The organism is Arthrobacter sp. A2-55, assembly GCF_025548615.1.
Lineage (GTDB): Bacteria > Actinomycetota > Actinomycetes > Actinomycetales > Micrococcaceae > Specibacter > Specibacter silviterrae.
On the sequence record NZ_JAJLOZ010000010.1, the window covers coordinates 1 to 56552 of the forward strand.

Annotated in this window: 55 protein-coding genes, 4 pseudogenes and 1 riboswitch (1 of these 60 running past the window's edge); of the genes and pseudogenes, 35 read left to right on the plus strand and 24 right to left on the minus strand. The window is 64.0% G+C overall.

What is annotated here, in order from left to right; all coding sequences use genetic code 11:
• Positions 1–74: 74 nt before the first annotated feature.
• The 3 genes and pseudogenes from LPN03_RS04620 to LPN03_RS20890 form a co-directional block, all read right to left on the minus strand.
• Positions 75–719: a carbonic anhydrase gene (locus tag LPN03_RS04620; RefSeq protein WP_165183468.1), complete on the minus strand. Its 645-nt coding sequence runs from the start codon at positions 717–719 to the stop codon at positions 75–77.
• A gap of 354 nt (positions 720–1073) precedes the next feature.
• Entirely contained in the window at positions 1074–1769 is a 696-nt protein-coding gene (locus LPN03_RS04625; protein ID WP_262453286.1) for a hypothetical protein, read from the minus strand.
• A 49-nt stretch (positions 1770–1818) separates the two neighbouring features.
• Positions 1819–2127: pseudogene (locus LPN03_RS20890) on the minus strand (SLC13 family permease); the annotation flags it as partial.
• Between the two features lie 305 nt (positions 2128–2432).
• Here LPN03_RS20890 and LPN03_RS04635 point away from each other — a divergent pair.
• The gene (locus tag LPN03_RS04635) at positions 2433–3563 is read left to right on the plus strand and encodes a ferrochelatase (protein WP_165183467.1); all 1131 of its coding nucleotides are present in this window, start codon (positions 2433–2435) and stop codon (positions 3561–3563) included.
• Positions 3564–3655: 92 nt separating this feature from the next.
• Here the strand turns inward: LPN03_RS04635 and LPN03_RS20895 are convergent, their stop codons facing one another.
• The 4 genes from LPN03_RS20895 to LPN03_RS04655 form a co-directional block, all read right to left on the minus strand.
• Positions 3656–3775, minus strand: coding sequence for a hypothetical protein (locus tag LPN03_RS20895; protein WP_370875262.1), 120 nt, complete (start codon positions 3773–3775; stop codon positions 3656–3658).
• A gap of 128 nt (positions 3776–3903) precedes the next feature.
• Entirely contained in the window at positions 3904–4230 is a 327-nt protein-coding gene (locus LPN03_RS04645; protein WP_262453287.1) for a DUF2867 domain-containing protein, read from the minus strand.
• Between the two features lie 6 nt (positions 4231–4236).
• Positions 4237–4773, minus strand: coding sequence for a hypothetical protein (locus LPN03_RS04650; RefSeq protein ID WP_262453288.1), 537 nt, complete (start codon positions 4771–4773; stop codon positions 4237–4239).
• A gap of 12 nt (positions 4774–4785) precedes the next feature.
• Positions 4786–5127 carry an NAD(P)H-binding protein gene (locus LPN03_RS04655; RefSeq protein ID WP_262453289.1) on the minus strand — a complete coding sequence of 114 codons (342 nt, stop codon included), beginning with the start codon at positions 5125–5127 and terminating at the stop codon, positions 4786–4788.
• 294 nt (positions 5128–5421) lie between these two features.
• Here LPN03_RS04655 and LPN03_RS20900 point away from each other — a divergent pair, with 294 nt between their 5' ends.
• From LPN03_RS20900 to LPN03_RS04690, 8 genes are read left to right on the plus strand one after another with little or no spacing between them, the layout of a single operon-like run.
• Positions 5422–5856, plus strand: coding sequence for a MarR family winged helix-turn-helix transcriptional regulator (locus LPN03_RS20900; RefSeq protein WP_410468560.1), 435 nt, complete (start codon positions 5422–5424; stop codon positions 5854–5856).
• Positions 5853–6974, plus strand: coding sequence for a polyprenyl synthetase family protein (locus tag LPN03_RS04660; RefSeq protein ID WP_262453290.1), 1122 nt, complete (start codon positions 5853–5855; stop codon positions 6972–6974). Before LPN03_RS20900 ends, LPN03_RS04660 begins: the two co-directional genes overlap by 4 nt.
• A gap of 15 nt (positions 6975–6989) precedes the next feature.
• Positions 6990–7943 carry a phytoene/squalene synthase family protein gene (locus tag LPN03_RS04665; protein WP_262453291.1) on the plus strand — a complete coding sequence of 318 codons (954 nt, stop codon included), beginning with the start codon at positions 6990–6992 and terminating at the stop codon, positions 7941–7943.
• Positions 7940–9568 (plus strand): phytoene desaturase family protein, encoded by a 1629-nt coding sequence (gene crtI / locus LPN03_RS04670; RefSeq protein WP_262453292.1) that lies wholly within the window; start codon positions 7940–7942, stop codon positions 9566–9568. The genes LPN03_RS04665 and crtI overlap by 4 nt, the downstream gene beginning before the upstream one ends.
• Positions 9550–9921, plus strand: a complete 372-nt coding sequence (locus LPN03_RS04675) for a lycopene cyclase domain-containing protein (RefSeq protein ID WP_262453293.1) — start codon at positions 9550–9552, stop codon at positions 9919–9921. Before crtI ends, LPN03_RS04675 begins: the two co-directional genes overlap by 19 nt.
• Positions 9918–10232: a lycopene cyclase domain-containing protein gene (locus LPN03_RS04680; RefSeq protein WP_262453294.1), complete on the plus strand. Its 315-nt coding sequence runs from the start codon at positions 9918–9920 to the stop codon at positions 10230–10232. Before LPN03_RS04675 ends, LPN03_RS04680 begins: the two co-directional genes overlap by 4 nt.
• A gap of 47 nt (positions 10233–10279) precedes the next feature.
• Positions 10280–11137, plus strand: a complete 858-nt coding sequence (locus LPN03_RS04685) for a prenyltransferase (RefSeq protein WP_262453295.1) — start codon at positions 10280–10282, stop codon at positions 11135–11137.
• Positions 11138–11174: 37 nt separating this feature from the next.
• Positions 11175–12719, plus strand: a complete 1545-nt coding sequence (locus LPN03_RS04690; RefSeq protein WP_262453296.1) for a cryptochrome/photolyase family protein — start codon at positions 11175–11177, stop codon at positions 12717–12719.
• 3 nt (positions 12720–12722) lie between these two features.
• Here LPN03_RS04690 and LPN03_RS04695 read toward each other — a convergent pair whose 3' ends face one another.
• On the minus strand, positions 12723–14912 hold the full coding sequence (locus LPN03_RS04695; RefSeq protein ID WP_262453339.1) for an MMPL family transporter: 2190 nt from the start codon (positions 14910–14912) through the stop codon (positions 12723–12725).
• A gap of 174 nt (positions 14913–15086) precedes the next feature.
• On the opposite strand from LPN03_RS04695, the gene LPN03_RS04700 reads away from it, so the two are divergent.
• A complete protein-coding gene (locus LPN03_RS04700; protein ID WP_262453297.1) occupies positions 15087–15671 on the plus strand; it encodes a MarR family winged helix-turn-helix transcriptional regulator in 585 nt (194 codons plus the stop codon).
• A gap of 317 nt (positions 15672–15988) precedes the next feature.
• Here the strand turns inward: LPN03_RS04700 and LPN03_RS04705 are convergent, their stop codons facing one another.
• Positions 15989–16633, minus strand: coding sequence for a carbonic anhydrase (locus tag LPN03_RS04705; protein WP_262453298.1), 645 nt, complete (start codon positions 16631–16633; stop codon positions 15989–15991).
• Between the two features lie 105 nt (positions 16634–16738).
• Positions 16739–17167: a hypothetical protein gene (locus tag LPN03_RS04710; protein ID WP_262453299.1), complete on the minus strand. Its 429-nt coding sequence runs from the start codon at positions 17165–17167 to the stop codon at positions 16739–16741.
• 64 nt (positions 17168–17231) lie between these two features.
• Between LPN03_RS04710 and LPN03_RS04715 the strand changes: the two genes are divergently transcribed.
• A complete protein-coding gene (locus LPN03_RS04715; RefSeq protein ID WP_165183449.1) occupies positions 17232–17414 on the plus strand; it encodes a hypothetical protein in 183 nt (60 codons plus the stop codon).
• 246 nt (positions 17415–17660) lie between these two features.
• Here the strand turns inward: LPN03_RS04715 and LPN03_RS04720 are convergent, their stop codons facing one another.
• The 6 genes and pseudogenes from LPN03_RS04720 to LPN03_RS04745 form a co-directional block, all read right to left on the minus strand.
• Positions 17661–18899, minus strand: a complete 1239-nt coding sequence (locus tag LPN03_RS04720) for an SLC13 family permease (RefSeq protein WP_262453300.1) — start codon at positions 18897–18899, stop codon at positions 17661–17663.
• A 513-nt stretch (positions 18900–19412) separates the two neighbouring features.
• The gene (locus LPN03_RS04725) at positions 19413–19613 is read right to left on the minus strand and encodes a hypothetical protein (protein ID WP_262453301.1); all 201 of its coding nucleotides are present in this window, start codon (positions 19611–19613) and stop codon (positions 19413–19415) included.
• A 155-nt stretch (positions 19614–19768) separates the two neighbouring features.
• Positions 19769–20242: pseudogene (locus tag LPN03_RS04730) on the minus strand (NAD(P)H-binding protein); the annotation flags it as partial.
• 120 nt (positions 20243–20362) lie between these two features.
• Complete coding sequence (locus LPN03_RS04735) at positions 20363–21751, minus strand: MFS transporter (RefSeq protein ID WP_165183445.1); 1389 nt, start codon at positions 21749–21751, stop codon at positions 20363–20365.
• A 4-nt stretch (positions 21752–21755) separates the two neighbouring features.
• Positions 21756–22325, minus strand: a complete 570-nt coding sequence (locus tag LPN03_RS04740) for a cysteine hydrolase family protein (RefSeq protein WP_165183444.1) — start codon at positions 22323–22325, stop codon at positions 21756–21758.
• A 45-nt stretch (positions 22326–22370) separates the two neighbouring features.
• Positions 22371–22826: a MarR family winged helix-turn-helix transcriptional regulator gene (locus LPN03_RS04745; RefSeq protein ID WP_165183443.1), complete on the minus strand. Its 456-nt coding sequence runs from the start codon at positions 22824–22826 to the stop codon at positions 22371–22373.
• Positions 22827–23141: 315 nt separating this feature from the next.
• Between LPN03_RS04745 and LPN03_RS04750 the strand changes: the two genes are divergently transcribed.
• The gene (locus LPN03_RS04750) at positions 23142–23855 is read left to right on the plus strand and encodes a site-specific integrase (RefSeq protein ID WP_262453303.1); all 714 of its coding nucleotides are present in this window, start codon (positions 23142–23144) and stop codon (positions 23853–23855) included.
• 513 nt (positions 23856–24368) lie between these two features.
• Here the strand turns inward: LPN03_RS04750 and LPN03_RS04755 are convergent.
• The 3 genes from LPN03_RS04755 to LPN03_RS04760 form a co-directional block, all read right to left on the minus strand.
• Positions 24369–24917, minus strand: a complete 549-nt coding sequence (locus tag LPN03_RS04755; RefSeq protein ID WP_262453304.1) for a DUF3800 domain-containing protein — start codon at positions 24915–24917, stop codon at positions 24369–24371.
• Between the two features lie 4 nt (positions 24918–24921).
• Positions 24922–25131, minus strand: coding sequence for a DUF6308 family protein (locus LPN03_RS20905; RefSeq protein ID WP_410468559.1), 210 nt, complete (start codon positions 25129–25131; stop codon positions 24922–24924).
• A 172-nt stretch (positions 25132–25303) separates the two neighbouring features.
• A complete protein-coding gene (locus LPN03_RS04760; RefSeq protein ID WP_262453305.1) occupies positions 25304–26728 on the minus strand; it encodes a hypothetical protein in 1425 nt (474 codons plus the stop codon).
• 621 nt (positions 26729–27349) lie between these two features.
• Here LPN03_RS04760 and LPN03_RS04765 point away from each other — a divergent pair.
• From LPN03_RS04765 to LPN03_RS04780, 4 genes are all read left to right on the plus strand, one after another.
• Positions 27350–28465: an FAD-dependent monooxygenase gene (locus LPN03_RS04765; protein ID WP_262453306.1), complete on the plus strand. Its 1116-nt coding sequence runs from the start codon at positions 27350–27352 to the stop codon at positions 28463–28465.
• Positions 28466–28568: 103 nt separating this feature from the next.
• Complete coding sequence (locus LPN03_RS04770) at positions 28569–29213, plus strand: TetR/AcrR family transcriptional regulator (RefSeq protein ID WP_262453307.1); 645 nt, start codon at positions 28569–28571, stop codon at positions 29211–29213.
• Positions 29210–30166, plus strand: coding sequence for an ATP-binding cassette domain-containing protein (locus tag LPN03_RS04775; RefSeq protein WP_262453308.1), 957 nt, complete (start codon positions 29210–29212; stop codon positions 30164–30166). The genes LPN03_RS04770 and LPN03_RS04775 overlap by 4 nt, the downstream gene beginning before the upstream one ends.
• Positions 30163–31773 (plus strand): ABC transporter permease, encoded by a 1611-nt coding sequence (locus LPN03_RS04780; RefSeq protein ID WP_262453309.1) that lies wholly within the window; start codon positions 30163–30165, stop codon positions 31771–31773. The genes LPN03_RS04775 and LPN03_RS04780 overlap by 4 nt, the downstream gene beginning before the upstream one ends.
• A 221-nt stretch (positions 31774–31994) precedes the next feature.
• Here LPN03_RS04780 and LPN03_RS04785 read toward each other — a convergent pair whose 3' ends face one another.
• Positions 31995–33767, minus strand: coding sequence for a chloride channel protein (locus LPN03_RS04785; protein WP_262453310.1), 1773 nt, complete (start codon positions 33765–33767; stop codon positions 31995–31997).
• 70 nt (positions 33768–33837) lie between these two features.
• Between LPN03_RS04785 and LPN03_RS04790 the strand changes: the two genes are divergently transcribed.
• From LPN03_RS04790 to LPN03_RS04830, 10 genes and pseudogenes are all read left to right on the plus strand, one after another.
• Positions 33838–34317 carry a MarR family winged helix-turn-helix transcriptional regulator gene (locus LPN03_RS04790; protein WP_165183487.1) on the plus strand — a complete coding sequence of 160 codons (480 nt, stop codon included), beginning with the start codon at positions 33838–33840 and terminating at the stop codon, positions 34315–34317.
• Positions 34314–35354, plus strand: a complete 1041-nt coding sequence (locus tag LPN03_RS04795; protein ID WP_205678393.1) for a cytochrome c oxidase assembly protein — start codon at positions 34314–34316, stop codon at positions 35352–35354. Before LPN03_RS04790 ends, LPN03_RS04795 begins: the two co-directional genes overlap by 4 nt.
• Positions 35351–36238 (plus strand): cytochrome c biogenesis CcdA family protein, encoded by an 888-nt coding sequence (locus tag LPN03_RS04800; RefSeq protein WP_262453311.1) that lies wholly within the window; start codon positions 35351–35353, stop codon positions 36236–36238. The genes LPN03_RS04795 and LPN03_RS04800 overlap by 4 nt, the downstream gene beginning before the upstream one ends.
• On the plus strand, positions 36231–37451 hold the full coding sequence (locus LPN03_RS04805; protein ID WP_262453312.1) for a redoxin domain-containing protein: 1221 nt from the start codon (positions 36231–36233) through the stop codon (positions 37449–37451). The genes LPN03_RS04800 and LPN03_RS04805 overlap by 8 nt, the downstream gene beginning before the upstream one ends.
• Before the next feature lie 255 nt (positions 37452–37706).
• Complete coding sequence (locus LPN03_RS04810) at positions 37707–38006, plus strand: hypothetical protein (protein ID WP_262453313.1); 300 nt, start codon at positions 37707–37709, stop codon at positions 38004–38006.
• Positions 38007–38171: 165 nt separating this feature from the next.
• Entirely contained in the window at positions 38172–39287 is a 1116-nt protein-coding gene (locus LPN03_RS04815) for a tyrosine-type recombinase/integrase (RefSeq protein ID WP_262453314.1), read from the plus strand.
• A complete protein-coding gene (locus LPN03_RS04820; protein WP_262453315.1) occupies positions 39274–39627 on the plus strand; it encodes a helix-turn-helix domain-containing protein in 354 nt (117 codons plus the stop codon). The genes LPN03_RS04815 and LPN03_RS04820 overlap by 14 nt, the downstream gene beginning before the upstream one ends.
• Before the next feature lie 386 nt (positions 39628–40013).
• Positions 40014–41054, plus strand: coding sequence for a hypothetical protein (locus LPN03_RS04825; protein ID WP_262453316.1), 1041 nt, complete (start codon positions 40014–40016; stop codon positions 41052–41054).
• A gap of 60 nt (positions 41055–41114) precedes the next feature.
• Positions 41115–41429, plus strand: a pseudogene (locus LPN03_RS20910) (SOS response-associated peptidase); the annotation flags it as partial.
• On the plus strand, positions 41329–41778 hold the full coding sequence (locus tag LPN03_RS04830; protein ID WP_262453317.1) for an SOS response-associated peptidase: 450 nt from the start codon (positions 41329–41331) through the stop codon (positions 41776–41778). The pseudogene LPN03_RS20910 and the gene LPN03_RS04830, both read left to right, overlap by 101 nt.
• Here LPN03_RS04830 and LPN03_RS04835 read toward each other — a convergent pair.
• Positions 41773–43048 (minus strand): annotated as a pseudogene (locus LPN03_RS04835) (Y-family DNA polymerase). The gene LPN03_RS04830 and the pseudogene LPN03_RS04835 sit on opposite strands and share 6 nt — an antisense overlap.
• A gap of 368 nt (positions 43049–43416) precedes the next feature.
• Here LPN03_RS04835 and LPN03_RS04840 point away from each other — a divergent pair.
• Both LPN03_RS04840 and LPN03_RS04845 read left to right on the plus strand, forming a co-directional pair.
• On the plus strand, positions 43417–44025 hold the full coding sequence (locus LPN03_RS04840) for a rhodanese-like domain-containing protein (RefSeq protein ID WP_262453318.1): 609 nt from the start codon (positions 43417–43419) through the stop codon (positions 44023–44025).
• Positions 44022–44786, plus strand: a complete 765-nt coding sequence (locus tag LPN03_RS04845; protein ID WP_262453319.1) for a sulfite exporter TauE/SafE family protein — start codon at positions 44022–44024, stop codon at positions 44784–44786. Before LPN03_RS04840 ends, LPN03_RS04845 begins: the two co-directional genes overlap by 4 nt.
• A 587-nt stretch (positions 44787–45373) precedes the next feature.
• On the opposite strand, the gene LPN03_RS04850 is transcribed toward LPN03_RS04845, so the two are convergent.
• Positions 45374–46783 carry an MBL fold metallo-hydrolase gene (locus tag LPN03_RS04850; RefSeq protein WP_262453320.1) on the minus strand — a complete coding sequence of 470 codons (1410 nt, stop codon included), beginning with the start codon at positions 46781–46783 and terminating at the stop codon, positions 45374–45376.
• 195 nt (positions 46784–46978) lie between these two features.
• Between LPN03_RS04850 and LPN03_RS04855 the strand changes: the two genes are divergently transcribed.
• The 7 genes from LPN03_RS04855 to LPN03_RS04885 all read left to right on the plus strand — a co-directional run bounded on the left by LPN03_RS04855 (position 46979) and on the right by LPN03_RS04885 (position 52951).
• Positions 46979–47236, plus strand: coding sequence for a metal-sensitive transcriptional regulator (locus tag LPN03_RS04855; RefSeq protein ID WP_262453321.1), 258 nt, complete (start codon positions 46979–46981; stop codon positions 47234–47236).
• Positions 47237–47270: 34 nt separating this feature from the next.
• The gene (locus LPN03_RS04860) at positions 47271–47690 is read left to right on the plus strand and encodes a DUF302 domain-containing protein (protein WP_262453322.1); all 420 of its coding nucleotides are present in this window, start codon (positions 47271–47273) and stop codon (positions 47688–47690) included.
• Between the two features lie 67 nt (positions 47691–47757).
• A complete protein-coding gene (locus tag LPN03_RS04865; RefSeq protein WP_262453323.1) occupies positions 47758–48444 on the plus strand; it encodes a class I SAM-dependent methyltransferase in 687 nt (228 codons plus the stop codon).
• On the plus strand, positions 48416–48691 hold the full coding sequence (locus LPN03_RS04870) for a hypothetical protein (protein ID WP_262453324.1): 276 nt from the start codon (positions 48416–48418) through the stop codon (positions 48689–48691). Before LPN03_RS04865 ends, LPN03_RS04870 begins: the two co-directional genes overlap by 29 nt.
• A gap of 82 nt (positions 48692–48773) precedes the next feature.
• On the plus strand, positions 48774–49724 hold the full coding sequence (lgt, locus tag LPN03_RS04875) for a prolipoprotein diacylglyceryl transferase (protein ID WP_316255402.1): 951 nt from the start codon (positions 48774–48776) through the stop codon (positions 49722–49724).
• A gap of 119 nt (positions 49725–49843) precedes the next feature.
• A complete protein-coding gene (locus LPN03_RS04880) occupies positions 49844–52105 on the plus strand; it encodes a transglycosylase domain-containing protein (RefSeq protein ID WP_262453325.1) in 2262 nt (753 codons plus the stop codon).
• A 324-nt stretch (positions 52106–52429) separates the two neighbouring features.
• Positions 52430–52951 (plus strand): universal stress protein, encoded by a 522-nt coding sequence (locus LPN03_RS04885; RefSeq protein WP_262453326.1) that lies wholly within the window; start codon positions 52430–52432, stop codon positions 52949–52951.
• 287 nt (positions 52952–53238) lie between these two features.
• On the opposite strand, the gene LPN03_RS04890 is transcribed toward LPN03_RS04885, so the two are convergent.
• A complete protein-coding gene (locus LPN03_RS04890; protein ID WP_262453327.1) occupies positions 53239–54498 on the minus strand; it encodes a magnesium transporter MgtE N-terminal domain-containing protein in 1260 nt (419 codons plus the stop codon).
• Between the two features lie 76 nt (positions 54499–54574).
• Positions 54575–56218 carry an NRAMP family divalent metal transporter gene (locus tag LPN03_RS04895; protein ID WP_262453328.1) on the minus strand — a complete coding sequence of 548 codons (1644 nt, stop codon included), beginning with the start codon at positions 56216–56218 and terminating at the stop codon, positions 54575–54577.
• A 252-nt stretch (positions 56219–56470) separates the two neighbouring features.
• A riboswitch (M-box (ykoK) riboswitch) is annotated at positions 56471–56552 on the minus strand; it runs 92 nt beyond the window's last position.

Below are 56552 nucleotides of genomic sequence, written 5' to 3' on the forward strand. Positions count from 1 at the left end.
CGGGGACGACGGCGGCACCCGTGGTCCGCCGTCGTGCCGGTCTTTGCGGTGGCCGGGCCGTCGCTGCGGACGGTTCAGGCGGTGATGGGACCGTTGCTGTAGACCAGTTCGGCGCGCCCGTCGTTGAGGTGGTACGTCAGACCGACCACGGCGGTTTTTTGGCTGGCGACGCCCTCGGCGATAATGGGCGATTCCTCCAGCAGTCGCGCGGCGGTCTGCTTCACGTGCTCGGCCACCATCGAATCAATGCTGCTGGCACTGTCAATGCGCAGGGCAGCCAGCACGGACGGGGTGATGAGCTCCACGATGCCCCGGACGTGCCCGGCCGGCATGGCCCCCGTCTCAACGGAACCCTTCGTGGCCGTCACAGCGCCACAGCTGTCATGGCCCAGCACCACGATCAGCGGCACGTCCAGGAAATCCTCGCCGAACTCGATCGAGCCCAGTGCGGTGTTGTCGATGACATGTCCCGCGGTACGGACCACGAAGGCGTCGCCCAGGCCCATATCAAAAATGATCTCGGCCGCCAGGCGCGAGTCCGAACAGCCAAAAATCGTCACAAACGGGTGCTGCCCGCCCGCCAGGGACGACCGGCGGGCGGCATCCTGGTTGGGGTGGGACGCGACACTCTCAACGAACCGCCGATTTCCCTCCATGAGCCTGGCCCAAGCCTGGGCCGGGGTCCCCGGGTGGGTGTTTCCGTGGTCTTCGCCTGCCATGCTGGTGTGCCTTTCGTAACAATGGATGTATTGACAAGTGGCCGGGATTCCGACCCGGATGGCCGATTCTGCCGGGTGCTTCACCCAGCCGGCGCGGCCGACGGCGGCTGCACCAGTGACCTGTCGCAGGAATATCCGCTGACCACTCCATCAGGTTTATCACGGCCCCGGCCAGGCGGCGGATTCTGGAACGCACTGTGACAATTTCCGGGCACCTTTCCTTCGATGTTGTGGCCGGGCCTGCTCCGCACCAACGGCTCGTTCCCCGGCGTCAGGAGTTCCGTGGCGGCAAGGAGCCCACCCATGGGCCTCACCTGGACACCAGAGCCAGGGCCCGCACGGCGGCCGCCACCGTCAGTGGAGCTGCCACAACCTCGCACAGCACGTACACTTCCCAGGGGCCACCACATTCATGCGCTTGTGCCGGCCGTGCCACAGCAGTGTTGCCGGGGACGCCCAGGGTGTCACCAGGGCCCCGGTATTGACGCCGATGAGCAGGGCTGCCAGCCGTTGCGGCGTCCCCGCCGCGAGTTCGATGAGCAGGTACGCAGGCAAGTTGTTGACCTTGATGTTGGCACCGACCGCGCCGGTGGCTGCCAGCCGCAACAGGTCCCACAGTCCGTTGCACTGCCCCGCCGGCTGTCCCAGGATCAGTGATGTGCCCAGGCCCCGGACTGCCTCCATGGCCGGGAACAGCCCCGACGCGAGCACCAGCAGCGGCCACGGGAGCAATGCCATGGTGAGTGCCTGGCGGCACCCCACGGCAAAGAGTGCTGCCAACTCCACGGCGGCGGCAGTGGACGGGATCCACAACTGAATCCCGGAAACCAGGACGGGCAGCAGGACGGCCAGGACAGCGGAGCTGGCCGCCAGGAAGGCGTGGTCGGGAGCCGGCCGACCGGACGCTGCCCCGCTTCCTCCCATGGCCGGGCCGCCACCGCTGCCCACCTTGCCTGGGCGGATCGTGCCGGCCGGATTCCTGCCAGAGCGCCCGGCCAGGTCCACCCGGAAAATAAGACCGATGCCCGGCAGCGCAACCGGCAAGAACAAGTGCCGGGGCCCACGTCATGGCCGCAAACCGTGCCGGGATGATCCCAGCCAAGGTGTTTTGGGCCAGCAGGTTGGTCAGGTTCGACATCGGCAGCAGGAGGCTGGCGGTGTTGGCCAGCCACACCGTCATCAGGGCAAGGGGCAGGACCGAAAACCCTGCCTGCCGCGCCGTACCAACCACCACACGAGTCAGCAGAACCGCCGTCGCATCCAAGGACAGGAAAACCGTGCACACCACCGCGACCATCGCCACGACCAGGCACACCAAAAATGCCGACCGCGCCCCCCCAAAACTGAAAACCGCGGCCACCCACCGAAAAATCCCAGCCTCGCCAGCCAGCGCAGTCACCACCGTCATCGATGCCACGAACGACAGGATCGGCGCCACCCGCACCAGCAACGCCACCACGCCGACTCATGGAAGAAGGCGGGCGACGACAGTGAACCCCGCCACCGCCAACAAGATCGCCCCCAAGCCCGCCAAGCGCATTGCCCAAGCTTATTCCCGCCCGGCCGCCGGGCCCCGTTTTGTCCGGTGTATTGTCCAGCGCTGTTCAACGGTGAAGTCCTGGTCCATGCGTGCAGGTCTCGGCGGTCGACAGTAATGCGCATCCGTGCCGGGCGATGTCTCTGCCCGGGTTGCATTATCTGTACACTGCTCGTATGACTGATGTGAATCTTGAACCTTTCGATGCGCTCGTTCTGATGTCGTTTGGAGGCCCGGAAAAGAACGCTGATGTTCTTCCCTTCTTGCAAAACGTGACCCGCGGCCGGGGCATACCTGACGAACGGCTGGTCGAGGTCGGTGAACATTACTACGGTTTCGGCGGGAAGTCGCCGATCAACGAGCAGAACCAGAAGCTTCTCGAATCACTGCGTCGGGAGCTGGCACGACGCGGCCTGGAAACCCCGGTTTTGTGGGGCAACCGCAACTGGGCTCCTTTCCTGACCGATGTTGCTCGGGATTTTGTGGCAGAAACAGGGGGCACCAAATTTCTGGCCATCGACACCTCCGCCTATTCCTCATACTCCTCCTGCCGGCAGTACAGGGAAGACTTCGCCCAGACCCTTGATGTCTTGGCTGCCGAGGGCATGCCTGTAACGTTTGAGAAGATCCGCCAGTATTACAACCACCCGGGTTTTGCCGATGCAGAGCTGGGCTGCGTGCGTCGGGCCGTCGATGCCTTTGCACAGCAGGTCGGGGGTCTTGATTCGCGCCGCCACCGCCTGTTGTACGTCACCCACTCCATTCCGCAAAGCATGCAGGCGGCGTCGGAGCGATGGACGGCCGGATATCGTGGGCAGCATGAACAGCTGATGTCCTGGCTCGAAGCGAAACTCGGCCTTGGACTGCACCTGGATTCAGAGCTGGTGTTCTGTTCCCGCTCGGGTGCCCCTCATGTGCCGTGGCTGGAACCGGATATCAATGACCGCTTGGAAGAGCTCAAGGCTGAAGGCATTGACGGTGTCATTGTTGTGCCGTTGGGTTTTGTTTCAGATCACATGGAGGTCAAATATGATCTCGACACGGAGGCTGCCCAGACCGCTGCAGGATTGGGCATGGACTTTTTGCGGGCTGAGTCCGTGGGCACCGACCCTTCCTTTGTGGCCGGCCTCGTCGACGCGGCGTTGGAACGCGCAGCCCAATACAGGGGCGAGCCTGTTGATTCGCCGGCGGTGACGGAGGAAGGCGCGCTGGCTCCTGGCAGCGGTGCGTGCTCAGTTTCGTGCTGCCTGGGCAGGTTGCCCAAGCCTGAGGCGCCTTCCTGGGCCGTCGGCGATGAAGGGCCGTAAGTGACTGGCTTTCCGACACGGCACCATAACTCCGGCCGCTGAATGCGGCAGGAGCGGTCAGCCGCAGACCGGCATTGCCAAGTGGATTCACGCTATGGGTCGCGCTGTCCGCCCTCGATCTCCGCCACAGCGGTGGTGATGCGTTTGGACATGGAGGAGAAAATCCGGCCGTCAAACGGAAATATAGCCAGCCAGTACAGCCGCCCGGCAATCCCGTGGGGAAGGACGACGGCACGTTGCGTCTAGTGGCTGCCCGACTCTGTGCGTTCAACGTAGAACTCGAGCCAGGACCGGCCCGGGGCACGCATCTCCGCTCGAAGCCTGAGCAGTTGGTTGGGCACTATATCCTCACCCTCCACCAGTCGAGGACGTCGCCGAGCGCCAGTTTTCCCCGGCTGCGCCGTCGACGGCGCCACCCGACCCCGCCGACGAGTTTGTCCATGATTCCCCGCAGGGCCCATGCCCCTGGCAGGGAGTAGTAGCCGGTGTCCCCGCCTATTCCTTGGATCACCGTGAAGGCGTTTTCCGGTCCGGCCGTCGATTCCCGCTGGCGAACGTCGGCGTACACCGTATGGCCGGCCCATTGCGGGTCTGACGGGAGCGGGTCGGCCGGTGCTTCGAGGCCGTGTGCCGTGACCCAGGTGGTTTCCACGGTGTGTGCAAGCATTTTGGCCTACGCCAGCAAGACAGCCCGCCGATACCCGGTCAATCCGTTCCTTGGGCGGGGAATCACAGTGTCAATGTCGCGGTTTTTCATGACGCAATCATGCTGGAGCGACTCGACCAAGGGAATGGCCAGTGATCGCGGGATGGGGGCGACAAGGTTGACCCATTGGGCGGCTAGCCCGGGCGTCAAGACGGGTAGTGGGAGTATCCGTGGGCGCCGGATTGGGGCAGCTTCCGCATCGAGCGGCATGAGGTCTGCGTAGCTGTGTGACTCAGGTCCGCCAATGTCGGATCGGCCGGCTACTACGGGTGGACGACCGGCGGCCTGAGAAAGGTAGCGCAGGGCATCCCTGATGGCAATTGGTTGGACCCTGTTCAGCACCCAGCGCGGGGCTGGCATGACGGGCAGGAGGTCGGTGAGGTGGCGCACCATCTCGAAGCTGGCCGAGCCGGAGCCAATGATCAGGCCCGTTTGCAGGGTCAGGGTGGCAATGCCGCGTGATTCAAGAATCTCGCCAGCCTTGACCTTGGCCCTTGAGCACACGGGCCGGCCCAACTAACCTTCGGGATGCGGGCCAGACAAGTAGATCAGCCGCACAGCGCCTTCCTGGCTGGCCACAGCTGCCACAATCTGGGCGCACTGCTCCTCCACTGGGGCGAAATCCTTGTTGTCGGACATCGAATGCGCCAGGTAGTACAAAGGCGTTGCGCCGTCGTACAACTTCTGGACCGCGTGAGGATCGGACTGGTCGCCGGTTACCACATGGACCCTGCCGCTCCAGGGCACGCCGCGCAGGGCATGGCTCCGCCGCGTCAGAACACGCCCTGTGTGCCCCTGCTCCAGAAGTGTCGGGACCAGCCCGCCACCAATGTCGCCGTTGGCGGCGATGATACTCATGGCATACTCACCAAAGATCGACGGGCAACAAAAGCGCGCAATGCCGCCACCAAACCTGCGGCTGCGCAAAGGAACCGGGCGGCCATTGACGCCGTGCATGTTGCCTTCATCCGATGCTCCTCTGCATTGTCGAGCTGGATTTCCGTTTGCGTTTCATTATTAGACAAGCGTGAGTTATATATCCCATAATGTATCTAGATAAGCGAGCAATCAACCCTTCGAGGTAAAGTGCGATCAAGTATTTCCACCCATGTCAGCGACGGCAGCCCGCCTGCGGCCGCATTGCTCCATGAAGTGCTGCTGTCAAGTGATACGTTGACGCATACTTTGTGCCGGCAGCTGCAGATCAACGCAACGGACTTCAATGCGCTGCGGCACTTGGTATTTGGTGCGCCCCTGACCCCTGGAGGGTTGGCCGGGAAGCTATCGATATCCTCCGCCGCGTCCTCTGCACTCGTCGACAGGTTGAGCGCGCGGGGGCATGTTGTGCGCACCCCACACCCCTCGGACCGGCGAAGCGTCCTGGTTCATGCCAGTCCTGAGACCGTTGGGCTGATGGTCTCTGCACTGCGACCGATATTCCAGGAGCCCCATGAACACCTCAACCATGCACCACCCGAGAACCAGCAGGCAGTGGTGGCGTTTCTGGAAGATGTACTCCACTCCATACAGGTGCACAGCGAATCCCGGCCTGCAGGCACGCCGGCGAAGCAGAAGGGCCGATCATGAGTTTGCCGAGCTGGAAGGCTGCAGAGCCGGACGTGGACGGCACCATCACGGACGGTTCGTGCTACGAACGCGCTGTCGAGGCCGAACTGGCCCGCGTCCTGCAGGGCTGCACGAACGCGGCCGCGGAATATTCCGCGGCGGCAGGAACTCTGTGGCATCGCATCGGGTCAGCGCTGCAAGGCGGAAAGCGGGCCCGTCCCCGCTTGGTCAAACTCGGATACGACGCGTTTTCACCTCCAGATAATCATCCGCCATCCGAATCACCTGGTGACGGGGACCGGGTGGTTCTGTTGGGGTGCGCTTTTGAACTGCTGCACACCTCATTGTTGATGCATGACGATGTCATTGACAGGGATTTCACCCGCCGCGGACGCCCCACGCTCTCGGCGTTGTACCGCAACGAAGCCGTGGCTGCCGGAAGATCCCTTCCGGAAGCTGAACACACCGGACACTCGGCGGCGATCATTTCCGGCGACATGCTCCTCGCGACGGCCATATCCATGGCGGTCCGGGCGGGGAGATCCCTGGCCCAGGCACCCGCCCTTGAGACATTCTTCCAACTCGCCATCCACCAGGCGGGTGCCGGGGAACTGGAAGACCTGCTGTATTCCCTGGGACGGTCACCGGCCACGGTGCATCAGGTGTTGCGCATGGAAGAGCTCAAAACCGCTTCCTACTCATTCAGGTTTCCCCTGCAGGCCGGTGCCCTGCTGGCCGGGGCAACTGTTGCGGAGGCAGAGTCACTGGCCGGGGTTGGCGGCCAGCTGGGCCTGGCCTACCAACTCATTGATGACGTCCTGGGCACGTTCGGCGATCCCGTCAGGACCGGAAAATCCGTGGACTCCGACCTCCGCGAAGGGAAAAGCACCATATTGACTGCGATGGCCGCCGCACAGCCCGCATTTCGTGAGAACCTGACGAGGCTGCGCACACAAACACCCGCTGTCTCCTCGCTTCGTTCGGTCCTGGAAGCCGCGGACGCGGAAAGCCTTGCTCGAAAACTGGCCCAGGACCTCTGCGACGATGCACTGCAATCAGCTCGGCAGCTCGAGCTGCCCTCAACTGTTTCCGATCAACTCCATGCGTTTGCAACACTGATCTTGACCAGGGGGGCATAAGCCGTGCGCGACCACATGCCAACAAAATTGCCGGCGGAGACCGGTTTGCAGACCACCGGACCGACTCCGTTGGAGCGCTATTCCGCCACCGCCAGCAACAGCGCGCGGGTGGTGATCAACAACTACTCAACATCGTTCTCACTGGCTTGCCGGATGCTGGATCCGCAGTCGCGCACGCACATCGCCAATGTGTATGCCTTGGTGCGGCTGGTGGATGAAGTCGTCGACGGCGTTGCCTGTGAGGCAGGGCTCAGCCCGGAAGCCACCGGGCAGGTCCTGGACAGTTTGGAAGCTGAGACCGAGACGGCCTTGCAAGCCGGGTACAGCACCAACATGGTGGTGCATGCCTTTGCCTCCACGGCACGGTGCTGCGGCATCGATGCCACCTTGACCCGGCCCTTCTTCGCCTCCATGCGCAATGACCTGAGCGTGTCAACCCACGACGGGTCCTCCCTGGAGAAGTACATTTACGGTTCCGCCGAGGTGGTGGGGTTGATGTGCCTGCGCGTCTTCCGTTCAGCACCACATGCCCCCACCGGAGGCGAGGATCAAGCAGCAGAGGCCGCCCGGCGGCTCGGTGCCGCCTTCCAGAAGGTCAACTTCCTGCGCGATCTGGCAAGCGACACGAGCGAATTGGGACGCTGCTATTTCCCGGGCCTGTCGCCGGAGACATTCACCAATGGCCACAAGGACTTGCTGGTCAAGGAAATCAAGGCCGACCTCGAGGCGGCGGCGCAGGGACTCGTATTCCTGCCGCCCCGGGCACAATTGGCGGTGTCCCTGGCGCACGGACTGTTCAGTGAGCTCAACCAGCAGTTGAGCCAGGCCAGCGCCGCGGAGTTGCTGGCCCGGCGGGTGTCCGTGGCACCGTGGCGCAAGGCAGCCATAGTGTTGCGGGTTGTTGGCGCGCATCTAGCCAAAAAGTTATGCCGGCGCCCAGGCATCCACGAGCCGGAGGGCCACAGATGAAGGCCACCGGCAAAGCACAGCACGGAACAGCCCCAGGGCGGGCGGTGGTCATCGGCGGGGGCTTCTCTGGACTGGCAACAGCGGGTTTGCTGGCGGCGACAGGCCACCAGGTGACGCTGCTTGAACAGCAGCCGCATCTGGGGGGCAGGGCCGGACGTTTGCAAAGGGACGGGTTCAGTTTCGACACCGGCCCCTCATGGTATTTGATGCCAGAGGTCATCGGGCACTGGTTCGAGTTGATGGGCACAACCACCGACGACGCGCTCGAACTGGTCCGGCTTGACCCGGGTTACCGGGTCTGGTTTGACGCCGGAACACCGATGGACCTGCCTGCCGGCGGCGGCGCGGATGCCGTCTTCGAATCCCTGCAGCCCGGTGCCGGAGCGGCCCTGCACGAGTATCGAAAGCAGGCACAGGGCAGCCACTCCCTGGCCCTGCAGCACTTCCTGTACGACGATTTCTCCTCCCCCGCCACCTTCTTCAAGCCCCAGCTCCTCAAGCTGCTGCCACGGCTTGCCCCGCTTCTGTCCACGTCCTTGGAAAAGTTCGTGGCGAAGCGCTTCAACGATCCTCGATTGCGCCAGGTCCTTAGCTATCCTGCTGTCTTTCTCGGCTCAAGCCCGCAGCGCACCCCGGCGCTCTATCACCTGATGAGCCACTTGGACCTCACCCAGGGCGTCCAATACCCGATGGGGGGCTTCGCACACACCGTCGATGCGATGGCGCAGATCTGCCGCCAGGCCGGGGTTGAAATCATCACCGATGCCCGGGTGGACCGCATCGAAGTGGCCACTGCCGCAGGCCAAGCCAGGGTCGAAGCCGTCAGTTGGGTCAACACTGCCACAAGCGGCCCAAAATATCAGCGAGTGGAGGCCGACGTCGTCGTTGGCGCCGCAGACTTGCACCATATCGAGACCGAACTGCTGCCGCCGGAATACAGATCCCACTCGGCCGGTTCGTGGAAGCGCCGGGATCCCGGGCCCAGCGCCGTGCTGCTGTGCTTGGGCATCAGGGGCAGGCTGCCGCAATTGAACCACCACAATTTGTTCTTCACCCGGGACTGGGGGGAAAACTTCCGCCGCATTCATGCCGGCGAGGATCTTGAACCGGAAACCAGCGTGTACATGTGCATGCCCAGCCACACCGATCCCGCCGTTGCACCGGATGGGTGTGAGAACCTTTTCATCCTCATCCCTGCCCCGGCACTGCCGGGCTGGGGTTGCGGCGGCCCCGACGGCCGGGGAAGCCCACAGGTGGAAAAAATCGCTGATGCCGCCCTTGACCAGATCGCCGAGTGGGCGGGGATCGCAGACCTGCGCGAACGCATCATGGTTAGGCAAAGCTACGGCCCGGAAGACTTCGTGAACAACGTCAATGCGTGGCAGGGCGGGGCGCTGGGGCTCGCCCACACTCTGCGGCAGAGCGCATTCCTCCGACCGGCAAACCGCAACCGCAAGGTTCACGGACTGCACTATGCAGGCAGCTCCGTGCGGCCAGGCATTGGGATCCCCATGTGCTTGATCAGCGCAGAACTCGTCGCCAAAAGCGTCAACAACATCAAAGCCCCGGGCCCGATGACACTCCCAGCCACCGGGACGGCGGAGGGATGGCGGACCGAAACGTGACTTACCTTTTAATACTCATGGTGCTGAGCTGCGCCATGGCGGCCATCGATGCCCGACACCATTTGTTTGTTTTTTCGCAACCCGTGCCGGCGCTTGTGACTTTGCTGGGCGCCACCGCCTTCTTCTTGTTGTGGGACGACATCGCGATTGACCGGGGCATCTTCTTGCACCGCGAATCACCACTGATGACCGGGGCCATGCTCGGTGACCAGCTGCCCTTGGAGGAAGCCTTTTTCCTCCTCTTCTTTTGTTACCAGGCAATGCTCTTGATCCTCGGGTTTGGCAAATGGCGGGCACACCGGGCCGCAGCCAAAGGGAACAACCGGTCAACCACAACAAAGGATGTGCCGTGAAATTTGCGCTGCTCTCCATTTATTTCATGGCTGGTTCGATACTGCTTTTCCTCGTGGCACTCCGCCTGAAGCACATTGGCCTGCGCAGCGTCCTGCCCCCCGTTGCTTCCTCTTTGGTGGTGCTGCTGCTCCTGACCGCCGTGTTCGACAATGTGATGATCAGTTCAGGCCTCTTCGACTACGGGGACCAGACCCTGTTGGGCCCGCGCATCCTTCTGGCACCGATCGAGGACTTTAGCTATCCGGTGTGCGCGGTGTTCCTCGCCCCGGCACTGTGGTGGTTGGCTGGCGGCCGTCCCCCGCTCGCGTAGGAGCCAAACCCCCTGCCTCCACGGAAACACAGAAGGAGTCCTAGACCGTGCTGCGTGAACTCTTCATGACCTCCCGCCCGATCTCCTGGGTCAACACCGCCTACCCGTTTGCTGCCGCCTATCTGCTTAGTGCCGGAACCATTGACTGGGTCTTCGCGGTGGGGACCGTGTTTTTCCTCATTCCCTACAACCTGGCCATGTACGGGATCAACGATGTTTTTGACTATGAATCTGACCTGCTCAACCCCCGCAAGGGCGGGGCCGAGGGAGCGCTCGTAGACCGTGCCGGACACCGCAAGATAATCTATGCGTGCGTGCTGGTGCTGCTGCCATTCCTGGTGGTGTTGGCCATGGTTGGATCTTTGCAGGCGAATGTGGTGCTGCTGGTATCCATGACAGCACTGGTGGCTTACAGTGCACCGCACCTTCGTTTCAAGGAAAGGCCCTTTCTGGACTCCGCGACGTCCAGCACCCATTTTGTCTCGCCCTTGCTGTACGGACTGGTCCTGGGCGGGGTGCACTTCAACACGGCGTTGGTGGCGCTCACATCGGCGTTCTTTTTTTGGGGCATGGCCTCGCATGCCTTTGGTGCCGTGCAGGACATTGTCCCCGACCGTGCAGCATCGCTGGGTTCCATCGGCACCGTCCTGGGCGCCCGCCGGACTGTCATTTTGGCAGCGATGGCTTATTTGCTGGCAGGGGCGCTGCTGTTATTCACGCAGTGGCCAGGCCCCCTGGCAGCCGCCCTGGCACTGCCCTATGTCTTCAACGTCCTGCCCTTTGCCTGGCTCAGCGATGAACACTCCGGCCGGGCGCACACCGGATGGGTGCGATTCCTTTGGCTAAACTATGTCACCGGCTTCTTCATCACCATGATTCTGATTGGCTATGCATTCACACGATGACACTTCCGCGCCCTACAACCAAGAAAGCCACGCTGCCATGACCGTGACCTGCGTAAACATTGTGTGGTTCCGAGATGACCTGCGCCTCACCGACCACCCCGCACTCAGCACCGCTACGCAAGCCCGCACCGCCAGCGCATGCACCACCGCGGTGTATGTCCTTGATGAGCAATCCCCCGGAATCCGCCCGCTGGGTGCTGCGGCAAAGTGGTGGCTCCACCATGCCCTGCTCGAACTGCGCGCGGACCTGGCAGCACTGGGGGTTCCGCTGATACTGCGGCAGGGCCCGGCCGAGGCCGTGGTTCCGGGCCTTGTGGACGAACTCCGTGAACATTGGGGATTGGCCCGTGACGCCGTCGCCTTGTTCTGGAACCGGCGCTACGGCGGCGGTGAACACCGCGCCGATGCCGCGATCAAGGAACTGCTCCGGGAGCACGGCTGCAACGTCAGCAGCTTCCCTGGCACCTTGCTACATGAACCATGGATCGTGAAGACCCAAGAACAACGCCACTTCAAGGTGTTCACCCCCTTCTACAACGCGGCACAGGACATTCCCCTGCGTCCCGTGCTGCCCGCACCGGCACCGGTGCCCGGCCAGCCGGCGGTGACGGCACCCGTGCCCAGCGACGAACTCGATTCCTGGAAGCTGCTGCCGGCGCGCCCGGATTGGTCGGCGGGACTGGCGGCGGCATGGACGCCCGGCGAAGCTGCCGCCCAAGCACGCCTGGACCTGGTACTGGAGGAGGTGGCGGCCGGCTACCCCACCGGCCGGGACCGCCCCGACTACGACGGGACCTCCCGGCTGTCCCCCGCGCTGCGCTGGGGCCACCTGAGCCCCGTCCAGGTGTGGGAGGCACTGAGCTCCGCGGCGGCTGCCTCCCCGGAGAAGGCCGAAGGCGCCCGGTCCATCATGCGCCAGCTGGCCTGGCGGGACTTCTGCTGGAACCAGCTCTACCACCAGCCCCAGCTTCCCACGCGAAATCTCCGGCCGGAATTCGATGGTTTTGACTGGTCCTGGCCCACCGAGCTGCTGCCAGCCCCAACAGCTCGCCCAGCCGCGGGCCAGTCAGGGACCGCAGCCAGTCAGCCGGCGGCGAACAGCCTGCCGGGGCCGGACTGCGATCCGGTCCAGGCCGGCATTGATGCACTTTACACATCGTGGTGCACCGGGGACACCGGGTTCCCGCTGGTTGACGCCGGCATGGCGCAGTTGTGGCAGACCGGGTGGATGCACAACCGGGTACGAATGGTCACAGCAAGCCTGCTCGTGAAGAACCTGGGCATCCACTGGAGGGCCGGTGAGGCATGGTTCTGGGACACCCTGGTTGATGCCGACGCCGCCTCCAATCCGGCGAACTGGCAGTGGGTTGCCGGCTGCGGGGCCGATGCCGCACCCTACTTCCGCGTGTTCAACCCGGTCCTGCAGGCCAGAAAGTTCGATCCCCGCGGAGCCTACCAAACCCGCTTTGCCGCCGCTCTCGGAGCGGAGCCCGTGGTTGACCTGAAGGAATCGCGCGCCGCTGCACTGACAGCCTATGAACACATGAAGCAGGCCTCCCGGACCGGCGACACCCAGCAATGAGCCCTACCCACGGTGGCGGGCGTGCGGGTCCGGCATCGCGCCGTCGTCAATGTCTGTCCGGAACTTGGATTTCCGGGATAGGGCGGAGGGCCACCAGATGGCCCTGCCAATGTCGTAGCTGAGGGCGGGAACCAGCAGCGACCGCACCACGACGGTGTCCAGCAGGACCCCGAACGCCACGATGAACGCAATCTGCACCAGAAACAGGATCGGGATCACGCCAAGCGCGGAGAACGTGGCCGCCAACACCAGACCGGCCGAGGTGATGACCCCGCCGGTGATGACGAGCCCGCGGATGATGCCCTCGCCCGTGCCGTGGCGCAGCGATTCCTCCCGTACCCGGGTCATCAGGAAGATGTTGTAGTCAATCCCCAGCGCCACCAGGAAAATGAATCCGTAGAGGGGGACGGCCGGGTCGGCGCCTGGAAAATCGAAGACGTTATTGAAGAAGAAGGCGGCAACGCCCAGGGCCGTGCCAAAGGACAGCACCGTGGTCAGCACCAGCAGCACCGGTGCCAGCACCGAGCGCAGCAGCAGCATCAGGATCAGCAGGATCACCACAAGCACGACGGGAATGATGAGGTTCCGGTCGTGGATCGAGGCATCGTTCGTGTCGATCGCCGTTGCCGTGACACCGCCCACCAGCGCCTGGGGCACAGTGCCGTCCAGGCCGGTGCGGATCCCGCGGACGACGGCGGCCGCTGCCTCCGTGTCAGCGGCGGCACCCAGCGTGCCCTGGAGCAGGACGTCCCCGCCCACCACCGTGGGCCGGGGAGCCCCGTTCCCGGGAGGGCCCGCCAGCTGGATGCCTTGGGTCGTGACCGCAGCTGAGCCGCTGGGTGAATCGGCCGTGACGACGGAGACTGATTTTATGCCGTCGTGGGCCAGCAGCACATTGGCGGTCTCCTGCAGCTGCGTTTCCGGGGCCACCACCAGCACGGGACTGCCGGTGCCGCCAGGGAAATGCTCGCCCAGGATCTTCTGCCCGTCGCGCGCCTCGGAGGCGCCCAACACCAGGTCCGATTGCGGCACACCACTGGCATTGAGCTGGGTGGCCCCGAGCACACCCAGCAGCAGCACCGCCGTGGTCACTGTCCAGATCAGGCGCGGGCGGCCCCGGATCAGCCGGGCCAGCCGTGCCCAGAGCCCCGTGGAGCGCACACCGTGCTCTGCCGCCACAGCCTCCGGCTCGAACTTGGGCCGCCGCGGCCAAAAAGCATTGCGGCCAAACACAAAGAGAAGCGCAGGCAGCAGGGTGAGCGCGGACAGCATGGCAAACACAATGCCAATCGAGGCCACCGGTCCCAGGGAACTATTGGACTTCAGATCGCTGAACAACAGGCACAACAACCCGGCGATCACAGTACCGCCGGAGGCTGCAATCGGCTCGGCAGACTTTTTGATCGCCTGCATGCTGGCTGCCCACTTGTCCGTGCTGACCCGCAATTCTTCCCGGTACCGGGAGACATACAGCAGTGAATAGTCCGTGGCGGCGCCAATGACCAGAATGAACAGGATGCCCTGGGTCTGCCCGCTGAGCATCAGCACCCCGGCCTTCGCCAACCACCACACACTCAACAACGCCACACAAAGGGCAAAGAGGCTCGTGGCCAGGACCGCCAACGGCAGCAGCAGGGAACGGTACACGCAGACCAGGATGAAGAACACCGCCAGCAGCGCCGCACCCAACAGGATCCCGTCGATGCCGGAAAAGCCCTCGATAAGGTCGGCAGTGAAACCGGCAGGGCCGGTCACATGAACAGACACCCCCGCGGGCGCAGCATCCCTTAACGACGCGCCAATGGCATCGACTACTGAGCCAATATCCGCGTTGGCCTGGACCGGCACGAACGCCTGCACCGCCCGGCCGTCCTTCGAGGGAATACCCGGGGACACCCCGGCCCCAACGCCAGGGATGCCCGGCAGTCTTGACACCTCCCGTGACACGGCAGCGATGTCAGTTTCGTCCAGAGCAGCACCGCTGGAAAGTACAACGACTGCGGGAATCTCATCCGAGTCCCGGAACTCACCCAGCAGCTTCTGCACCTGGGTGGCATCGGAAGAAGAGGGCAGGTAGGTGGTCTGGTCGTTCGAGGACACCTCGCCGACCCTGCCAAAATAGGGACCGCCAATGGCGCCGCCCACCAGCCAGGCAATGATGACCAGCGCCGGCAGCAGCACCCTCAGCCACATTCCAAAACGGCGTCGCGGATTCCCCAGGATGGTCCCGGTTGCGGTCATCTTCCCTGTTCGAGCCATGAACCCATCTCCATCATCTGATCGAATTTTAATCTAGTTTAGCTAGCAAATATCCAGGCTTGCAACACGTGCGGTTCATTTCTTTGGTGTCGGGATAGAATTATTGCCATGGCAAGCATCGAGGCAAGCCCCATATCATTGCCGACGAACATCTACGACGTGAACGCCGCCGACCCGGAGAGCCAACTCGTCGACCGTTCAAACATGACCTCCGCCGAGGTGTCCCATATCGGTGATCTCATGGCGGCGCTGGGCAGGCTGCGCAGCGCTGAGCAGCAACTCACCGATGCGTCACTGAAGTACATGAAGCTCAACCAGTCGGACATGCGCGCACTGCACTACCTGATCGTCGCGGCCAACACCCACGAAATCGCCACCCCCGGCGCCATTGCCAGCCACTTGAAAATTTCCACAGCGTCCACCACGAAGCTGCTGGACCGACTGGAAAAAGCAGGCCATATCACCCGCCAACCCCACCCCACCGACCGCCGGGCACTGTCCATCGCCATCACACCAAAAACACGTCAAGCCGCCATGGACACAGTGGGGCGTCAACAGGCCAAACGATTCCACGCGGCGGCCCGGTTAACCACAGAAGAACGCGAAGTAGTTATCCACTTTCTCGATGACATGACGAAGGAAATCTCACTCACGGATGAGACGTGGGCCCGGCCCGCGGTTACTCTCGAGTAGTCGCATCCCTTTGACCGGTTGGCGATGGGCCGTGTCAGGGAAATCGTGACCATCCACCGGCGTCCGGCCCAAAGTCCGGCGCATGCGTACCGACGACTCCGTCACCCGCGCCGCGCATTCCGGCTCGTCAAAGGCAAGAATTGGGGCACCCAAGAAAAGTCAGGTCACGCACTCACGCGCACTCGAGAGGCACCCCTGACCAGCACAAAACACCGGCCTGACCTCAATCGGCAGGAAGACCGCCGTTAGGCGGGGACGACGGCGGCACCCGGGGTCCGCCGTCGTGCCGGCCTTTTGCCGGGCCGGCAAAGACCGGTTCAGGCGGTGATGGGACCGTTGCTGTAGACCAGTTCGGCGCGCCCGTCGTTGAGGTGGTACGTCAGGCCGACCACCGCGGTTTTTTGGCTGGCGACGCCCTCGGCGATGATGGGCGATTCCTCCAGCAGGCGGGCGGCGGTCTGCTTCACGTGCTCGGCCACCATCGAATCAACGCTGCTGGCGCCGTCGATGCGCAGGGCCGCCAGGACGGACGGGGTGATGAGGTCCACGATGCTGCGGACGTGCCCCGCCGGTATGGCCCCCGTCTCGACGGAATTCTTCGTGGCCGTCACGGCGCCACAGCTGTCATGGCCCAGCACCACGATCAGCGGCACGTCCAGGAATTCCTCGCCGAACTCGATCGAGCCCAGTGCGGTGTTGTCAATGACGTGGCCGGCGGTACGGACCACAAAGGCGTCGCCCAGGCCCATGTCAAAAATGATCTCAGCCGCCAGGCGGGAGTCCGAGCAGCCAAAAATCGTCACAAACGGGTGCTGCCCGCCCGTTAGGGACGAGCGGCGGGCTGCGTCCTGGTTGGGGTGGGAAGCAACGCTCTCCACGAACCGCCGATTTCCCTCCATGAGCCTGGCCCAAGCCTGGGCCGGGGTCCCCGGGTGGGTGCTGCCGTTTGCTTCGCCTGCCATCTGGTATGCCTCTCGTAACAATGGATGTATTGACAACTATTCCGGAACATGGACCGCCGGTGACTCCCGGGCGGGCACCACCTTGTGGCCCATCGCCCGGATGTCTCAGCTGGCCGCGGCGGCGTCCGCACCGCCGGCCAGTTCCACGCCCAGCGCCCCGTCTAGGTTTATCACGCCGGCGTGCCGGCCGCAGATTTTGGCTCCGGCATGGACCCTGGGGCTCCTCGCGCCGCACCACGGCACCGCGGACGCGAGCTGCTCGGATTCAGGGCTGTTGGTGCGGTGGTTGGTTGCCCGGCGGTTGGTTGCCCGGCGGTCGCCGGCCTGGCGGAGGATCCGGTGGAGGGCCCGGGCGCGGGCCGGCCGGATCGGGCCGGGGAAGGTGCGGCACCGGATGGGGGCCACCAGCGGGTGCCGGGGACGGCACATGTTTGTGCAGGTGCGGCGGTGGTGGCGGCGGCCCTGGCGGCGGGCGCCGCGGCGCTGCGGCCAAGGGCCCTTCCGCCAGCGGGACGGCAGCTTCCCGCGCCTCATCCACCTCCTTGACCCCGGCCGTGTCCTTGCCACCTTCGGCATCCAATGAGCCTGCACTGGGAGCATGGGTGGCATCGAGCCCGAAAAAGCGGTACAGCTCCTGTTCCTGGGTGTCGGTGATGGTCCCGCGGTCACTGTCGATGCGGGGGCCGTTGGTGATCGCCTCTTTTGTGAAGGCCGCCGTGATCACGGAGCCGTCAAGGCTGGCCCCTTCGAGCGGGACGAAGGATTCGGACATGCCAAATAGTCCGGTCCTGACAGTCACGAAGACCGGGGCCCCGGATTCACCACTTGTGAATATCTGCTCAACGGAGCCGATCCTGTTTCGGGAAGGGTCCACGACGATGCCGCCTGAGAGGACAATCGCATCAAGATCCTGCAGACTTAGCAAGAGGTAGGTCCTTCCCGTGTTGGCCGAATGTGTGCCGCACTTCATCATTGCCGGGTTCGCAGGATTCGACAAAGGGTTCGACAAAAGTTTACGTCCAACACCTCATACGTGCGCCAGCACCAGCGCCGTGACGGCGGCGAGCACTGTCAGGGGCGCCACGATGAGACCGAAGAGCGCGTAGCCACGCCAGCTAATCAGCACATTCATCCGGATCAGGCGGTCGTGCCACAGCAACGTCGCCAAGGAAGCCCCCGGGGTGATGAGCGGGCCCGCGTTGGCGCCGATGAGCAGGGCCGCGAGTCGCTGCGGCGTCGCCGCCAGCGGTTCTGCCAGCAGGTAGGCGGGCAGGTTATTGAGCAGGTTGGCACTGAGCGCGCCCGTAGCGGCCAGTTGCAGAAGGCCGGCGAACCCATTGCCGCGCCCGGCCAACTGCCCCAGGGCTGCCGGTCCACCGAGGTGCCTGACAGTTTCCATCACAAGGAACAGTCCCGAAGCGAACAGCAGCAGCGACCAAGGAACAAGCGAAAAGCTGAGGGCCCGGCGCCGGCGAACGGCAAATATTGCAATCAGGACCGCGGCGGCAGCTGTGGAAGGAATCCACACCGGAACGCCGGAGACCAAGACCGGCAGCAAGATAACCAGTACGGCGGAACTGGCCCCCAGAAGCGCCCTGTCGGTGGCCGGAAGGCCGGAAGCGGCCAGCTGTCCACCGGATGCCAGGCTGCCGGCCGGTCCAACGCTCACGGCCTCTTCGTGCCGGAGCCGGGTCACGGGGATACGGTTGTAACGCTTGCGCACGTCCGCACGGAAGACCAGGCCAATGAAGAGCAGCGGCACCACGGCTGCGGCGATGGCAGGTGCCCACATCATGGCCGCAAACCGTGCCGGGCTGATGCCGCCCATTGAGTTTTGGGCCAGCAGGTTGGTCAGGTTCGAAATGGGAAGCAGGAGACTGGCGGTGTTTGCCAGCCACACCGTCGTAAGGGCAAGCGGCAGGGCCGGCAGGCCCGCCTGCCGGGCCACACTGACCACCACGGGGGTAAGAAGCACCGCAGTCGTGTCCAGGGAGAGGAATACGGTGCACACGGCGGCGAACCCCGCCACGATCAACCACAGCAGGACATGGCGGCCACGGCCCCACTGCCTGAACCGGCGGGCCACCCACCGGAAAATCCCTGCCTCGCTGGCCAACTCCGTCACCACGGTCATCGAAGCCACGAACAACAGGATCGGCGCCACCCGTTCCACCAGTACCGTGACGTCGGAAAGGGGAAGCAGACCGGTCGAGACAGCGAGGCCTCCGACTGCCAGCAGGACCGCACCCATGATCGCCAATCGCATTCACTTAGCCTATTCCCGGCAGGCGGCCAAATGCCGGCAGCCCAAAAAACCGGGACGTGGAATACCGCCAGCAAACAAGACCGACGCCACAGCAGTGGCTAAACCACAAGATCGCGCAAGATTGGCAAGGACCTTCGGCTCATCTAGGTCCTAGGCATACTCTTACCGTCCTCAGGCAAAGACTAATGCGACTTTGAAAATTGATCGAGCCACCGAAAGCGCCTGCAGAGAAATTTTCCGCTCCCATGCGGCCGATGACATCGCGGAGCAGATTTCCAACAACAGATTTTGGGGTACAGAATGTTCACGTCTGCGGGGCTGTGGGGTCGGTGGCCCAGCGCTTTGTCGCCCTGTGGTGCTCCAAGAGGCCCGATTCCGGGACCCGGCTTCGGGTCTGAACCTGCTCAAGACGCCAAACCCTGATCCAGATTGGGGGTCGCGCATAGCAGGCGCTGACATGTAACAGGACGAACCGTCGGGGTCGACGCAGAGGGAACCCCCGAGGGTTCTGGGCTAAAGATTGGCGCGGACGGCGGTGGCCGGCGGCGTGACTGGGCGTCCGAGGAGGGCGAGCATGGCGGCCGGGTCGCCGTCAAGGTAGCCGGCGGCGGCGTCGGCCTGGAGCGGCGCGAGGAACCCCGCGGTGTCCTCATCCAGGCCGTTCCGGACCAGCATCTGGAGGAAGTCTTCGACGGGGAGGTTCTTGGCCGTCATGGTGGTACCGGAGGCCTCGGCGGCGGCGTGGGCAAGACCGGGGTAGGTGAATTCCCCACCCCCCCATTTCAAGGGTGACGTTGCCGTCGTACTCGGTGAGCATGGCCTGGGCATCGGCTTCCGCTAAGCCCGCCCGGGGGTGCGGCGGGGATGAGTCAGTCGCCGGCAGCGTGGACCAACACACCCCGGGAAACGGCCTCGGGCAGCTCCGCCGTGCAGTTCTCGGTGTACCAGCCGTGGCGCAGGATGGTGTGCGGGGCGCCAGATGAGGCCAGCATCTGCTCCGTGACCTTGTGTTCTGCGGCCAGGATCATGGGATTGTCGGCGGCGCGGAGCACCGAGGTGTAGTAGATGCGGACGATACCGCACGCCTTGGCGGCGTTGATGACGTTGCGGTGCTGGGTCACGCGCCGGCCCACCTCGCTGCCGAAGATGAAGAGCAGCCGGTCCACGCCTTTGAACGCTTCCTCGAGAGCTACAGGGTCGTTGCAGTCGGAGCTACGGACGACGGCGCCGCGAGTCGCCAGGGCTGTGGCCTTGGCCGGGTCGCGCACGACGGCGACGACCGAGCCCGACTCAACGCCATTGGCAATGAGCTGGTCGATGACCAGGGTGCCCAGCTGTCCGCTCGCTGCGGTTACTCAATGGGTGGTCATGGTCTTTCCTTTCATACTGGATGCCGGCGATGCGGGGCCGAAACGCCCGGGCAGGGCATGTCCGGACTGCGGAGTGCGTGGATTGACGTGGTGCTAGGAGGATTTCGGGATGCCGCGGTCGGCCAGGGACAGGACCACGAGGGCCGCCCCAAGTATCGCGAAAACGCCCGCGAAGGACAGCAGGCCCGCGTCGTTTGCACCGCCCGCGAAGGCTGCTCCGATGAGGCCGGTGGCGACGAATCCGCCGATGTAGGAGGCTGTGCGGTAGAAGCCGCTGTTGGTGCCAAGGTCTTCGTGTGAGCTCTTGAGGTAAAGCATGGTCTGGTTGGCCACATTGCCGAGCCCCATCGAGGTGCCGAAGACCGAGAGGGCGATGACTGGCCACAGGAGGGAGTTGGAGGCGCTGGCCGCCCACAGCAGCCCGGCACCGGCCACGATGAGCGCGGAGCAGGCGGCGAGGACACGGCGGACCCACTTCCAGCGGCCGATTACCAGGGATGCCGTGGCGCTCAGGACTGACATGGGAAGCATCAGCACGCCCACGAGCCCGGGATCGATTCCGCGCGCCTGCTCGAGCCACTGGCTCACCCCGTACAGTACGCCGTACATGACCGCGAAGCTCAACATCAGCCGGAGGTAGGTGCGCTGGAGCGAGCCGTTGCGGGCGAGCATCCGCACATCCAGGAACGGCGAGGCGTGCCGGCGCTCCCACAGGACGAGTGCCACGGCGAAGAGGCCGACGACGGCGGCCAGCCACCACTGCGGGTGCGTCATGCCGTTGAGGAATACCAGCAGGGCCGTCACGGCGCCGCCGAAGAGCAGGATCCCGAGGGGGTCGAGGTGCTTCATGGCGGGGATGTGCTGGTCCCGGTCGTCCAGGCCGTCGCGGGGTACCCAGAGGAGTGTGCTGGGGAGGGCGATGAGCGCGAGGGGGACGTTGATCGCGAACACCGCCCGCCACCCGAAGGCGGTTATCAGCAGGCCGCCGATCGGCAGCCCGACGGCGGCGGTGATGTGGCCTGCGGCGGCCATGAGGCTGAGGACACCGTTGGGCATCGGGGCCCGGGCCCCCACGGCGCGGAGGTGAATCATCATCATGGCCGTCGGGTACGCCGCGGACGTGCCCAGGCCAAGGACAGCACGGGAGACGACGAGCCATGCGATGCCCGGTGCTGTCCATCCGATGGCGCCGCCGACTGCCACGAGGACCAGCCCGGCGATGAAGACCGTCCGGGCCCCGTAGCGGATGGCCAGCCGTCCCATGAGCGGCTGGCACACCGCACTGACAAGGTAGAGCGCGGAGACTAGGAGTGCGGTCTGCACGGCCGTGACGCCGAAGTCGGTTGCGATGCTCACAAGCGCCGTGGCGATGATGGAGGAGTTGATGGGGTTGAGCGTGGTGCCCAACAGCAGGGCCGCCATAAAGCCAGGGCCGTAAAGCTGCTTCTCTGTGGTGGCTGTGGCCGTGTCCGTGGTGGCCACCGCCTCAGGCGAGTGCCGTGCGCAGGGCTGCGATCACGTCGGCCGTGGTGCCTGTCTCGGCGATCATGGGAAAGACGTGCTCGAAGCTGTTCGCGCCGCGCTCCGGCATCGGGTCGGTAACGGCGTCGGAGGCGATGGCGACGTTGAAGCCGGCGTCGAAGGCGGCGCGGACCGTGGATTCCACCCCCATGCCCGCGGCGAGTCCCGCGATGACCACCTGGGTGGTGCCCTGCCCGGCGAGGTGCGTCGTGACGTCGTCGGACGCGAACGCGTTCAGCGCCTTCTTGGCAACCAACAGGTCCATCTCCGCAATGGGCAGGCGTGCGTCGAGCTCGGCGAAGTCTGCGCCCGGCGCAGCGCCGCCGCCGGGCCGCGGAGCCTCGGCACGGCCGGCGGGCAGGCCCAGGGCCGTGACCCAGATTACGGGCAGGCCCGCGGCGTGGAACGCGTCGGCGAGGATCGCGGTATTCTCGACGATGCGCGTCGCGTCCTGGGCGGGGGCCATCCCGAGGATGCCCTTCTGCAAGTCGATTGCGATGAGGGCGGAATCGCGGTCAATGCTGGTGATGCTCATGGATGCGCGGTCCTTTCTGGCGCGATGTGCCTGGTGGCGAGGTGCCTAGTGGTTATGTTCCCGATGGCTGTCAACGAGCCGGTGCAGGAGTTCGATAGCAGATGCCAGTTCCGCCTGCTCCGTCTCGTTCAGCTGTGATTTGATCTGGTCGCGGACCCAATCCGTCTTGCGGCTGCGCACCGCCTCGATGAGGTCGCGCCCGGCTCCGGTGAGATGCAGCTCGCGCCGGCGGCCGTCCTCCGCAGCCGGTGACGCGAGCACATGGCCGCCGGCGATGAGGGCACCGACAGTCGCACTCATCGACTGTGGGCTCACGCCCTCGAGCCGGGCAAGTTCGGCACTCGTAATGCCGGGCCGCTGGTGAAGGCGTGCCAGCACGGACTCCTGCGGGCGGTTCAGCTCATTCGTGGCCTTGCCTTCGGCGGTCAGTCGCCGGGTGAGGTCATGGACCACGGCGCGAAGCCGCCACGAGAGGTCTGCGGGATCCGGCTGATTGCTCATGTATGTACCCTAAACTGATCAATCAAACTTATCAAGTTTCCTGTTCATATTTTGATGCGTCGCATAGGGAGACGCAATCAGAATGCGGAAAATCGTACGCCGAGGCCTCGTCAAGGCGCGCACTCGTCAGTTAAGAATGCGGCCCGTATTCGAAACCTTGTTGATGATGTAGGACCCTCAACCGCGAGAAGTTGCGGGGCCGTCAAGTCCTGGATGTTTAAGGTAGCGCTTCGACAAGGTGCCGTCACGGTCAACCCGGTCATAGGGGTTTCAATCCCACGAAACCGGACGGGGAAACCACAGGCCTTAGATGCTGTGCAGTATCAAGATTTGCGGCAGATGCTCATCCATTGGGAAACAGCTCCTGCCCTCGGCCGGCCGCGCACACAGGAACTCCATGAGATATCAGACTTCCTGATCGCGACCGGGGTCCGACCCGGGGAACTCTTCGCGCTCCGCTGGAACGACGTTGACTTGGATGCCGAACCGCCCACGGTCTTCATCAATGCGACCGTCATTAGAACCACTGCAGGTGGCGTCCGCATCCAGAACCACCCCAAATCCCAACACGGCATCCGACACCTGACCATTCCCGACTTCTTGGTTGAGCAGTTGCGTGAACGAAGTAAGCGCCAAACCGAATCCAGAACACCAAACTCGCTGAACCTAATTTTCCCATCCACCACCGGAACCGTGTGCGATGCGAACAACGTCGGCAAACTCTGGCGCAAGGTGGCGGATTCGATTGGGTACAACTGGGTGACCCTGAAGACTTTCAGGAAGCCAATGCAACAAGAATTGCACGTACCATGGGCGTCGAAGCCGCCGCAGGACCTCGCGACGCCGGAGGGAAAGACCGACTTCTTCCTGGAGGAAGACGAGAACTTCAAGCGTCCCGGCGTCTCGGCGTCCCGGCGTCCCGACCACGAAGGACGAGGACATCAGGGTTCGAGAAGCCTCGCTGAAGTTCATAACGCTGCGGGGCAACCGGATGGCCGACTGGGTCGAGAAGAACCACCCCGATATTAAGGTCCGGCTACAATAAATAACGTTTACATCCGCTGTTTTCGGCCCACGTTTGAGACATGAAAAAAGCCCCCCAACCTGCCGTTTACCGCAGCTCAGGGGGCTTTCGGGGTGGAGCTAAGGAGATTCGAACTCCTGACCTCCTCTCAGGGGAGGACAGTTTTGGGCAGTCGCTGTCGGTTGTTAAATCCTTGATATTCCGCGGATTTTGGGACATTTTCACACCAACCGCAGGTGCTAATATGTGGTCATTTTCGATCGTTTCCGTGGGGTAAACGTGGGGTGGACTGTTACTGGATGTCAGTGCTTACACGCAAGGCTGGCGCCACCCCTCCAGCAGACTTGCTGCCGTTCCGCGCTTAGCCTGGCGGGCCCAGGCTCCTTCTTCCCCCTACTCGGTCTAGAGCTTGTTACATCGATGGGTGACCGGGTAGAGTTTGCTATGCAAGGGGCAGTAGCCCTGCGAAGTGAGCTTGGCAGTCTTCCGGATGGTATGACGAGCTAGGCTCGCGTTATTTAACGGCTGCAATCGACTACTTCCTGTACAAGCGGGGCGGCTTTTCGGATCCAGTCCCCACCACGTTGGTGGCACCAGGCGACAGCATCGCTGACCCAAAGAAGTGGTTCCTCATGTGATTTGCGGTGCATGTAGAGAAGTCCCCCGCCTGCCCCTAACCGTTGAAGGTGCCGGGCAATGGTTCGGCGGTCAGACTGTTCCAAAGACTCGTCGCTTTCAAGTACCAGCTTCCCCGCTCCTGACTGGACCAGGTCATCGAGCAGGCGTTCCAAACACAATGTTCGAGCTGGTTTGTCAGCCATGTTGCGCGCCACGTAGAGCCTCGTCTGCATTCCTGTCGCGATAGCTCCAGCCAAGAAGGCATTGCGCGAACCATCACTTTCACTTTTGAAGTGCACCCGGCGTTGTCCCGAGCGACACAAGGCCGCGATCGATTTTCGCGCGGCCGTGACATCCGCCGGTGCGATAACCGAAGCGGCAACGTAGTATGCCTTCGACTTCGACTCATCAACGAAAACATGAGCGCCGGACTGGATGAGTGGTTTCACCCCGTTAACAGTAATCGGCCACGGCACAAGATGCTTCCCACCGGCTGAGCCACTGTCCACCGCTGTCAAGTATTCCGACCTGTTTTGCAAATACAGAATCGTAGATCGGAACAAGAAGTGGCCGTTTACGGGTAAGAATCTTGCTGGCCGTGGTCTGGGGTTTCTTTCGGACCTGAGGGGTCCGACAACCTAGCACTTGATGTGAACTATGCATGTATGAATACCGCCTTGCATGAAAAACAATTATCAAAACAACCGAACTGTGGGTGAACGGCCCCAGCTGACTGGAGGCTTCAAACTGGTGATTCGGGACACCGCCATAGTCCCTGCGGTCAGGGCGACTTCACTTCTTCCGGCGTTTACGGATTCACGCGCGACCCGCAGTTTCATAGTTTCGGCTTGATGTTTGCGGCGATCTCCTCTGAGGAGTCGGCCTTCTCGTGGTCGCTGCGTCGACGGGGCATCCGCGTGGCAATTCCGCTTGAGACCTTGTCTGAGACATTCTTTGCTCGCTCAAAGGCATCGTTGCCAATGCGCTTGCCGGCTTCGAGACCGTCTGTTCCTGTTTCGAGCACTTTGTCAGTCGTGGACCGCGCCAAATCAACAACATCACTGCTGAAGCGTTTAGTGGCGTCAACACCGCCGGCCCCAGTTTCGACAACCTTGTCCCGTACGTCAACCACGGCTTCCACCCAGCGCTTTGCTTCAACGGTGCGTTGTCCGTCTTCAATGCCGAGGCATTCGTGGAATTCACCAACAGTAGTCTCGACTCGGTTGCTGGAGTGGACCACAGAACGTGCAGTTGTGGGGTGAAGCAGAACTTTCGAATTCGCGAAGCCCGCTGCAGCATTCATCCGTGCGACCAACTTGTCTGTACTTTGAGATATTTGCAGAAGCCGCCTCTGCCGTGCGGCCTGCAACCCTCTGCGATGGTTATCCAACTCGTCAGGGGCAGCATCCAGCACCCGGTCCAGTTCAATGACCGACAGCGCATCTTGGAGCTGGAAGCAACGCGCCAGGACGACAATCCACTCCTGGACTTTTGGTTCAATCGCCTGGGTGGCCCTTGCAAGATCACCGATTGATGATCTGCGTTCCACCTTTTCCGCTAGTGCATCCAACTGACGAAGGGCGTACATTTGCGTGCTTGCGATGACCAACGACGACGACTGCACCTTGGACCAGGTAACATCGGAAACCCTCCCCACGGCTTCTCGTGTAAGTATCGCTTCATCGATCACGAGCCCAACGCCTATCATTTCCGCCAATACGGCATCCTTTTGGGCGCGCAATACGTCATCGACCTTCTCATCGATAACGGCCAAATAGTCCGTAATCTCATCCATTTTCTGTTGCATCGCAGCCTGCGACATAAACCCAGCAAGACTCGAGAGCGCTGCCGGATTGGTCAAGATTTGCGTTGGAGTTTTGGCTATTTCAAGTAGTCCGGTGATCCTGCCGTCCTTCATCAGGACTGCCCGGCGGACGTTGGCCTCTGAACCTTTCATCAGTTGGCCTGTTTTGAGTGCTTTGGCCGATTTCTCCGTCAACTTCACCCAACGGCCGGCATTGGCAGCGATCTGAGATGCAGTCTTCGCTGCCCCGGCCCCCGCGCCCAATGCACCAGCCAACCTTGCAATGCCGAGATCCTTCGATGTGAGTTCCTCAGCGGCCAAGAAGCACTCGATCGCCGTCGAATTTCCGATGAGCGCTATGCCATCCCTGTCTCCGAAGAGTTCAATTTCGTTTTCCAAAGCGGTCTCCTCAAAATGAGCACGATGGCCCCCCAATGCGTGTGGAATTGCGTTCATCAAATGCGATCCACCGAACTCCGAACAGCCTATTCCAACTGCGACAGCAATACCTACATAGTTGACTATGACCTGGCAGGCGCTGAGATCGGGGCGCCCTCCACCGTGGGAGCCTATTCGTGGGCAGGCCAGACCGACAAGACAATGGATAGGCGCGATCGGCGACATGCGGATCTTATGAGGGCCGCTGGACCTCCGCGAGTTCAAGATCGCTTTAGGCCCTTACATACGCACTGCATGCCGGGGCAAAATGAACTCATGTGTGGACGATACGTGGTGGCGCGGGGAGTAGGCATTATTGCAGTTGCCGCAACTGGACTCCACTTCAGTGGGTGCTTGGGGCCGATTTTCCGGTGATGGCTCATGATCCTAGTTCCAATCTTTGATCGCCGGAGACAGTACCAGCTCTAGCTAGGACGCGAATGTCAGCCAGGAAATATGATCCGGCAGTGTCATCGTGAAAAGGTGGCCTATCCTGGGGCAGCAAAGAGTGTGTCGTTTCTTCTGAAGACGACCGCCGATGGACAGGAAAGAACACGCTCTACATCTGGGACGTTCACGACCACTCTGACCGGAACATCGGCGTTGAGTGCCTTTGGTGTTGGGTGTTTGAATGGGCGCATGGGTGATCGCAGTGTGCTGGTCTCCGGCGGCGGCGTTGCCGGCTCGACCGTTGCGTTCTGGCTGGCGATCTCCGGCTGGTCCGTCACCATCGTGGAACGTTCCGCCGGCACACTTTCCAGTGGCAGCCCTGTCGACGTGCGGGGATCCGCCGGCGCCATTGCGAGGGGGATGGGTATTTGGCCGGACCTTCAGGGGGCTGCCACTGGTGTTGAACGGCTGGTTTTCGTTGATGCCGGCGGGCGGCCCCTGGCATCAATCAGGACGCAAAAAAGCGGCGACCACCATAATGAGGTGGAGGTTTCACGGAATGTACTCATCGGCCTGCTGCTCGGCAAGGCCCGGGAGAACAGCCGCATCATCGAGGGCGACTCGGTCACCTCCTTGCACCAAGACGGCGGCGGGGTGGACGTCGAGTTCCGGCGGACCCCTTCCCGGCGCTTCGACCTGGTGGTTGGGGCCGACGGCATCCACTCCACCGTCCGGGCGCTCGCTTTCGGTCCCGAGGATCGATTCGCCCGCCCCTTTGGCATGTTTGTGGGCACCGTGCGCTCCCACGTGCCGATCGAGGATCCGCACACGGTGCTTATGTACAACGAACCGGGAACCTCCCTGGCCATCCATCCGGCCGGCGGGAAGCCCGGATTCGCTTTCATCTTCCGCGGCCAGCACGACGTCGACTACCGCGACGCCGACCAGGGCAGGCGCCTCGTCGAGTCCACCTACGCCGGCGGAGGGTGGCTCACCACAAAAGCACTCCAGGAATGGGGCGGGACCGGGGAGAGGTATTTCGACGCCGTCACCCGCGTTGATGTGCCGCAGTGGAGCGCAGGACGGGTGGTTTTGCTCGGGGACGCGGCCGGTTGCATATCCTTGTTCGGAGAAGGCTCCAGCAGCGCGATCGTCGGAGCCAAGACCCTTGCCGAGGCGATCGCCAGGCACCCCTGCGACCCCTCGAGTGCCTTCGCCGACTATGAATACTCCCACCGCAAATACGTCCGGCCGCTGCAACGCGGTGCCGGCATCGCATCTCGCCTCCTCGTGCCCAAGACGCGATCTGGCATCACGATCCGCAATGCAGCCTTGAACGCGCTCCCCTTTCCGAACAAGCGGTGAATCTGCCCCTGGGGTAGGCGTTGACGGGACCCCCTGTTGCGGAATCCGGGCCGGGCGTCTGACCCCCTTGCCTCACACTGAACACATGTTTAGTATTTTGAGTATGAGTTCAGCAACGGATGGGCGGGACCTCACCGCCCGGGCAACGATCCGCAACGCAGCGCTGCGCCTGTTCGCCCACCGGGGGCACGACACGGTGACGGTGCGTGAGATTGCCGCCGCCGCGGGGGTGTCGCCGGCACTTGTGCTTCACCACTTCGGGAGCAAGGACGGGCTGCGGGCCGCCGTCGACGCCCACGCGGCCGAGTCCCTCGACGCAATTTTCGCCGAGTTGGGCGGCGAGGAACTCGCCGGGATGCTCGCCCGGGGTGAGGCGACGACGTCGGTGACCGAGTCATTTGTCCAGGTTTTCCCGCCCGGATCCCCGCTGCCGGCATACCTGCGCCGGCTGCTGCTCACCAACGACCCTGCCGGGGCTGCCCTGTTTGCCCGGTGGTATGCCACGACCCGTGGCGTATTGGAGGCCATGGTTGAGAACGGAATCGCCGCCCCCACCGACGACCCGGCCGTACGCGCGGCGTTCCTGCTGGTCAACGACCTCGCGGTGATCTTGCTGCGCGAACAAATCACCACCGCCATTGGTGATGATCCACTGACGCCCGCGGGCCTCACCCGGTGGACCAAGGACGTCACCGCCGTCTACACCGGGGGCGCATTCGCGGACCCGGGAAAGGAACCTCCGCCATGACAACCGCCGACTTTGTGATCCGCACCGAGGGGCTGAGGAAAGTCTTTGGAAAGGTCAGGGCCCTCGACGGCCTGGACCTCGCAATCCGCCAAGGGGAAGTCCATGGCTTCCTCGGTCCGAACGGTTCCGGCAAGTCCACGACGATCCGGGTCCTGCTCGGGCTGATGAAGGCCACCTCGGGCCGCGCCGAACTTTTCGGCCGCGACCCGTGGGCGAACGCGGCGCTCCTGCACCACCGCCTGGCCTATGTCGCCGGTGACGTTGCGCTCTGGCCGGCGCTGACCGGGGGCCAGTGCCTGGACGTCCTGGGCGCCACACACAGCCGGATCAACAAGCGACGGCGGTCGGACCTGATCCAGCGATTCGACCTCGATCCCACCAAGCGGGTGCGCGACTATTCCAAGGGAAACCGGCAGAAGGTGGCCCTAATCGCCGCCCTGGCCGCCGACGCGGAACTGCTGGTCCTGGACGAGCCGACCTCGGGCCTGGACCCTCTCATGGAGCAGGCATTCCAGGAATGCGTCCGTGGCCGCCGCCAGGATGGCGCGACCGTGTTGCTGTCCAGCCACATCATGGGCGAGGTGGAGGCGCTGGCGGACCGGGTGAGCATCATCCGTCGGGGCCGCACCGTCACCAGCGGCACCCTGGCCGAGCTGCGCAGCCGCACGCGCAGCACCGTCCACGCCGTCACGGCGCGCCAGCCCGACGGCCTGGCCGGGGCCGAAGGTGTCGCCGACCATCACACCGAGCGGCTCGACGGGCACGTGGACTCCCGGTTTACCATTGACACCGGGCATTTGGATGCCGTCATCGGGCGCCTCCACGCGGCCGGCATCCACACCCTCACGGTCACGCCCCCCAGCCTGGACGCCCTGTTCCTGAGAAACTACGAAAAGTCACCCACCCCGGACGAAGCGGACGGAGACGTGGTGGCCGCGGAGGCGGCATCATGAGCACCGGAGCCCATGGTGCACCGGATCATGCGGGCGGGCTGGCCACCATGCTAAGCATCACCGCTCGCATTCAGCGGCGCAACGCCCTCTTGTGGGTGCTTGTGCTGGGCGCATCCATGGTCGGCACCGCAGCCGGCGTGGCCTCCCTCTATGACACTCCCGCCAAGATCCACAGCTACGCCGCGGCAGTCACCACCGGCAATGCCCTGCTGGCCATCAATGGCAAGGTCGAGGGTATCGATTCCCTTGGCGGCGTCATCCAGGACGAGTTCGGTTTCATGGCCTCCTTCCTGCTGCCTTTGCTGGGCATCGCCCTGGTGGCACGGGCGACGCGCCGTGAGGAAGAAGCCGGCCGGCTTGAACTGCTCCTGGGAGGGCGCATCGCCCGCCACGAACCCACACTGGCCGCGCTTCTTGTGGCCACGGCCACGATCGCAGTGACGGCCGTGCTGTTCGCCGTCGGGCTGGCGGTCTCTGGCGTCGCGGTGGCAGGTGCGATCCTCTACGCATCCTCCCTGGGCGCACTGGCCTTCGTCTTTGCCGGGCTCGCAGCCCTGCTGGCGCAGCTCACCCGGCACGCCCGGGACGTCTACCTCTGGTGCGTGATGGCCCTGGCGGCATCGTATGTGCTGCGCGGCGTCGGCGACACGACCCGGACGTGGGTGGGCTGGCTCTCTCCGCTCGGATGGGCCGAAAAGGCCGCACCGTTTGGGGCCCAGCGGTGGTGGACGCTGGCAATCCCGGTGGCCGTGGGACTCGCTTTCGGGGGCGCGGCAGTGGCGCTGGCTGCCCGGCGCGACCTCGGCAGCGCCCTGGCCGGCGGCGGCGTCGGCCCCCAGCACGCTTCCCCTGCGCTGCGAAGCCCGTTCGGATTCGCGGCCTGGCTCCACCGCCCCGCCATCCTCGGCTGGCTCGCCGGCGGCGTCCTGCTCGGAGGGATGATGGGGGCACTCTCCAAGCAGCTTCTCGGCGCAATGGCCGGGAATCCCGCCCTTGCCCAGGCCATGGGCATCGCCGGCGGCCAGCCCCTTGACGGGTTCGTCGCCGCCACCCAGCTCTACCTTGCAGTCATTGCCGCCGGGTATGTCGTCCAGGCCTTCGGCACCCTGCGGGCCGAGGAAGCAGACGGACGGCTGGAGACGCGGCTTTCCGGCACGTTGACCAGAATCCGCTGGCTCGCCACGCACACATTGGTGGTGCTAGGCGGGCTCATTATTGTGGTGCTGGTGTCCTCCCTGGTGCTGGGCCTGGCGACCACGGTCTCGGTCGGCAACTTGGCAGAACTCGGCCCCACCCTGGCCTCCGGGCTGGCCTACCTTCCTGCCGAGCTCGTGTTCGCCGGCCTGGCGCTGGCGCTTTACGGCTGGCGCCCCCGCTTGTTCTTCATCGCCTGGGCCGGATACGCCGTGGCCACGTTCATCGCTTTCCTGGGGCCCGGCCTGAAGTTCCGCCAGTGGGTGCTCGACGTCGCACCGACCACCCATGTGGGAAACCCCCCGCTGGGGACGGCCCAACCCGCCGCTCTCATCGTGATGGCTGTCATCGCCCTGGTCCTCGCGGCGGTCGGCTGTGCAGCCTTCCGCGGGCGCGGGGTGCCCCAGGGCTGATCTCCCACTGGGGAGTCTTTCATCGACGTACCAAAGGCCGGCCGTCGCAGTGGATTTGGCAGATCCCTGTACCGCCCCCAATGCCCCGTGCCGGTGGCCCGCCCGATGACCGGGCGAACTACCGGCACCGTTTTTGAACCAGCCGCCGTCGACTGCGACGCCCCGGCCGAACGGGCGTGGCCGCCGCAGATCGCCGGCGGTGAAGACGGCTTGCGGTTTCCTTACCGGGGGGCGCGAGAGAGCAGCCGGAGCACCGCTTCCTGGCTGAGCCACCCTTTCAACACGCCGCCTTCGGTGACGGGCAGCCCGCCGCCCGCCGGGGAGTCCAGCACCAGCTCCACCACGGAGTCCAGGGAGGCCGAGGGCCAGACCGTGGCGACATGCTCGGCCAGGCCCGCCAGGGAACGGCCGCCGGGATCCCCGGTCCCGCCCAATTCCGTGGAGAGCATCTTGAGTGTGACGACCCCGAGCAGACGGCCGTCGGCGTCGGTGACGGGCAGGCTGTGTTTGCCGGAGGCCAGCAGCAGCCGGGAGCCCTCGGCGGCGCTGAGGCTGCCGTCCAGGGCCCGGTGGCTTCGGTCCATGACGGCGCCGACACGGGTGGCCTGCAACAGCTCGGTGCCGGGGTGCCGGGTCAGGTCCACGCCGCGGCGGCTGAGCTTGAGCGTGTAAATGGTGTCCGGGGACAACAGCTTGGACACCCCGGTGGCCACCACGATGGCGAGCATGATGGGCAGGATGATCGAATATTCGCCTGTGAGCTCGAAGAGGATAATGACGGCGGTGATGGGCGCACGGGCCGCCCCGGCGAAAACGGCGCCCATGCCCACCAGTGCGAAGGTCCCCACCTGGCCGTGGAGCCCGGGATCGATTGCTCCGACGACTTCCCCGAAGGCCGCCCCAAGCATGGCCCCGATGAACAGGGACGGGGCAAAGACGCCGCCTGAACCGCCGATCCCGATGGTCAGGCTCGTGGCCACGATCTTGCCCACCAGCAGCACCAGCAAGAAACCCACGGCATAGCGCCCGTCCACACCGGCCTGCATGACGGGGTAGCCCACCCCGTACATCTGTGGCAGCGCCAGCAGCAGCAGCCCCAGCAACAGCCCACCCAAAGCGGGGCGAAGCCAGTTGGGCAGGCGCCAGAGATAGTCGCACAGGTCCTCGATGGCATACAGGACCCGGGTAAATCCGACCCCGGCAAGACCCGCGAACAAGCCCAGCAGGAGAAACAGCGGGAATTCCCATCCACTGCCGAGGTGGAAGGGGGGCAGTTGCAGGAAGGCCTGGTCGCCCAGGAACGTCCGCCCCACCACGGAGGCTGCCACGGAGGCCAGGACCACGGCACCAAAGGAGCCGGCCTCGAAGTCCGCCAGCAACAGCTCCAGGGCAAAAAAGACTCCCGCAATGGGCGCATTGAACGTCGCGGCAATGCCACCGGCCGCGCCGCACGCCACCAGCGTCCGGACCCTGGAATCGGGCATCCTGAACACCCTGGCCAGCCACGACCCCAGGGCCGAGCCGATCTGCACGATCGGCCCCTCCCTGCCCACGGATCCGCCGGCACCGATGCAGATCGCGGACGCGAGGGCCTTCACCACCGCGACCCGGCCCTTGATCCGCCCGCCTCGCCGGCTGACCGCGTACATGACCTCCGGGACACCGTGGCCGCGCGCTTCGGGGGCGAAATGGTGGACGAGCGGTCCGTAGACCAGCCCGCCCACGGCCGGGGCCAGGACCACGAAGAACGGCCCCAGCCACCCAAGCCACGGGTGCGCCGGGTGGCCCTGGACTGCCGAATAGTCCACCTGTCCGGAGAAGAAGATGGTGGCGGCGGAGATCATCCAGCGAAACGCAACGGCGGCGAATCCTGCCCCGGCCCCCACCACCAGGGCCACGGCGATCAGCTGGTATCCGCCTTCCGCAGCGGGTTTCCAGATGCCCTGCCACAGGGCCGCCAGACCGCGCCTCGGTGCGCCGATGGTTGCGGGCATGCAGGGATCCTCACGTCTGGGCTTGCGCCATAATTTTATGCACTCATGCAATATATGCCATACTGCAATCATGAATCCTAGCACCCCGGCCGCGGTGACCGGCGACGCCATCGTTGAAACCCTGACGGCCTCACGCGCCCTGCTGGGCGTCATTGCCAGGTCGCTGGCCACCGTCATGGACACCGTGACACTGCCCCAGTTCAGGGTGCTGGTCGTGCTCTCCGACTTTGGCCCGCTGCGCATGGGCGAGCTCTCCGAAAAGCTCGGCGCCAACCAGTCCAGCTTCAGCCGGTTCGCGGACCGCATGGTGACAGCCGGCCTGATTTCCCGGCAGGTGGGCACCACCAACCGCCGGGAAGTGATTATTTCCCTCACCAACCATGGCAGGGACATCCACGACACGGTCACCGAGGCCCGCCGGGCCGAGATCGCGGCCCTGCTGGGGACCTTGTCGCCAGCGGAGCGGGAGGCCGTGAAGACCGGATTTGAAATCTTTGCCGGGGCCGCCGGGGAACCGCCAGCTGCGGACTTGATGATTGTGGGGCTGTGAGCGTGCGCCTTTCCGGCATGCCGCCGATGCCCGGCCTGGGCAACCCGCACGCTGTCATGTCCGGGCCCATGTGGATGCCCACCGCACCTCCCACCGTTGCCAACGTGCTGGCCTGGCATCCGCAGCCGATCCCCGTGATGCCGGCCCTGGCCGTGGCACTGCTGTTTGGCTACGCGGCAGGGCTGCTGGTGCTGCGGCGCCGAGGCGCCGCATGGCCGGTGGGGCGCACCATCATGTGGATCGTTGGCGTGGGGAGCATCCTGTTTGTCACCGGCACCGGGATCGACGGTTACGGCATGGAGCTGTTCAGCGTCCACATGATCCAGCACATGGCGCTGAACATGCTCTGCCCCGTCTTTTTGGTCCTCGGAGCCCCCGTGACCCTGGTGCTGCGGGTGCTCCCGGCCGGCCACGGCCGCGCCGGGAAGGCGCGCCGGGGCGTGCTTGGTGTCCTGCACTCGGTTCCCGCCTCCATCCTCACCCACCCCGTGGTAACTTTTGCACTGTTCGTGATGAGCCTGTACGGGCTGTACTTCACCCCACTCTTTGACGGGCTGATGGGCACGTGGTGGGGGCACAACCTCATGCTGCTGCACTTCCTGCTGATCGGTTTCCTGTACTTTTGGGGGATCCTGGGCGTGGACCCTTCCCCGCGCCAAACCGGCCGGGGACTGCGGTCCATTTCCGGGGAGGTGCTGCCGGTGCTCGAACTTGCCGCGACCACCCCGTTCCACGCCTTTTTCGGCGTGGTCGTCATGATGTCCACCACCTTGCTGGTGCACTTTTACGCCACGCCCATGCCGGGCTGGAACATCATGCCGCTGGCGGACCAGGGCGTTGGCGGCGGCATCGCCTGGGGCTTCACCGAGTTCCCCACGCTGCTGGTGCTCGGGGTCCTGGTGTCCAAGTGGCAGCGCTCCGACGTACGCAAGGCAGCGGCCGCCGAACGCCGGGCGGCCCGTGTAGGGGACGTGGACCTGGATGACTACAACAGCTACCTGGAGGGCCTGGCGTCCCGGGACGGGACCCGGCCATGAGCCCCTTGGCGGTTGCTGCGGCAACGAGTTACGCCTTCACCCTGGGGCTGGTGGCAGCCATCAATCCGTGCGGGTTCCCCCTGCTGCCGGCCTACCTGGCCCTGTTCACCGGGGGGACCGACGGACGACGCGCGGCCAGGACGGCCAAGGGGCTCGTCTCCGGCGCCGGCGTCACCTGCGGTTTCGTGGCCGTCTTTGGCACGCTCGGCCTTCTCCTGGTCTCCGGGGCTGCCCTGGCCTCGGGATGGCTGCCGTGGTTCATGGTCGCGGCCGGGTTCCTGATGGCGGCACTGGGCCTTTCGACTCTGTGCGGGCATCCGCTTTACCTGCGGCTGCCCACGCCCAGAATCGCGCCGGGAGGGCGGACGTTTGCCGCGACGTTCGTCTTCGGCATCGCCTACGCCATCGGATCGCTGAGCTGCGCCCTGCCGCTGTTCCTGGCCGCCGTGGGCGGCTCGTTCACCCGCCTGGGGTTCTGGGCGGGCCTGGCCTGCTACCTTTCCTACGCCCTGGGCATGGGCCTTTTTGTGACGGGCGCAGCCGTCGCGACGGCCATCGCGGGAAGCGGGCTTCTGCGCCAATTCCGCAAAGCCGGGCGCGTCCTGCCGGCGGTCTCCGGTGCGGTGCTGGCGGCATCCGGACTCTACCTCTCCTATTACTGGGCCGCGGACCTTCTACACTTCCCGATGGCCGCCGGCCCGTTTGGCGCCGTGGGCGCCGTGCAGGGCGCCGTGACGTCCTTCATCGCAGGCCACATGGCAACCACCGCAGCGGTCCTGCTGACCGCGGTACTGGCAGGCATCGCCGTCGTCACACTCAAAACCCGGACAAGCCCCGGAGACACCCGGGAGGCTGACCATTCGGAAGGAAAAACCCATGCCTGAAACACCCACACCGGACCCCACACCAATCCCCCGGGGCAGGGCGCTGTTGTGGGGCGGGGCGGGAACCCTGCTCCTGATGGCCGTGGTCGTGGTGCTGCTCGCCTCGGGGATGGTGCCAAGCACCCGCGGCAACCCGGCAGCCCAGGGAAGCACCGCCGTCGAGCCCGGCATCAACGCCGCCGCCTCCACCCTGCTCCAGCTGGACCCGCAGTCCGCGCCCCAGCTGACGGCCCCGGCCCTCTCGCTGACAGACCAGGCAGGCAGACACGTCACGCTCGCCCAATTCCGCGGCAAGTCCGTGGTGCTCTCCTTCAACGACGACAAGTGCGAGGACCTGTGCACGCTCCTGGCCCAGGACGTGGTCGCCGCCAACAAGGACCTGGGCGCGAACGCCAAGGACGTGGTGTTCCTCTCCATCAACGCCAACCCTTACTACCCCTCCCCATCAGCTGTCAAGGAATGGACGGACAGCCACGGGCTGGCCGGGGACACCAATTGGGTGTTTGGCACCGGCAGCCCGAAGCAGCTGGCCGACGACGCCGCCGCCTACGGCGTGCCGATCGAGCTGGACCCCAAGACCAAATCAGTCGTCCACGGAACGGAAATCTTCTACATCGACCCGGCCGGCAAAGAAGCGGCCCTGGGCCAGTTCGGCACCGCATCCGCCAACACCGAGCTGTACGCCCATGCCATGGCCCAGGCCGCGGTGGACCTGCTGCCCAATGCCGCCTCAATCCACGTCGCCGGACCGTCGCCGGCCGCGACGGCCAGCGAGGCAGGGGCCTCGATCAACGCCGCCGCACCCGCGATCACACTGCCGCAACTATCCCACCCCAACAGCACCACCTCGTTGGGCGCGTTCAAGGGCAAGGTCACCGTGGTCAACTTCTGGGCCAGCACCTGCACCGCCTGCGTGGCCGAGATGCCCGCCATCGAACAGGCCCACAAGAACCTGGGCAAAAGCACCAACTTTGTCGGAATCGACGTCGCCGACAACCCCCGCGATGCGGCCGCCTTCGCAGCAAGATACGGCACCACGTACCCCCTGCTCAGCGACCCCGCCGGGACCGCCTCCGGCGCCTACCAGATTCCCGGCCTGCCGTTCACCGCAGTCATCGGCCCGGACGGAACCATGCTGGTGCGCCACCCCGGGGCCATGACCGCCGAACAGCTGGAGTACGTCCTCCACAGCCTTGCCCAAGGAGGAAGCTGAGGTTGGGCCGGATGAGCTGACCCGGCCCAACTACCACCGCATCGTCGGCACCGCATTCACGTCGCCGCCCCGACCGGGCCCCGCACTTTATGATGCCTACCCGCCACGACGCCGGAACACCAATAACCTGTAGCGGCTCCCGCTCTTACCGCACCACGCCGGCCGCGGCCTTAAAAAGCCCGCAGATGAATAGAAATGACGAGAAACCCAAACACCGATGGCAACCAGCTGGCCGGCTCCAATTGGGAAGCAGTCTTGAACGCCGCCGCCGGGAACCCGACCTACTCGATCAACCCGCTGACTCCGCAGCCAGCCGGCATGCTTAGCCAGACCGCGCCGCTGATCGTCGGCATCAACGATCCGCTGCAAGGCAGTGGAACTCCCGCGCGACAACAGCCCAAGCCGGAAAGCAGGCAGAAGCTAGGGCCAGGCCCTACCGCCGAAAGCAAGGAAGGCGGCGCCGGACAAATCCACGAAAAGTTGGCCGTCGACCTGAACACACACGGCAAAGGCGGACACGGCCTATGCAGGGCCGCTCCTCCCGCAGCCGTCTGACTCTGCGAACCGAATGAAGCGGCACCCACACCTGCACCGCATGAATTGAGTTGGTCGGATCCGACGCCCCGACCACCGATTGCGTCGGGTGTTCACTGTCGGCGTGGTTGTTGTAAATTAGGATATTGGTTGCATCAATGATGCATTTAATGCAACCATTGGCGCATGGATGACGGCACTCGCCCGGCGAGTCCTCAATTGCTGTTGGTGGGCAACGTTCACCCCCTTCACGAGGGCGAGTTTGTCTTCGACGCGATGCTTTCCGGGTGGCGTGATCAGCAAGCCAGCAGGGGGCTGACCGCCAGTACCGTTGGGAGGAGACTTCAATTCATTCGCCGCTTCGCCAACTATTGCGACAAGCCGCCCTGGCAATGGATTCCGGGCGATCTTGAAGACTTCACCGTGCACAGCATGTCCCGGGAGAGGCGGCTGGCTAAGTCAACGATTCGTGCCTACCAGGCGACGATCCGGATCTTCTGCGACTTTATCACCGACACCCGATATGACTGGATGGAGCAATGTCAACGTCGTTTTGGATGCGCCCCTCAACAAATCTGCCACGAGTGGAACACCACGGCGCACATTGCTGAATACGAGGGGCGGCCAGAACGTCGGGCCCTGACCTATGACGAGCTGGATGCCTTCTTTCGGCATGCCGACGAACGCGTGGAGGCCATAGTTCAGGCCGGCAGGAAGGGAGCGCTGGCCGCGCTCCGAGATACGCAGATCTTCAAGACTGTCTACGCGTTTGGCCTGCGCCGTGCCGAAGCCGTAGGGCTCGATATTGCCGACCTTCGCCCAAACCCGGCGGCACCACGCTTCGGCAGCTATGGATCATTGGACGTCCGATGGGGCAAAGGGTCCAATGGTTCTGGGCCACGCCGACGCTCCGTTCTGGCACTGCCGGAGTTCGACTGGGCCATTGACGGGCTGCAACAGTGGGCCGAACTGGGCCGGATGCGGGTAACCAATGAACGCGCCGGCGCGCTGTGGCCCACCGAACGAGGAACCCGTGTCTCCCTGAGATACCTTGATGACCGCTTTGCCGAGCTTCGCGACGGTGCCGGACTTCCCAAGGAACTCAGCCTGCACTCCCTTCGCCACAGCTATGTGACAAATTTGATCGAGTGGGGTTACTCAGAAAAGTTCGTCCAAGACCAAGTCGGCCACCTCTACGCATCAACCACCGCGATCTACACCTCGGTGGGCAGTGACTATAAAAACCGGGTAATAGCCCAAGCCCTATCTCGAGTGTATGGAGAGAACAATGCGCGCCTCTGACGACCAATCACCCATCCAGTGGCGCTTGCGTGAACTCATGGCAGGAGCGGGCATGTTCCACACCACCGATCTTGTCGGCCCGCTTCGCGACATCGGAATTCAGCTTTCACGAGAACAGGTCTTTCGCCTCGTCACCAAAACGCCAGCACGATTAAATATCGAAGTCCTCGCCGGGCTATGCCAAATCTTCAGCTGCACCCCCAATGACCTGATCCAAATCAAGCCGGCCGGAGCAATCGAGGCAGGGCGCCGAACTGGGACAACGGACAGCACAAGCTCCGATGGCCATTCGATCGGAGATCTTCGTCCCGTCCCGGCACGGATACGCCGCCCAACATGAGCCGGGATGCCTTCGAGTGCCACCTCTGCCGCCGGACCATCACCACCGGTTACGAACTCTTAGGGGGCACAATCTGCAACCCTTGCTACTCGCGGATCAGGTGGTCGGCAACAGCCTGCCCCCGCTGCCACCATGTGAAAGTTCTCGCATTTTATGACGCCGAGGGTCTCATAGTCTGTGCAGGCTGCGCCGGAGAGCCAGCCCGCTTCGCCTGCAAAAGCTGCGGCAGTGAAGAACAACTCACGGGGTCCCAATGCGGCCGATGCCGTCTGAAGGATCGTGCGGCATCCCTGCTATCCCAGAAAGACGGCACAATTCATCCCGGGCTGGCCGGGCTGTACCACCACTTTCTTGCCGCCCCGGATCCTCGCACGGTGACCCGATGGATGAAACACCCGCCCATTGAAGAGACCCTGCACGCCATGGCCCAAGGGCACCTACCCATCAACCACCAGAGCCTGGACACACTCCCCCAAACACACCGGGTGAGCTACTTCCGGCAAGTACTCGTCAGCGCAGGGACACTCCCTCCCATCGACATACACCTGCACGCATACGAGGTCTACAGCGCACAGTTCATCCGCAGCACTCCACCCCACCAAGCATCCATCCTCAGCCAATACCAGCGCTGGTACGTGCTCAGAGTCATGCGCCGCGCTTCGACCAAAGCACCAACCACCGCCAACACCCTCAATATCCGGAGGGAAGAACTACGGAAAATTGCCGCCTTCCTCACCTGGATAGACAACCACGACCAATCCCTTGAAACAGTCGACCAGGCGCACATCGACCAATACTTTGCCGCCGCGACAGGCAACACACGAGACCTGAGCACATTCATCAAGTGGGCCTGTCAGCAGCACCTTGCCACCGGAATTAGTCTTACTCGAAGACGCTCCACCACCGGAATAGCTGCCAGTCACGAAGAGCTCTGGAACAAGGTCGAACTCCTCCTCAACGACGGGTCCATCGCTCGGGACGTACGAATCACCGGACTCTTCCTACTTCTCTTCGGCCAACAGGTCATCAACACAGTCCGGCTCAAACGCTCGGACATCGAGGTCACTGGCTCCAAAACCTCCATAAGCTTTGGTAGTGACGCAATCAACCTACCCCCGCCCCTCGCCAGTCTCGTAGCAGAGCAACTTCAAACGCCCACCAGTCGCTACATTTACCACCAACCCGAAACTGACTGGCTCTTTTACGGCCTCGTCCCAACACAGCACGTCACCCCCAGCCACATGATCCGAGGCCTTTCAGAGGTGGGCATCTCGGTAAGACCCTATCGCCGAGCAGCAATGCTGCAACTCGCGGCAGCCTTGCCCGTGAGCGTCGTCGCTGGCACGCTTGGTCTGAGTATTGACACCGCCGCCCAATGGGCGCAACGATCAGGTCACACCTGGGGTGACTACCCAGCACTCCGATAAAGCATTAATACCCATACAGCAGACCGAATACTGCCTGCCCCCAACACCACAGCCGACCTGGTGGCCATGTTCGACGTGGGCGAGGTCGCCAATAACCTGCCGGGGCCGGCGTGGAACATCAAGCCCACGAACAAGGTGCCGGTGGTGCTGGAGTCGGCCAAGGGCGGTGATGAAGCGGTGCGCCGGTTGGAGGCGGCCCGGTGGTCGCTGACGCCGTCGTACTCCAAGGAATTGCGGACGAAGTTCGCGACCTTCAACGCCCGCTCCGAGACCGTTGCTGAGAAAGCAACCTTCCGGGGATCGGTCAAGAGCAAGCGGGCCATCCTCCCGGCCGACTACTACTACGAATGGCACACGGAGGGAAAGACGAAAACACCGTACGCCATCCACCTCCCCAAACGACGAGGTCATGGCATTCGCCGGCCTCTACACGTGGTGGCCGGACAAGTCCCTGCCCGAGGACCACGAGGACTACTGGACCCTGACGGCCACGATCCTGACCCGGGCCGCCGTCGGGGACGTCAGCCAACTCCACGACCGCACCCCGGTCACCCTCCCGCCCAGTTTCTGGGATGAATGGCTGGACGCCGGCCAGGACGGGGACCAGTCCCTCGTGGACGCCGCCGTCGCGGCAGCCACCCCGGTGGCCGAGGCCCTGGTCTTCCACCAGGTCGGCCCGCTCACCGGCGACGGCCCGGAACTGGTGGAACCGATCGACTCATGAGGCCCTGGCGACGGGCAGCTCGTCCCAGTGCGTCGTATACCTCGGGGAGAGCATCTCCCGCTTCATGGACCAGTCCGGGCCGCCCTTCATCCCGCCCGCGCCCAGCCCAAGACTCCCCCGCCCGTACTTCTTGGCGACGTCCTCGAGCAGCTGCCCGATCCGGCGTTCCTCATGCGCGTTCTCGAACGGCTCCAAAGGGGACTGGTTCCCGGTCGGGCGCAGGTCCGTGACCATGATCCCGGCACGCACATACTTCACCCCCTCCACGATCCTCGGCACCAGCGCGTGCGCGGCCTGGCCCAACAGGACCGGGTCCGCCGTCGGCATCGGCAACGGCACCACCACGGACGGATAGGACGTGTCCGCCGGGTTGTAATGCGACGTCGCCGCGAACGCGGTCAACACCTTCGCCTGCAGATTGTGTTTGGCCAGGCGGGCACTGGCCTGCTGCGCATACACGCCCATGACCTGGCGCATCGCGGCATGCGTGGTGATCGGGGCGGAAAAGGACCGGCTGAAAATCAGCTGGTCACGGCCAATGCGTTCCTCCTCCATCGGAATGCACGGAGTGCCCTGCAGCTCCAGCACGGTGCGCATCAGCACCACCGAAAACCGGTCCCGGATCACCACCGGGTTGGCATTCTTCAAGTCCAGGACCGACCTGATGCCCATCGCATTCAACCGCTTCCCCAGCCTGGCGGCCACACCCCACAGCTCGACGACGGAGAGCCTCGACATCAGCGCCTCCCTCTCCCATTCGGGGATCGACTCCCAATGGCACACCCCGCCGAACGGGGCGTGGTGCTTCGCCCACTTGTTCGCCAGCTTCGCCAGCCCCTTCGTCCGCCCGATCCCCACACACACCGGAACCCCCACATTCCGGCGCACCGCGGCCTTGATCTCCCGCCCGAGTGCCACCATCGCCGCCGGGGACCCGTTCACGCCCAAGAAGGCCTCGTCGATCGAGTAGACCTTGACCCAGGCACTGTACCGGCCCAGCAAGGTCATGACCCTGTCGCTGACATCCCCATACAACTCATAGTTGCTCGACCGGGCCACATACCAGCAACCGTTCCAGCGCGGCGATTTTGAACCAGGGTGTCCCGTTCTCGATGCCCAGGTGCTTGGCCTCGTCAGACCGAGCCACAACGGCTCCGTCGTTGTTCGACAACACGACGACCGGTTTCCCGGCCAGTGTGGGGTCAAAGGCACGCTCACAGGAGACGTAGAAGGAGCCGTCCTGCCGGCTTATCTGTAGTTGATCTCTCATAACAGTCATTGATGCTGGTCCGTACCTTGAGGACGCGTCTTTAGGTGTTGGAAAAGTCCTTGGCAAGATGCCAGTAGAAGAATTTTTGGACGACCAGGCGGCAGCGCGTTTGTAGGTGACGCCGAGTTTTTCCCACGGGTCGCAGGGGTATTTGCAGGCCCCTCCGAGGCAGTCACAATACCCCATAGGGTATTCTTGATGAAGGGCTGAATAGGCTCCGCGCCTGTTAGCCCAGTCCACTAGACCGGCCGGACGGCTCGCCCCACACACTTGTCGCCACGCCGGCGGGGCAGGGTGCGTGGATGAGGACCACTCCACAGCTGCAGGCAGCGCCATGAGAAATATTCCAAGACATATCGAAAGTGACTATGACTATCTCAGCTAAGACCACCACGGTCGAAAACGCCCCTAAGGCTATCGACGCCTCCACGCTGAAGGGCTGGGAAGATCATCATGATGATTTGATGATCATTGACGTGCGCAGCGGCGCGGAGTTCGATTCCCTTCATATCAGAGGCTCGTACCATGTGCCGTTGGCCATGCTCAGTGAACATGCCGAAGAATTCGCGGCCAAAATGGGCACCCGCGTGGTGCTCGTCTGTCAGTCCGGCAACCGGGCCGAACAGGCCCGCAAACGCCTTGGTTCCGTCGGGTTGGCCAGTGCCAGTGTCCTTTCCGGAGGGGTTCCCGCCTATGCGGCTGCTGGCGGCGAGGTAGTCCGCGGCCGCCGGACTTGGGCACTGGAACGTCAGGTGCGAATGACGGCAGGTTCTTTGGTGCTTGCAAGCATCGTCGCGGGGAGGTTCGTTTCACCGAAACTGCGCCTGGTAGCTGGCGGGATCGGCGCGGGCCTGACGTTCTCGGCCGCAACGAATAGCTGCGCCATGGGGAACGTCTTGTCCCGCATGCCTTGGAACCGTTCATCCAACGAGCCCACCGCGCATCAGGCCCTGCAGACCTTGGGCGCCCGGGAATGATGATCTCCGCGGCGGGGTTCGGGTTGATCGTCGGCGCCCTGCTGGGCCTGGTCGGTGGCGGCGGATCTATTCTCGCCGTCCCGGCCCTGGTCTATGGTGTGGGATTGCCGCTTGCCGCGGCGATCCCGACCTCGCTCGTCGTCGTCGGTGCATCCTCGGCCGTCGCGGTGTTGCCCCGGCTGCGCTCCGGAGTGAACTGGCGCCTGGCACTGATCATCGGCGCAGCCGGCACCGTGACGGCCTACCTCGGCGCGATGGTCAACCGCCTCCTTGATCCAAAGATCCTCTTGCTGGCGTTCGCCGCGATCATGGTCTTCGCCGGCGTCAGGATGCTGATGCCTTCCACCTCCCCCGGAGGGTCCTGCGCGCTTCCCGGCGGCGGGGTTCACTGGCGCAGCTGCCTGCCCAAGGCCATCGCCACCGGCGCCGTCGTGGGGTTCCTGACCGGGCTGTTGGGCGTGGGAGGAGGGTTCCTGATTGTCCCGGCTCTCACCCTGATTCTCGGACTGCCCATGGCCCTAACCGTCGGAACATCGCTGGTCATCATTGTCATCAACTCAGCCGCCGGCTTCACCGCCCACCTGGGAGATTTGCAGATTGACTGGGCCGTCACGGCAGCTTTTGCCATAGCTGCGATGGCCGCCTCGCTCATAGCGGGAAGGATCGGCACCAGGATCCCCGACAAGATTCTCAAACGCGGCTTTGGAACCCTTGTCCTGGTCATTGCCGCTTACGTGGCCGCGCAGGCGCTCCTCTCCTGAGGGGAGTCATGGGGACACAAGGGAGGCTCCGGAGGATTAGATCCTCCGGAGCCTCCCTTGTGAGCTCAACGACCATCCAGGCGTTGGGAATGTTCAAACTACCGGCCGAACATCTTTGCGAAGAAGCCCTGGCTCTCCGATTTTTCCTGCTCGTGCCCGCGGCAGCGCTCGGAGGAGGGGACCCCGCGCATGACTTGATCAACGTGCTCGCCGCAGCCGGCCCACGTTGTCTTACCGCATTTCTTACATGTCACCGCACGGCACATCTGCTTGCTCCCTTTTTATGTTTGAATTGCTCCATCAGCATACCCCACGGGGTATTATTTTGCGACGGTGCTTTCTCGTCGGGCGACAGGATGGCGACCATTGCTATGCATTGAACCCGCCGCGAAGCTGAGACTGTCAACGGGCGATCGTAAGGCCAGCGGCGACGGAGTATCTGGCACACCCTTTTTACAGGGGTCCGCGGCGGCACCCGCCCGGCCAATTGCGACGACAGCAGAATATTCGGGGATACACCATTGGCGGCGCCCGGTGTTCCGGGCGCCGCCAATGGTGTTCGTTGATCAATTCAGATGTGGCCTGGATTAGTTGCTGGAAACAGGCTCCCGCGACTGATTCCAAGTGGACCATCCGGCGTAGCTGCCATCGAGTTCAACGACGTCGTAGCCTGCGCGGCGCAGGGCACTGGCCGCGACGGAATTCCGCACTCCACTTTGGCAGTAGCTGACGATAGTGCCGCCGGACGGGAGTTGGTCCAGGTTCCACATGACGCGGCCGCCGCTGAGCTGATGGGAGCCGGGGATATGGCCGGCGGTGTGCTCGGTGCGGTTGCGGACATCCAGGACCATGGCGGCGGCGAAGCTCTCGAGCTCTTCAGGCTGGATCAGCTTCGGCGCGCTTGCGGGCAGGTCGTCAATGCTGGTGATGTAGCCGGCGACCTGGTCGATGCCGACCCGGACCAGATGGTCCCACATCTCTTGGGCTGATGCCTGGTTCGGAGCCAGCAGGACGAGCGGGTTCCTATCCGTCTCCGGGTTCACCACCCAGGCGCCGAAGCTGGCGGTGGATTTGCCGGCCGGGATATTCAGGGATCTGGCGACGGTTCCCGCGTGGACGTCGGCATGGGAGCGGGTGTCCACGAATGTCACCGCGTCGGCGGCAAGGTCGCGGAGGACGTCGTCGGCGGCGAGCTCCCGGAGCGGCGGGCGGACTCCCATCACCGCAGGCCCTTCACGGTTTTCCCGCTTCATCCGCCCGAAATAGGCGTGCGCGTCGGGTTGGCCCTCGAGCAGTTCATTGATGAAGCCGGCCTCATCGTTGGCTGCAAGGTAGGGCCCCCACCAGGAGTAGAGCCGCTCGTAACCAACCGTGGTGGAAGGGATCGCACCCAAGGCCTTGCCACAAGCGCTGCCGGCACCGTGGCCGGGGTGGACCTGGACATGGTCCGGCAGGGTCAGGAACTTCTCCCGCAAGCTGGTGAAGAGCTGTTTGGCTCCGGCAAAGCGGGTGTCCACGCCGCCGGCGGCCTCATCCAGCAAATCGGGGCGCCCGAGGTCGCCGGAGAAGACAAAGTCACCGGAGAGCAGGTATCCCGGGGTGTCGGCGAATGCGCCGTCAGTGATCAAAAAGGAGAGGTGCTCGGGGGTGTGGCCCGGGGTGTGCAGAGCCTTCACCGTGATGTTGCCCAAGGTGATCTGATCCCCGTCGTGCAGGCGTTCGGCTTCGAATCCGTATTGCCAGTCCGTGCCGCCCTCACCGGAAACGTAGGCTGTGGCACCGGTCGCGGCCGCCAGCTCCCGGGTACCGGAGAGGAAATCCGCGTGAACATGCGTCTCCGTGACGGCCACAATCGTCATCCCATTCGCGGCGGCCAGCGACTGGTACACGGCAATGTCACGGCGGGGATCGACGACCAGGGCTTCGCCCTTGGCCTGGCAGCCGATCAGATAGCTGGCCTGGGCCAAGTCTTCGTCGTAGATGCGCTCAATTAGCATGGGGACTCTCCTTGCAGGGGGCGGGGGTGGGGTCCCCTGGAGGGAACGCACCGTTACTTCTAGCCCCAACAATAATACCCCCTAGGGTATCTCGCAAACGCGTGAGGATAATGCCGGTAGCGCAATAGCCGCTTCGGCCCAATTACCCACCGGGGTATACTGTGAGGAATTATCTACACAACTTTGGAGCCCGCCATGGAACTCGATTCGAAAGAACTCACCCCGGTCATCAACCGGCTCAAACGTGCCCAAGGCCAGCTCGCCGCCGTGACCCGGATGCTCGAAGAGGGCCGGGACTGCAAGGATGTCGTCACCCAGCTCGCCGCCGTCTCCAAGGCCCTGGACCGGGCCGGCTTTGTCATCATCGCCACCGGCTTGGAGCAGTGCATCAGGAGCGATGATCCCGGCATGGACAAGAAAGACCTGGAAAAGCTCTTCCTGTCCCTCGCCTAAGAGCCCGGCCCCCACCACTGTTACAGGAGCACCCATGAGCTACACGCACACTGTCACCATCCCGCTGGCCTGGACAGAGGCAGTTCAGCGGACCCGTGACGCCCTGGCCGAACAGGGCTTCGGCGTCCTCTCCGAAATTGACATCCGCGCCACCTTTGCGGCCAAACTCGGCCCCGAGGCCGCTGACGCCCTGGGCGACTACCTGATCTTGGGCGCTTGCAATCCGTCCCTGGCCAGTCAGGCCCTGGCTGCGGAGCCCTCCTTGGGCGCGCTTCTGCCCTGCAATGTCGTCGTCCGACGCGGCCAGGACGCCACCGAAACCACCATCGAGGCCATCGATCCGCAGACCATGGTCCAGCTCAGCAGCAATCCGGCGGTTCGTGAGATCGCCGACGACGCCGGCACCCGGCTCCGCGCAGCCCTGGCCTTCCTTCGCGGCGCCGGGACACCCTAGGAACTAAATCATCCCCTGCCGCGGCCAGGACAAGGCAGGCAGTAAACCTGACGGATAAGAGGTCGCCATGGACGCCCGCAACAGTAGCGGACATGGAGCCGGCGAGAACGCATTCGCCGGTCAGCAGCATCCCCGCTTCGCTCGCGCCTACGCCCGGGTCATCGAGGGCATGAACCGTCGCGGCGGAACCGAACACCGGCGTAGCCTACTCGCCAACTTGCACGGAACCGTGATCGAGATTGGCGCCGGTGAGGGCTCATCGTTCGGGTTGTACCCCTCCGGCGTCACCCAGCTCGTGGCGGTGGAGCCCGATGACTACCTCAGGAGCCTGGCACTCGAGAAGGCCGCCTCCTCCTCGATTCCTGTCAGCGTGATTGCCGGGGCCGCCGAGCGGATCCCGGCGGAGAACTTCAGCGTCGACGCAGTCGTCTCTAGTCTCGTCCTATGCAGCGTCATGGACCAGAGCACCGCCCTGGCTGAAATCCGCCGTGTCCTGCGCCCTGGAGGGACCTTCGCCTTCTACGAACATGTCCGCTCCAACCACCTCCCGCTGGCCATGGCCGAAAACCTGCTCGCCCCGGCATGGCAAGTTATTGCCGGAGGCTGCCACCCTAACCGGGACACCTTGGGCGCAATCACGGCAGCCGGGTTTACCATCCAAGACAACCGGCGCTTCAAATTCGCTGTCCACCGCCTGGCCCCACCGGTCGCCCACATCCTGGGCCATGCCACCGGCCCGCGCCAACCGAGCTGACTACAAGATGCCTGCCGACATGCTGGTGCGGATCAGCGGGGTGATGAACATGACCCGCGACGTCGGGACCTCCCTGGGCGTAGCGTTCGGAGCCGTCCTCTACGTCCTTGCCTCCGGTACCGCAACAACCGGCGGTCACGCCATCGCCTCCACTGCAGGGTTCGAACTCGCGATCGTGGTGTTCGCCGCGGTAGCCCTGCTGGCCGTGATCCTCGCTGTCTTCGGGAAGCAGATGGCCGGGGCATAAATCCCTCACTGGCCCGGCACCCGGTGCCGCCTGGTTCCCGGTGCCACCGACCCCCAGCGTTTCCGCAGCAAACCATGACACTGTGCACGATGACGACCCGCCGCGTCCCTCACTCACCGAACGGCACCCCATGATCCTCCAGACATTCCTGCCCTCCCCGACGGTCAGCGCCTTTCACCTAGGCCCACTGACCATACACTTTTACGCCCTGTGCATCATCGCCGGCATCGGGGTAGCCATCTGGCTCGGATCCAGGCGCTGGATCGCCCGGGGAGGGCGCCCCGGACAGGTCGCCGACATCTGCCTCTGGGCCGTTCCCGGTGGAATCATCGGCGGCCGGCTCTACCACGTCATCACCGACCCCGAACTGTACTTCCTGCCCGGACGCAACGCGTGGAATGCCTTCGCGATCTGGGACGGCGGGCTGGGCATCTGGGGGGCCATCGCCCTGGGATGTGTGGGCGCCTGGATCGGCTGCCGCCGGGCCGGGGTCTCCCTCATCGCGTTCCTGGACGCCGTTGCCCCCGGCGTGGTCTTCGCCCAAGCCCTCGGGCGCTGGGGAAACTGGTTCAACAACGAACTCTACGGCGACCCGACAACCCTGCCCTGGAAACTCCAAATCCACCAGATGGACACAGCCGCCGGAACCGCGCTCACAGACGCCTCCGGCCACGCGATCATCCTCGGCTACTACCAGCCGACATTCCTTTACGAATCACTTTGGTGCCTGGTCGTCGGACTCGCACTGCTCGCCCTGGACCGGCGCTACACGCTCGGGGCCGGCAGCGTCTTCGCCCTCTATGCTGCCGGGTATACGGCCGGGCGGTTCGCCTTCGAACTCATGCGCTCGGACTACGCGAACTTGATCCTGGGCCTTCGGGTCAACACCTGGGTCGCCGGATTGATCTGCCTGGCCGCGGCCATAGTGTTCACGGTCCGCCTCAAACGCCCCCGCTCCACCGCCTTTCCAATCGCCGCCGGCCCCACCTGCACCCCGGGGCCCTTGCACCCCCAGACTGGAACCGGTCGGTAGGCCTCCGCCAGGCAGCAGCGTCTTTCCGCCGAACCGGCACGGCGTCGGAACCAAACACCCACCCGCGATGGCATCCCAACCCACCACCCCCCGCACGATCTTGAAAGGCCCACCACCTGATGAAAGCGACGAAGAACCGACTCTTCGATACGAGAACTATCCTGGGCCGGTTGCTGCTCCTGGGCGTCATCAGCATCGCCTGCGGGACCCTCGTCGCCGGCCTGTTTGTCCCGGGGACCGCCCTGGCGGCCACCGTGGCCGATGACTCCATCAGCATGTTCACCAACCTCCCGGGAACCCTCGACGTTGACCCGCCCGCCCAGACCACCAAGGTCCTCGCCAGTGATGGTTCCGTGATCGCTCGGTTCTATGCCGAGGACCGGCACGATGTAACCCTGGCGAACATGTCGCCCTACATCAAGACCGGCATCGTCGCCATTGAGGACGCCCGGTTCTACCAGCACGGCGGCATCGACCCCACCGGCATCCTGCGCGCCGTTGTCGCCACGGTCCAGGGCGGGCGCGAGGGCGCCTCCACGATCACCCAGCAGTACGTGAACAACGTGATCATCCAAAACCTGGTCTCCAAGGGAGACACAAGCCAGGTCAAGCTCGGCGCCCAAAAGACCGTGGGCGACAAGCTCAAGGAAATGCGCATGGCCATCGCCATGGAGAAAAAGTACTCCAAGGACCAGATCCTCCAGGGCTACCTGAACCTCATCTACTTCGGCAACGGCGCCTACGGCATCCAGGCAGCCTCCAAACTGTACTTCAACACCGATGCCAAGAACCTGACCCTGCCCCAGGCTGCCGCCCTGGCCGGGGTAGTCAACAGCCCCTCGGTCTACGATCCGGTGGCGCACCCGGACAACGTGGTCACACGCCGCAACGAGGTGCTGGGCAAGATGCTGGCCCAGAAGAAGATCACCCAAAAACAGCACGACGCCGCCGTGAAGGCGACGCTGACCGTCCACCTGAACAAGCCGTCCCAGGGCTGTGTCGCCGCGGCCATGGCCCCCTACTTCTGCGACTATGTCCAGCAGCTGGTGCTCAATAACCCCGCCTTCGGCGCAACGCCGGAAGAACGCAACAAGTTCCTCTACCAGGGCGGACTGACCATCAAGACCACCCTGGACCCGAAACTGCAGCAGGTGGCCCAGGACCAGGTGAATGCCACCATGTCCGCAACCGACCCGCTCCAGCGCGGTGCCGCCGTGGTCAGTGTGCAGCCGGGCACCGGCAAGGTCCTGACCATGGCGCAAAACACCATTTACAACCCGGCATCCAAGCCGGGGAACTACATGGGCAACTTTGCCTTGCCGCTCAATGACGCCAAGGGCAATTCCCTGCACGGGGCCGGCGGCTTCCAGATCGGTTCCACCTTCAAGCCCATTGTGTACGCCGAATGGCTCAACTCCGGCCACTCCATGATGACCATGGTCAACGGTGCCGTGCGCGACTATCCGATGGGCTACAACTGGAAGAACAGCTGCGGGAAAACCACGGGCTGGTATGACCCGGCCTCCGGGACAAAGCTGCTGCCCAACGACGACCCCAACCACTACTACCCCATGACGGCCCTGGAAGGGCTATACAACTCCATCAACACCATCACCTTCCAGACGGCTGCCGCCCTGGACTTCTGCAACATCCAAAAGATGGCGACGGCGGCCGGAATTGCCGACGGCGCCACCAACAAGCCCTACGACCTGAGCAACATCTCCAACCTGATCGGCAGCGAGAACGTGGCCCCCATCAACATGGCCACCATGATGGCCACGTTCGCCAGCGGCGGCGTGCGCTGCGACCCGATCGCCCTCACCTCCATCACGGACAACACGGGCAAGAGCTACCCGGTGCCGGGGGCCAACTGCCAGCAAACCATCTCCCGGGAAGTGGCGAACGGTGTGAAGTACACGCTGCAGCAAATGCTGGTCAGGGGCTCGGGCTACCTGATCCCGCTCAACGACAAGGCCACCGCGTTTGCCAAGACCGGCACCACCGACGGCAACACCAACACCTGGACCATCGGCGCCAACTCCGGCATTTCCACGGCCTCCTGGTTTGGCAGCTACAAGGGCATCGGACCGTTCTGGGTCAACCAGGACATCACCATCAACGGCCACTACTGGGTGGGCGTGGACGGAGCGAACCTGGCCGGCACCCAGTGGGCCGGCGTCATGAACGCCGCGGCCGGCATCCCGGCCTACGCCGCCCAGCCCCTGGAAAAGCCACCGGCTTCCATGCTGGCCACCACCGCACCCCTGGTGGTGGGCGTCAACGACCCCAAGGGCACCGACGCCCCCGTCCAGCCCGTGGTGCCGCCCGCACCGAACCAGGCCCCCGCCACGACGAAGCCCGGCAGCCACAAGAAGAAGTAGTCAGGAAGAAGGGCCACTCAAGAATCAAGTCCAGCCATGCCCGGCTTGGTAGGTGTCGTTGTTGTCGGCCGTGATGTCCTGGGAGCCCGGCGCCGCCTGACGCTGGGCGCCCGCGGCGAAGAGTGCAGGCTGCCAACCTCGTCATTACCATGGGAGTGGAATGACTGGCGCCAGATCTAGCGGGGCAAGCTGTCCCTTGACAGGACGATTGAGAACCCAGCCCAGGTGGTCCCCGCCGGGGCCCGGCAACGAGATTGGCCGGCCGGTCCGGGAGTTCCTTTCCGAATCCACCGTCGCCACCAAAGATCACAGAAAGCAGTCCTCATGAGTGAGTCAGCAGGAATTGCACGGTTTACCGGTTCCCCCGTCATCGCCGGCATCATCCCGGGACAGAACCCGGCGGTGTGGACTCGGGCCTTGGAACTGGCTGAAAGCCTTTCTGCTCCGCTCATTGCAGCATTCGTGGATCCAGCCAGCTACCTCATCGAATGGGCCCCGGGCAATGAGGTTCTGCCCATCTCCTTGGATCCCGTCCTTGATCCGGACGATGACACCGCCATTGCGGCGGCCCGACTAAAAGAATCCCTCGGTGACGTTGCCGCTGACTACTCCACGACATGGGCCATGCGGATCATCGGCGGTGACCCCGCCTTGGCATTGGGGCGCCTGGCACAGACCGTCGGGGCATCCACCATCGTCATCGGCGCCCGGCGCCCAGGAATCATGGCCAAAGTCGACGAACTCGTCTCCGGCTCCCTGATGCACCGACTGCTCACCACACAGCCCGTCCCCGTACTGGGCATCCCCTCCCACGACATGAAACAACATTTCCACTCCCACGCGTGAATGTAGAGCCACCTTCAAGGACAAGCAAACCAGGCGTCCTGCTCGCATGCTTTACGGGTGGCTTGTGAAAAAGTGGAAAATTCGACGCTAAGGTCTTATCTGGCGTCGAGCCCAGACTGGACTCGGGCCAGGGTGGTGAAGCTGATGGGACTGTACTTGCCAATGGCCGAAGGTCTCATGTTCATGGCCAATTCCTTCACCACGGATATTTCAGGTTCTCCTGGTGCGCTGCCTATAAGGAGGTGGGGGACGGGGTTTTTCAACGCCGGCTGCGCCCTGTCAGTTCGTTAGTGGTGGTTTGTGGGTGTGTTGGGATGCGGTTGTGCTTCGCGACGGCGCCAGTCTTGCGGTATGGCTGCTTCAAGGGCATCGTCAACTGTGACCACGCCAAGGATCCGGCCGTCGGCATCGAGGACGGGCAGGACGAGGAGATTGAAGTCCGCCATCCGGTTGGTGACGTCCACGACGTCGTCTCCGGGTCTTGCGAATACCGGGTCTGGTTCACAGGCTTGCAGTACCAGCGAGTCCTGGGGCAGCTGGAGTGCCTGGACCAGTCCGAGTGCCCCGGCAAGCCGACCGTCGGTGTCGACGCTGAAGAGTACGTTCAGTGCTTCGGGTTGGCTGGTCGTGGACCTGCTGAGGGCGGAGAGGGCCAGTGCGATGGTGGTTTCGGGTGGGAATTGGATGAAGTCCAGGCCCATGAGGCCGCCGGCGGTGGCGTCATGGAATCCCAAGAGTGTGGTAACCCGTGCACGCTGGGCCGGAGGCAGAAGGCTGAGAACGTTGGTACGTCTGTCTTGGGGAAGGTCCATGAGGGCGTCGGCAGCATCATCGGGGCGCATCCGGCTCAAGACTTCCGCGGCTTGTTGGTTGGTGCGTGCGGCCAGGATTTCTGATTGGCTGTCGTCGTCAAGTTCTTCGAAGACGTCTGCTTCAAGCTCGGGATTTCCGTGGACGTGGTTGAGGAGTTCATTCTGTTCATCGGCCGTTGCTTCTTCGATGAGGTCTGCGAATTGGGGTGCCTTGAGCCGGTTCAGGCCCGTCCCCGGGACACGGCTGGCGAGGGATTCGGCGTGGCCGATGAGCGTTTCAAAGTCTTCCCACCGCCGCACGGGGTGTGTTTCGTGGTCGCGTTTAAGGCTGAGCCAGCGCGCTTTATGGGTGTCGAGGCCGGTGGCGGTCCATCCCTGGGTGGTTTGTTCGAGTTGGACGTCGTAGGCGCGTACCAGGGCTGCGTGGTCAATGTCGATCATGCGGTGTCCTAGGACATCGGCACGGAGCAGTACTTCCCCGTCGCGGCGTTCGAAGGGGCGCAGGTCCAGGCGGGCACTGGCCAGATCGATGTGGTCCGCGGTCATGGACAGTACGGTCGAGATGGGGGCATAGACGGTTCCCGACCCGATCCGCAGGACCAGCCCGGTCAACTGGGGGGCGTGGTTGGGGGCCAGACGGACGATGATGTCGGCCAAGGTTCCGATTTGCAGGCCTTTGGCGTCGACGACGGCATTTTTGAGCAGGACCGAGAGTTTCAGCGGCATGATGTTCATGGTGGCTCCTTTCGGGAGCGGAACCGGCCGGGGGCACCGGTATGAATTGAATTATGGCGTGAGCCCGGGTCGATGGCTAGTGGCCCAGGGCGAGTTGGACGATGCGGGTGATGACCATGATCATGGCGATCAGCAGGTAACCGCGCAGGATACCCATCCCGATCCGCCGGGTCGTGGACATTGTCGGAGTCTGCAGCAAGGCGATCGGGGGCATCCGCCAGCCAAAGCGTTCGCTCCGGTCCACGGCCCCGGCCTCCGTTCTGACCACCGGGTGTTGGCGGTGCCAGATGAGCATGCTGCCGCCGGCGAGGACGACGGCGGCGCTGCCGGTGAGCAGGATCGCCAGAATGGCGCCGGAGGTGATATCGGGGAAGACGACACTGGCGGTCAACACCAGGGAAAGCATGACGAGCACGGCGATCACCAGGGAGGTGAAAATGTTCAGCCAGGTCCGGTTGACCCACGGGCCCAGGACGGCCCTGTCATTGCAGAGCAGCAGCAAGAAGACGGATGCGGAGGGCAGCAGCACTCCTGCAAGGACCTGGACGCCGACGGTGATCAGTCCCAGGGGGCTGCCCGGGATCAACACAATGACGGCGGCTACGACCAGCAGCCCGGCGAAGACGGCGTAGAAGCCCTTGGCTTCGGAGACCTTGCGGTGCAGGGAGTGCTTTAATCCGAGCACATCGCCCAGAGCGTACGAGGTGGAGAGTCCGACGGCTGCGGCGCCGATGATCGAGGCATCGATCAGGGCGATGGAGAAAAGGATGCCGGCGATCTTCCCGACATATTGCCCCAGTCCCTGTGCCACGCCGAGGGCATCGGTGAAGTTGCCGGCGCCGGGCCGGTCGGCGAAGGTCGCGGCGGCTATGGCAATCATGGCGCCTGCGCCGACGACGACGATGACGATGCCAAGCCACAGGTCAGCTTTTTCGTAGTTCATGAACCGCGGGGTGATGCGCTTGTCAATGATGTAGCTTTGCTGGAAGAACAGCTGCCATGGCGCGACGGTGGTGCCCACGATGCCGATTATCAGCAACATCACCGTGGAGAGCTCGGCGCCGGCCGGCAGGCCCGGAATGAAGAAGTCGCGGGCCATCTGGCCTACCGGGGGATGGGCCATCAGGACAACGGGCACCAGCAACAGGGAGCCGACAATGAGGGCCATGCAGACCCGCTCGAAGCGCTGGAAGGACCCGGTGCTGGCGGCGGCAATGATCACGACGGCGGCGATGGCGACCCCGGGCAGTTGCGGAATGCCCAGATAGCTCAATCCCAGGCTGATGCCAATGAATTCGGTCACTATCGTCAGGGCGTTCAGGACGAACAGGTCGATGACGCTGAAGGCGCCCCAGAACTTGCCGAAGCGTTCCATGATCAGCCGGGCGTGGCCCACCCCTGTAACGGCGCCCAGGCGCAGCACCATCTCCTGGTTGATGTAGAGGACCGGCACCAGGAGGAGGAGTGTCCACAGCAGGGAGGTGCCGTAGTTCTGTCCGGCCTGGGTGTAGGTGCCGAAGGCGCCGGCGTCGTTGTCTCCGACCATGACAATCAGGCCCGGGCCGACAATGGCGATCAGCGTCTTCAATTTGGCCTTGATCGTGGTGCGGGGAGCGTCGTCGTGCATGCCAATGGTGCCAAAGGCGCCCTTGATGTCGCCGAGGTGGGCCGAGTCGAGGACTGCTGAGCGGGGAGGTTCGATATTGGGTGGGGTGTTCATAGTCATGAGGACCTTCGTTCTTCCCCGGGGCAGGGGGCGGCGAGGGGTGAATGTGTTGACGGGCATGACGGTTCGAGGCCGGAAGCGACCGCGAGTCAAAGGGGGTGTTGGTTCCTGAGCGGGGGAAAGTTGTTAGGCGGGATCCGGAGGGTTACCGCTGGGGCGCAGGAACGGGCTTATGTCCATCGGGCATGGGCCTGCTCCTGTCTTCCCGCTCGGCACGGATGAGGAGACCAACGATGAGCGTTGGGGACTGCCCCTCCTCGTAAGACCTTTGGCACTTCGCGTCGTGACCTGGTGCATGCACCGGGAGCCAATCGGAGCCACCCCTTAA

Excerpts from the sequence above, each read along its gene's own strand:
- LPN03_RS04745 (WP_165183443.1), bottom strand. The coding sequence starts at position 22,826 with ATGAGCAATCAGCCGGATCCCGCAGACCTCTCGTGGCGGCTTCGCGCC.
- LPN03_RS04715 (WP_165183449.1), top strand. The coding sequence starts at position 17,232 with ATGGGTGGCATCGAGCCCGAAAAAGCGGTACAGCTCCTGTTCCTGGGT.
- LPN03_RS04720 (WP_262453300.1), bottom strand. The coding sequence starts at position 18,899 with ATGCGATTGGCGATCATGGGTGCGGTCCTGCTGGCAGTCGGAGGCCTC.
- LPN03_RS04775 (WP_262453308.1), top strand. The coding sequence starts at position 29,210 with ATGACAACCGCCGACTTTGTGATCCGCACCGAGGGGCTGAGGAAAGTC.
- LPN03_RS04860 (WP_262453322.1), top strand. The coding sequence starts at position 47,271 with ATGAGCTACACGCACACTGTCACCATCCCGCTGGCCTGGACAGAGGCA.
- LPN03_RS04620 (WP_165183468.1), bottom strand. The coding sequence starts at position 719 with ATGGCAGGCGAAGACCACGGAAACACCCACCCGGGGACCCCGGCCCAG.
- LPN03_RS04845 (WP_262453319.1), top strand. The coding sequence starts at position 44,022 with ATGATGATCTCCGCGGCGGGGTTCGGGTTGATCGTCGGCGCCCTGCTG.
- LPN03_RS04790 (WP_165183487.1), top strand. The coding sequence starts at position 33,838 with ATGAATCCTAGCACCCCGGCCGCGGTGACCGGCGACGCCATCGTTGAA.
- LPN03_RS04805 (WP_262453312.1), top strand. The coding sequence starts at position 36,231 with ATGCCTGAAACACCCACACCGGACCCCACACCAATCCCCCGGGGCAGG.
- LPN03_RS04690 (WP_262453296.1), top strand. The coding sequence starts at position 11,175 with ATGACCGTGACCTGCGTAAACATTGTGTGGTTCCGAGATGACCTGCGC.
- LPN03_RS04770 (WP_262453307.1), top strand. The coding sequence starts at position 28,569 with ATGAGTTCAGCAACGGATGGGCGGGACCTCACCGCCCGGGCAACGATC.
- LPN03_RS04865 (WP_262453323.1), top strand. The coding sequence starts at position 47,758 with ATGGACGCCCGCAACAGTAGCGGACATGGAGCCGGCGAGAACGCATTC.
- LPN03_RS04740 (WP_165183444.1), bottom strand. The coding sequence starts at position 22,325 with ATGAGCATCACCAGCATTGACCGCGATTCCGCCCTCATCGCAATCGAC.
- LPN03_RS04780 (WP_262453309.1), top strand. The coding sequence starts at position 30,163 with ATGAGCACCGGAGCCCATGGTGCACCGGATCATGCGGGCGGGCTGGCC.
- LPN03_RS04800 (WP_262453311.1), top strand. The coding sequence starts at position 35,351 with ATGAGCCCCTTGGCGGTTGCTGCGGCAACGAGTTACGCCTTCACCCTG.
- LPN03_RS04705 (WP_262453298.1), bottom strand. The coding sequence starts at position 16,633 with ATGGCAGGCGAAGCAAACGGCAGCACCCACCCGGGGACCCCGGCCCAG.
- LPN03_RS04635 (WP_165183467.1), top strand. The coding sequence starts at position 2,433 with ATGACTGATGTGAATCTTGAACCTTTCGATGCGCTCGTTCTGATGTCG.
- LPN03_RS04660 (WP_262453290.1), top strand. The coding sequence starts at position 5,853 with ATGAGTTTGCCGAGCTGGAAGGCTGCAGAGCCGGACGTGGACGGCACC.
- LPN03_RS04870 (WP_262453324.1), top strand. The coding sequence starts at position 48,416 with ATGCCACCGGCCCGCGCCAACCGAGCTGACTACAAGATGCCTGCCGAC.
- LPN03_RS20905 (WP_410468559.1), bottom strand. The coding sequence starts at position 25,131 with ATGCATAGTTCACATCAAGTGCTAGGTTGTCGGACCCCTCAGGTCCGA.
- LPN03_RS04695 (WP_262453339.1), bottom strand. The coding sequence starts at position 14,912 with ATGTGGCTGAGGGTGCTGCTGCCGGCGCTGGTCATCATTGCCTGGCTG.
- LPN03_RS04885 (WP_262453326.1), top strand. The coding sequence starts at position 52,430 with ATGAGTGAGTCAGCAGGAATTGCACGGTTTACCGGTTCCCCCGTCATC.
- LPN03_RS04820 (WP_262453315.1), top strand. The coding sequence starts at position 39,274 with ATGCGCGCCTCTGACGACCAATCACCCATCCAGTGGCGCTTGCGTGAA.
- LPN03_RS04725 (WP_262453301.1), bottom strand. The coding sequence starts at position 19,613 with ATGACGGCCAAGAACCTCCCCGTCGAAGACTTCCTCCAGATGCTGGTC.
- LPN03_RS04855 (WP_262453321.1), top strand. The coding sequence starts at position 46,979 with ATGGAACTCGATTCGAAAGAACTCACCCCGGTCATCAACCGGCTCAAA.
- LPN03_RS04895 (WP_262453328.1), bottom strand. The coding sequence starts at position 56,218 with ATGAACACCCCACCCAATATCGAACCTCCCCGCTCAGCAGTCCTCGAC.
- LPN03_RS04840 (WP_262453318.1), top strand. The coding sequence starts at position 43,417 with ATGACTATCTCAGCTAAGACCACCACGGTCGAAAACGCCCCTAAGGCT.
- LPN03_RS04665 (WP_262453291.1), top strand. The coding sequence starts at position 6,990 with ATGCCAACAAAATTGCCGGCGGAGACCGGTTTGCAGACCACCGGACCG.
- LPN03_RS04850 (WP_262453320.1), bottom strand. The coding sequence starts at position 46,783 with ATGCTAATTGAGCGCATCTACGACGAAGACTTGGCCCAGGCCAGCTAT.
- LPN03_RS04815 (WP_262453314.1), top strand. The coding sequence starts at position 38,172 with ATGGATGACGGCACTCGCCCGGCGAGTCCTCAATTGCTGTTGGTGGGC.
- LPN03_RS04880 (WP_262453325.1), top strand. The coding sequence starts at position 49,844 with ATGAAAGCGACGAAGAACCGACTCTTCGATACGAGAACTATCCTGGGC.
- LPN03_RS04645 (WP_262453287.1), bottom strand. The coding sequence starts at position 4,230 with ATGCTTGCACACACCGTGGAAACCACCTGGGTCACGGCACACGGCCTC.
- LPN03_RS04675 (WP_262453293.1), top strand. The coding sequence starts at position 9,550 with ATGGCGGACCGAAACGTGACTTACCTTTTAATACTCATGGTGCTGAGC.
- LPN03_RS04655 (WP_262453289.1), bottom strand. The coding sequence starts at position 5,127 with ATGAGTATCATCGCCGCCAACGGCGACATTGGTGGCGGGCTGGTCCCG.
- LPN03_RS04760 (WP_262453305.1), bottom strand. The coding sequence starts at position 26,728 with ATGAACGCAATTCCACACGCATTGGGGGGCCATCGTGCTCATTTTGAG.
- LPN03_RS04700 (WP_262453297.1), top strand. The coding sequence starts at position 15,087 with ATGGCAAGCATCGAGGCAAGCCCCATATCATTGCCGACGAACATCTAC.
- LPN03_RS04825 (WP_262453316.1), top strand. The coding sequence starts at position 40,014 with ATGAAACACCCGCCCATTGAAGAGACCCTGCACGCCATGGCCCAAGGG.
- LPN03_RS04710 (WP_262453299.1), bottom strand. The coding sequence starts at position 17,167 with ATGAGGCGCGGGAAGCTGCCGTCCCGCTGGCGGAAGGGCCCTTGGCCG.
- LPN03_RS04785 (WP_262453310.1), bottom strand. The coding sequence starts at position 33,767 with ATGCCCGCAACCATCGGCGCACCGAGGCGCGGTCTGGCGGCCCTGTGG.
- crtI (WP_262453292.1), top strand. The coding sequence starts at position 7,940 with ATGAAGGCCACCGGCAAAGCACAGCACGGAACAGCCCCAGGGCGGGCG.
- LPN03_RS04890 (WP_262453327.1), bottom strand. The coding sequence starts at position 54,498 with ATGAACATCATGCCGCTGAAACTCTCGGTCCTGCTCAAAAATGCCGTC.
- LPN03_RS04765 (WP_262453306.1), top strand. The coding sequence starts at position 27,350 with ATGGGTGATCGCAGTGTGCTGGTCTCCGGCGGCGGCGTTGCCGGCTCG.